We start from the raw sequence: 47,673 nt of genomic DNA, 5'->3' as shown, positions 1-47,673 counted from the left end.
GGGCTGGGCGGAGTGGGCCGTCACGCTGGTCCCCGAGACCGGCGGCCGCGCCGCCTATCTGCTGGTGGTCGGCGAAGACACCACCCAGCGCCGCGCTCTGCAGGCCGAGCTGCGGCGCCAGGCCCGGCACGATCCGCTGACCGGGCTGCCGAATCGGCGCCAGCTGGTCGACACGCTGTCGCAGATCATCGTCGACGCCGATCCCGACGACCGAATCGGTTTGGGTTTCATCGATTTGGATGGTTTCAAGGCGGTCAACGACACCTACGGGCACGGCGTGGGCGACCGCCTGCTGGCGGCGGTGGCGAACCGCCTCATCGCGGCGGTCGACGACGAGGTGATCCTGGCCCGCGTGGGCGGCGACGAATTCGTGGTTCTGCTGGAGCCGCAATGTGATTCGAGGCGAGTGGCGGCGGTTGCGGAGGCGCTGCTCGGCGCGCTGGCCGAGCCGATCGAGGTCGACGAGCACCAGCTGCGCATCTCAGCCTGTATCGGTGCGGTCGTCACACCGGTGTCCGGGGCGGATGCCGAGAAGCTGCTCGACGCCGCGGATGCCGGACTGTACCGGGCCAAGGCGGCCGGCCCGAATCGCTGGGTGCTGCACAGCATCGACATCACGGCCGGCTGCGGAACGACCGGCCGCCGCTGATATCGATCTCCAGATCCCCAGTGCCGCAAGGATTCACGATCCGGCCGCCGGACGGTCACGCCGCAGTGGCTCGCCGGAGCCGAGCCCCGGCGACCACCGGCGAATCCCGTCAGGGCAGCAGCAGCTGGCCCAGGAAGGACGAGATCTGGAATGCGAGCTGATGGAAGAAATGCGGAATCATTAACCGGAATCCTTTCGTCTCATCGATATCGTGTCACTCACGGATGAAGCGGGCGGCAGGCATCCGCACCGGGCAGTCGGGCCTCGGCGCGACACTGGCGAACCGCCGGTTATCTGGTCAGGTATTCGGTGCGACGGGCGCTCCGGATGGGATCGGTTCTCCCCCGGAGTCCGGGCGAGGCCTCAGATGCCCAGCGAGCGGGCGAATCCGGGCCAGGCAGCGTGCAGCGACTGCTGCCAGTACGGCCAGGCGTGCTGGCCGCGGGGCACATACCGATAGGTCGCCGGAATGCCCAGGCGCGTCGTGGACGCCTCCAGGCGCCGCGTGCACCTCTCGACCACCGATTCCAGCAGGCCACCCGAGGGCGGGGTCCGGCCACTGGCGTCGGCCCCGCCGGATCCGGCGCTGATGAACAGGTTGGCGCCGCGCAGCTTCTGCAGATTCGCGTCGGTGGACGGGTCTTTGGCCGCCCAGCCGGGCGAGCCGTCCGGACCCCACATGTTCCACGGGTTGCCGCCGCCGGAGGCGACCACGGCCTGCACGTACCGGCGACCAGGGTCGGTGCTGGTCTGGGCGCATCCGCTGAACGAGCCGACACTGCCGTACAGCCCGGGCGCGGCCTCGGCCAGCGCCAGCACCGAGGTGGCCGACATCGACACACCGGCGATCGCGTTGCGTCCCGACGTGCCGTACGCGGCGTCGATCACCGAGGGCAGTTCCCGGGTCAGGAAGGTGGTCCACCTGTTGCGGCCCAGGATCGGATCGTCGGTCTGCCAATCGGTGTAGTACGAGTACCGGCCGTCCAGGACGGTCACCACGTTGACGTTCTTGTCGGCGGTGAACCCGATCAGATCGGTCTTGGTGTCCCACGACGTCTCGCTGCCGTCGCGCCCGATGCCGTCCTCGGCGCCGTCGAGCAGATACAGCGTGGGACGCGGCGCGCTGTCGTCCGCGGCCCGAAGCACGTCCAGGGCGATGACCCGGTTCATCGCGGCCGAGTACACGTACACCAGCGACCGCCGCGCATCGATCGACGTCGTGTGGTCGATGTGCGAGCCGTCCGGGGACACCGCCGGCGTGGACGGCGCCGCGGCCTCTGCCAGCGCAGGGGTCAGCGCCAGCGCCGCGACAGCCGCGAACACCACCGCGACGTATCGCCCGATCGTCCCGAACATGTGATCGTTCATACCGCCGCCTCGCCGTCCGTGCCGTGAAGATGTGTGCGGCGCCGGACCGTGAGACAGCACGGAGCCGAGGACGCAACGAGCACGATGGGCCGCCTTGTTCCCGTGAGCACGGTAAATGCGTCGTAGATCACTTATGGCGCGCCGCGCCGGAGAGTCCGGCCGGAGGCGATCATGTTGTGAAAGATCACAGCGGGCACGCCGTGCGCGGCTGGCAGAACTCACGAGCGTGGCCGAAAACGCACCACCGAAGGTTTCGAAACGATTACGGTGACACGGCAGTCATAGGGGGACGCAACACGCGGGGCGGAAGGAGTTCCCCATGCCGACACCACTCGCCGACCGGCCGGGTCTGACCATGGCAGGTCGCCCGATGTCGCTACCACTGAAAGATGTCTGGGCTCTGTCCAGACAGATGGTTGGCCACTTCGTGGAGAATGTCGCACCATGCGGCACGCTGCCGAGCGACGCCATCTACGGCGATGTCACCACGATCACTCGCACCTGCCTGGAAATGGGCGTCAGCATGCTGGACGGCAAGGACGTCCGGGCCAAGACCGAGCGGCTCGAGGAGGCCGCGCGGCAGTGGGCGCGTGAGGGCGTGCCCATCAACACCATCCAGCACGCCATCCACGAGGGCTTCAAGATCGGCCTGGATCTGGTCACCGGCGCCGCGCTGCGACATTCTCTCGGCCGGATCGAGATTCCCGCTGATCCCTCGGCGAGCCCGGACGACCCCACGGCGGGTATGGCCACTGCCCTGCCGGGACAGGCGGTGCTCACCCTCGACGTCGAGGATTTCCAGAGCCTCGCGGACGGCACCAAGCGGGTGATCGAGATGCTCGACACCATGTCCGCCGCGGTCTCGATGGCGTACGTGCGCGAACTGCGGTCGGTGGTCAGCGAACATCACACCGCGGTGCACACGCTCACCTCGGCGCTCCTGGGTGGACATTCCACCTCCACCATGGCCCGCGAATGCGGGATCGAGATCGCCGAGCGGTATCGCGTCCTGGCGGTGGCGATTCCGGCGCATCCCGAACAGTCCAACCCCATGCTGGACTCGAAGGTCGTGGCGCGCCGCAAACTTCGGCGGGTGCAGGCCGAACTGGCCCTGCGCTGCGGTGATTCCCTGCTCTCCCTGCTGTCGGTGGACGGTGGGACACTACTGATCCCGGCCGAGAAATTCGACGACGAGGCACTGGGCGAACTCATCGCGCGCCTGTCACACGCGGCCCGGGTGCCGGTCACCGCCGCGGTCGTCACCACCAGCGCGAGCGAGATACCCACGGCCGCCGACCAGGCCCATCAGCTGCTGGACATGGTGCAGCGGCTGCGCTCGGCGCCCGGACTGTACCGGTTCGATGATCTGGCCCTGGAATTCCAGCTGACCAGGCCGGGTCCGGGACGCGAGTTCCTCGGCTCGCTGCTCGATTCGCTCGACGAGCACCCCGAGCTGCTGGACACGCTGCGCACCCATATCGCGCACAATCTCAACCGCCAGCGCACCGCCCGGCTGCTGCACGTGCATACGAACACGGTGGACTACCGGCTCAAACGCATCGGCCAGCTCACCGGCTTCGACCCCACCCAGGCCAGTGGACTGTGGTATCTGCGCTCCGCTCTGGTTGCCCGCACGTATCGAAGCTGAGCACACACGGAGATGCCGGCCCACACGCGTCGTGTGGGCCGGCATCTCCGTGCGCCGGTTAGGTCCTTTCCACCAGTTTTCGCGCAGGAAGCATTGCCTCTCCTTGTGTTCGCGCTCACATTCGACGGCGCGCCTACATGACCGATACGAGCGTTACAGGGCGCGTCCGGAATCCGGCCGAATCCGACCGGATTCGACCAGTGTCCGATAGGCCACGGCCTTACGGGGGCACTCCTCACGCAGGCAGCCGCGATGTCGTTGCATCGTCAGATGAGCCTCACCGACGGTCATCGGATCATCGGGCGCCTCGTGCGGCCACCCGGTGGGCCAGAGCGATACGTCCATATCAGTCGTCGTCCAGACCAGCAGACAGATATGCCACCGCGGCGAGCCAGCGCGCACACCCAGGGGTGTGCTCCGCGTCGAGGATCTCGCGGGCGAGCGGATCGGTCATGTCTCCAGCGGCGTCGCAGCAGGTCCGCCCGTCACCGAATCGGCAGGGCGCCGAACGCATTTGCGTGGTAGTCGTCATGCGACTCCCCCTCAACAGAGGTGCATCGCGGACGCCCGCCTGCGGACGCCGCGATACCGAAATCGTGATAATCTCCAACGTGATAGATGTTAGCGTGATTATCACTCGAAGGAAACAGTCAAACCGCATATTCCTGACGAAAAGGATTGCCACGGAAGGAGTTTCGGGCGTGTCGGCCGAGTCGTCGACGCGCTGAGATCCATGGGTACCCGGTTACGCACGGCGCGAAAGCTGCTGCTGGGCCGTGAGATCGAGCACATGCTCGGTACCGCGGGCGTCAGCCAGAGCGAGGCCGCGAAGATCATCGACACCAGCCAGAGTCGTATCGCGATGCTGATCGTCGGCAACGGCTCCATCAGCATCGGCGATCTGGAGCGCCTGGCGCGAGAGCTCGGCTTCACCGAGGACAGTTATCTCGAGTCGCTCGAGGAGTTGCGCAAGGACAACCACAAGCGCGGCTTCTGGAATACCGGTTATCGCCGCGCCTACGTGGAGGAGCTGCGCCTGCTGGTCGACCTGGAGACCCATGCCGGTCTGTTCCGCGTGGCCGAGTCCGAGATCATGCCGGGACTCATCCAGTGCGAGTCCTATATCCGCGCGCTGCACGATTCCCTGCTGCCCGGCGACACGGACGCCGACACCATCACGGTGGAGGATTCGGTGGCCGCGCGCCTGGCTCGGCAGGAGATCCTGACCAGCCCGCGCCCGCCGCAGTTCCACGCGATCCTGTCCGAGTCGTGCCTGCGCCGCGAGTACGGCGGCCACTCGGTGATGCTGGAACAACTCGAACATCTACTGACACAGTCGAAACGGCCCAACATCCTCATCCAGGTGCTGCCGTTCACCGTCACCACCCGCGGTGCGGGCGCGGAGGACCGGTTCACCCTGATCCGGGTGCCCTCCCCCGGTGCGGCGGGCGACCTGGATATCGCGATCGTCGAGAGTCAGGGCGAAATCCGCTATATCGATGACAAACCCGCCGTCGCGGCCCGCGAGGCGGTGTGGTCACGACTGTCCGCGGCCGCGCTGTCGGCCGCGGACACCCGTACGTTCATCGAGCACGTCGTGCGGTCCTTCCGCCGCAAGACATTCACCAGCGCATAGCGCTTCTGTTCGCCCGCAAGGAGTTCCGCTCATGAGCGACGATTTCGAGTCCCGCGAGATCGACTCGTCCCGTCCCTCGGCCGCACGCATGTACCACTACTACCTGTCCGGCGAGGCCGTCTTCGATGTCGACAGGGTGTTCGGGGAGCGCGTGTTCGAGGTGATCCCCTTCCTCGACGCAGCCGCCCACCACAACCGCGATTTTCTGCAGCGCGCGACGAAATTCATGGTCGCGCAGGGCATCCGGCAGTTCCTCGATATCGGCTCGGGCCTGCCGACCGTGGGGAACACCCATGAGGTCGTCCGCGGCCTCGCCCCCGAGGCGCGCGTGGTCTACGTGGACAACGATCTCGAGGCTGTCGCCCGCTCACACGATCTCCTGGCGGCACAGCGGGCACTGGACACCACCACGGTCATCGAGGCCGATCTGCGCCTGCCCCAGCTCATTCTCGACCATCCGGATACCCGCCGTCTGCTCGATTTCGATCAGCCGGTCGGCCTGCTGATCGTGAGCGTCTGGCCGTTCGTATCCGACAGTGACCGCCCCCTCGAGCTGATGGCCGAGCTGCGCCAGGCGCTTCCGGCCGGCAGTTACGTCGGGATGAGTCACGGTTCGATATCCGATGCGCCCGAAGAGATCATCCAGCAGATGAGAGCGCTCGCCGGCCTCTACGAGGACACTTCCGACCCCTCCACCATGCGCAGCCGAGAGGAGTTCGCCGCCTTCTTCGAGGGCCTCGAACTCGTCGAACCATGCCTCGTGTACTCCCCCGACTGGCGGCCCGAGCAGCCGCCGGATCTCGAAGATCCGGCACGACCGTGTAGTTTCGCCGCGGTTGGCTACAAGTCGCACAGCGGCTCCGCGTGACCACGCGATAGCCGATTCGCACCGCCCGCAAGGAGTTCTACCCATGAGCAACGATGCTTTCGAGTCGCGCGAGATCGACGCGACCCGGCCGTCTGCCGCGCGCATGTACCACTACTATCTGACCGGCGAGGCCATCTTCGACGTGGACAGAGTGTTCGGGGAGCGCATCTTCCAGATCGCTCCCAACACCGGCGTCACGGCGCACCACAACCGGGAATTCCTGCAACGTGCCACCAAATTCCTGGTGGGACAGGGCATTCGGCAGTTCCTCGACATCGGCTCGGGCCTGCCGACCGCCGGGAACACCCACGAGGTGGCGACGACCCTGGAGCCCACCACGCGAGTGGTCTACGTGGACAGCGATCTGGAGGCCGTCACCAGAGCGCACGAGATGCTGGCCGAGCAGAACGCGCACGACCGTGTCGCGATCATCGAGGCCGATCTGCGCAAGCCCGACGCCATTCTGGACCACGCCGACACCCGACGGCTGCTCGATTTCGATGCCCCCATCGGCCTGCTCATCGTGAGCGTCTGGCCGTTCATCCCGGACGCCGAGAGTCCGCTCGAACTGATGGGCCGGCTGCGCGATGCGCTGCCCTCGGGTAGCTACGTCGTTATGAGTCATGTCACATTGTCCGAGGCGGCGCCCGAGGTCATCGAGCAGGCCGTGAACTTCCGTGAGCTCTACCAGCAGACCTCCGACCCCGTCACGATGCGCGACCGGGACGGATTCACCGCCTTCTTCGACGGTTTCGAACTGGTCGAGCCCGGAATCGTCTACGCACCGGACTGGCGGCCCGAAGGACCTGTGGATGAGCAGGATCCTGGACGGCCGTGTAATTTCGCCGCGGTTGGCTATAAGAAGTAGACGACCCCGACGGGTGCGCGACACTTTCGCGTCACCACGTTTTTACTCCGTAGAAAGGGACACCGATGACGCTGCTACCTGCCTTCACCGTGGGTGAATTTCGCAAGGCCGCACGCAGTTCGCCGAATCAGAACTGCGTACGCATCGCGCGCAAGCAAGGATGGACGGCGGTCTGGGACGACAAGCTCAGGACCACCGAGACCACCGCGGACACTCCGCTGACAGACAGCGAACTTCTCCTGCTGACGGACGTTCAGTTCGACGGCTACCAGACAGCGGTTCGGGCCGGTAACGAGTCCGCTACCGATGACGGCCCGCTGAGCATCGTGCGGCGAGCCGACGGCATGTACGTATTCCGTACAGCCGCACCGTCTTCCACGGGGGTCGAACTCATCTTCGATCAGGACGAACTCGACGCTTTTCACGATGGCGTGCACAACCATGAGTTCGACACCGTCTGAACGTAATCGGATAAGCCTCTAAATGGGCGACCACGTGCCCCGTGCCAGCGGGGACGAACGGCCCGAGCCGACGCCCTAACCGAAGATCCGAATTCGAATGCGGTCGTGCGGTGTTCGCATGCACACGGCATGAACCCCCGCGACCGCTCCCCTAATCCCCCTTCCCCCACCGCTGGCGGTGAAGTCGGCTATCGATGCGCAGCATCACTCTAGCGCCGGCCACAGCCGCTGTGTGGCGAATCCGAATTTTCGGCACACGTCATCTTTCAGCACACATCGCCACGTCACGGCACGATTACGCCACACCGTCCAGGCGCACCGCCACGCTGACCCCGCCGCGCTCGTCCCGCGTGGCGACCGCATGACCGGTCTTGTCCGAACCATCGAAATTCAGCAGGGTGATCGGACCGCCCTCGCCGAGGAAGTTGCGCCACCAGTTCTTCTTGTCGGGCATGGCGACCATGATGACGATGTCCTGCCCGGACCGGCGATAGCTGACCGGGATGCTGAATGCCTTGCCGGAGCGCCGCCCGACGTAGCTGATCTCGACGAAGCTTCCGCTCATGCGGCGACCGAGTATCGAAGACTTCATCAGGGCGACCACCCCGTTGTTGACCCCCCGCACGATCGGTCCCCCGAAACCCTGTCCGGCCATTCTGTCCTCCTGAACTAGACCTGAAGATCGTGTCGCCAGCTTAGCGGAGTTACTACCTCCGCTTCGCTCCCGCGGGCCCGTATTCGGATCACGCAGAGGCAAAAGGTGGCCTCGACCGCCAGGTTCGACGATCGTCGTACTATGAGCCGGTTCGCATTGGGCATCGAACTCGATGGCGCAGGGTACCATCCCGCGGCCTGGCGGAGGTCGCGAGAGGATCCGGATCGGCTGCTGTCCGCACGGACTCTGCAGGCACGGGTCAGCGCGGCCGAGAACGCCGGATTCACCCTGGCCACCTTCGACGACTCGATCCTGCCACCCGCCACCGGCCCGGCCGGACGCATCGACGCGCCCACCCGCGCCTCCTTCGTGGCCGCGACCACCAGCACACTGGGCCTGGTGCCGGCGGTGGCGACCACCTATGCCGAACCGTTCCACACCGCGTCGGCCCTTGCGACACTGGACTATTCGTCACGCGGCCGGGCCGGGTGGCTGGCGACGGTGGATCCGGGCGCGGCCGCGACCTGGGGCCGCCGGCCTCGTACCAGCACGTCCGAAATCCTTCGCGAACACCGTGATTCGATCGAGGTGGCCCGGCGTCTATGGGATTCGTGGGAGGACGACGCGGTGATCCGGGACTGGACCAGCGGCCGGTTCCTGGACCGAGACAAGTTGCACTACATCGACTTCGAGGGCGAGACGTTCTCGGTGAAGGGTCCATCGATCGTGCCGCGACCACCGCAGGGGCAGGTTGTCGTCTTCAGCGACAGCGCCACGGTTCTCGCCGACGACCATTCCCCCGCCGCGCGGTCCGATGTCGTCCTGGTCACCGGCGCGGATCCGGATGCCGCGACCGCCGCTGCCGCCCACGTCCGCGAGACCGCACTGGTATTCGTCGATCTGCAGGTCGTCCTGGACACCCCGGCGCGCGCGGCCGCCGATCGCCTGGCCGAACTCGACGAGCACTGCGCCCCCGAACCGCCTGCCCGCCTGCACTTCTCGGGCTCGCCCGCCGATCTTGTCGACCTGTTGGCCCAGCTGTCCCGGCATGCCGACGGCGTGCGCCTGCATCCGGCCGTCATCGACGACGATCTGCCGATCCTGGCCCGGGCGGTACTCCCGGCGCTGCTGCGCGCCGGGATCGCGCACCGGCCCGTGCCCGGCAGCACGCTGCGGGCCAACCTCGGCCTGACGCGTCCGGCCAACAGATACGCGAAGGAATTTCAGTGACAGACGACCGATTCCCGGATGCCACAGTGCATTTCGGCGTCTTCCTGCAGGGCGTCAACCACACCACGATCTGGTCGGATGCCACCAGCGGCTCGCAGATCGACTTCGAGACCTTCCGCCGCGTCGCGGCCACCGCCGAGCGGGGTCTGTTCGACGCGTTCTTCCTGGGCGACGGTCAGCGGCTGCGCGAACAGGACGGCAAGATCCTGGATCTGGACATCGCCGGCCGACCCGACTCGATCACCCAGCTGGCCGCACTGGCCGGGCTCACCCGCCACATCGGGCTGGTGGCCACCCAGAACATCACCTACAACGAGCCCGCCGATCTCGCGCGTAAACTCGCCGGACTGGATCTGCTGTCCGGGGGCCGCGCGGGCTGGAACGCGGTCACCACCGACAATGCCTGGACCGGTGCGAATTTTCGCCGCGGCGGGTTCGCCGACCACGCCCAGCGCTACGAGCGGGCGGGCGCGTTCGTGGAGACGGCGCGGGCGATCTGGGATTCCTGGTCCGACAGCGCGATCGCGTCGTCGAGCCACGGCAGCGACTGGCTCATACCAGGTTCCGTGCGCACGGTCGAGCGCGACGACCAGCACTTCCAGGTGTCCATCACCCCGACCCTCCCCCGCAGCCCGCAGGGCCATCCGGTGATCTTCCAGGCCGGCGACTCCTCCGACGGACGAGATTTCGCCGCCGCCCACGCCGAGGTCATCTTCTCCCGGCACGGCACGCACGTCGACCAGGCACTGGAATTCGCCGACGACATCCGGGCCCGGCTGCGCGCGGCCGGACGCCCCGAGGACGACATCAAGATCCTGCCCGGCACCCAGATCGTGCTGGCGGAGAAGGAATCCGAGGTCCCTGAGAAAGTGCGCTGGGTGCTGGAGAACCAGGTGACGGGCCCCACTGCACTGTCGCTGGTAGGCCAGATCTGGGGCAAGGACCTGTCCGATCGCGATCCCGACGGCCCGCTACCCGCCGAAGACCCTGTGTCCAAGCCGATTTCGGAAACCCGCGGCACTCCCCGGCACGGCAGGGACCCGATCGAGATCGCCCGCGACTGGCGCGAGCTGGCGGAGGCGAAGAACCTGAGCCTGCGGCAGGTGGCGATCGAGACCTCACAGCGCTCGGGATTCGCCGGAACCCCCGGTCAGGTGGCCGACGAACTCACCCGCTGGGTGCGCCGAGGCGCCAGCGACGGTTTCAACATCTCCCCGTATCTGGTCCCCACCGGCCTGGACGAGATCGTCGACTGGCTGATACCCGAACTACAGGAACGGCATTCGTACCGCACCGAGTACACCGGCAGTACGCTGCGCGAACACCTCGGGTTACGGGCTCCGCTCACTCGGCGGGTGACCGCGCCGGACGTGGACATGGGTGCACGTCGCACAGGAAAAGGACCGTCCAGTTCTGCCAATTGATCGAATCGCCTGGCCCATCGGGCTTTCGCCAGGCACACTCTACGTAGTGGAAAGTGGCAAACTGCGAGAGTCCAAAATGGGGGCGTGAGAGGGCAGATGAGAATTCGCCCGCGGCAACAACTTCTAGACCTGTGGCGGGCCGTGCTGGACTGCTGCTTCCGCGACGGTACCTGGGTGTGGGGCGGTCGCGACGGATCCAATTCGATCAGCGACGCCGAGCAACTGCTGTGCCTGCTGTATCCGGCCACGTCGCTGGATGCCTTCGCATTGGATCAGCCCGACTCGATCACCAACGACGCCAAGAAGGCATTGGCGCCTTTCGGCAGCGAGACCCGCATCGGGAACGTCCTGGTCAACCTGATCGAGGCGTATATCGAACGATATACCGGCCCCGATGACGAGCCTGTATTCGCGATGGGCAGCTATCTGCGTGCCACCGACGACCGCGTACCGACCCCCGCCGAACGGTCCGTTGAGATCGTCGACTCGTATTCGATGTCGCTGAGCCTGTGTATCGCCGCGCTGCGATTTCTGAAGGGCTACGAGCGGTCGGTCTCCGGCCTGCTGCGCGATGAGCCCAAGCGCCAATTCGCCGAGCGGATGCGCGCGCTGCAGGAACAGGTCGGCGCCCGACTGACCGCCGCGATGACCGGTCTGGTACGAAGCTTCGTCATCCACACCACCGAGCCGGATTCGGCTCCGGGACAGGCGATCCTGCACATGGTGAACCAGTCCGGCGCATCGGCCGCGGAAATCATCCGGGCGCTGTCGGCCCGTCTGGAGCCGCTGCGGGTCCGCGCGGCCAACGAGGTGCGCTTGGCGCAGGGCGAGGTGTTCGACATCGCCAACGACAGACGGCTGTTCGAATGCGGTTGGGGCTGGGGCGTAGTGCGCACCGCCGCCCCGATCGACATCACCGACAGCCATGTCGCCACCGACACCGGACATGCCGAGCCGCGGCCCTATCTGTATTTCACGATGGTGGCCATGGACGGCATCGTCGATCTGTCCTCCCAGCGCATCCGTGAGTTGGACCTGCTGGATCCCACCCAGCGCCAACTGGCGGACGCGCTGCAACTCCGCCTGGATCTGGCGCAGAACTACTGGTCGACGGTGGCTCGCTTCGTCAACGAACGCTGGCCGCTCGAGGACATTCCGTGGCGCACCTCCGACGGCGACGAGTCGGATTACTACAGCCTCATCGTCGCCGCGATCCTGGTCCAGGATCTGGTCGACAAGAAGAGCACCGACGATCTCGAGCGTGCCGTGGGCGTGCTGGACCAGTTGGCCCGGCGTGGGCGGATCACCAGCCGCCCGACCACGAGCGATCAGTCCGCACAACTCCACCAGCCGGGCGTCAGGCTGCGGCTGGCCGGTAGCGAGGACATCGACGGCGGGCCTCAATTATCTTGGTACGTACCCGATTTCGCGACGATGATGCTCAAGCGCACGCTGAACGCGGTGCGTGTGGCGGTAGACGTCACCATCCGCGACGAACTGATGGCGCTGGCCGAGTCCACCATGGACCATCTCGACCGCAGGACTGTGCGCGGCGGGCCGGCCGACGGGCTGTGGGACGACGTCGACGCGTTGCTGACCCCTGGCGCCACCCCGCCGCCCGAACGACCGTCCTGGTTCCTCACCGAACGCGTGATGGAATGCCTGGTGGTCGCTTACGGGACCTTCGGCCTGATCGTTCCCGCGCCGCAGTCGATGATCAACCGTGCGCAGGAACTGTTGCGCGAGGCCGACGATCTGCTCAATCGCGAACGCCTCGAGGTCAGTGAGGAAGATCAGTCGGCCAAGCGCACCGAGCTGGACCGGATCGAGCAGTCGTTGGACCGCGCGCGGCTGTTATGGCGCCAGCGTCCCGGCACGGCGTTCAGCCTCTCGGTCCGGGCACTGGAACAGCTGGACGAACTGGTCAACGCCCGCGAGGATGCTATTCGATGACGGTGACAGAGTTGGCGGGGGCGATGTAGTGCTGGTGTTCTCGACCTCCGACAAGGGCGGTACCGGCCGGTCGGTGACCAGCTGCAATGTCGCCTATCGACTGAGCCTGTCCGGGCTCACCGTCGCCTATGTCGACTTCGACTTCGGTTCGCCCACCGCGGGCGCGCTGTTCGAGATCAGCGGGGTGGAGCGCGGGGTGGTCGAGGGTGGCGTGCACTCCTATCTGCTCGGTGAGGCCGGCACCCTGGCTCGGGTGGACGTTGTCGCCAAGACCGACCGGGCAGCGCTGCGGCGCGGCCCGCGGCTGAGCCGGCTGACGCTGTTTCCGGGCGATCAGGGCGGCGCGGAATTCCTCAGCCGCGACACCCAGATCGTCGATCGCTGTATGCAACTGCTGCTGGAGTTGGAGCAGGAGTTCAAGGTCGTCATCGTCGATCTGAGCGCGGGGCGATCGGCGGCGCTGGAGATCGCACTGCACGCCACCGCGATGACGCCACTGCATGCACGCACCGCTCGCTGGCTGGTGTTCCACCGCTGGACCCGCCAGCACATCCTGGCCGCCTCGGGGCTGGTACACGGTAAACACGGCCTGCTGAAGATGGGCGAGGCCTACGGGCACGACGCTACCGAGCTGCTTCAGTCGATTCGCTACGTGCGCACCGCCGTTGCCGATCCCACCTCTCGCCGGAACGGGCAGCGGCCCGCCCAGGCCGCCTGGCTGGACGAGCAGGACAAGGCACTGCGCCAGCTGGCCAACAGCAACGAACTGGGCGCGACCTTCGTCCTGGGCACCACCCCGATGGAGCCGGTGCTGCAGTGGCGCGAACAGATCATTCTCGACGCCGACGTCAACGCCAATATCGCCAACGAGGAGACCGCGCAGGCCTATGCCGAGTTGGCCCGCCGGCTGGTCGACTCCGCTACCTGGAGGAGGCTGTGAGCACATGCTCGAGGGATACAGCGAGGCTACCGAGCGCCCCCGAATCACGCCGGTTCCGTTGTCGCACTTGTCGATCGAGGTCGGACACTTCACGCTGAAGGCGATCGCCGAAGATCTGGACATGGTGCGCGGGGAGTTTCGCCGGATCGTCCCGCTGGTCGCCGCGTTCACCGAGTCCGCACGTATCCAGTTCGGCCCCGACGCACGAATCAGCACCTGCTATCTCATCGATGACTACTTCATGGCCGACACCGTCCCAGCGAAGATCCTGCCCCGTTTGCTCGGCGCCGCCAAGGACGCCGGACTGGTCATCGATTATCTGGCCCGGGAGTCGGCGTGCGCACAAACCTCGATTTTCGTCGACGGGGTTCCGCTCGGGGAACCGATCCCGGTGGCGGAGATGGTGGCCGCGCGGATCGTGCCCGAACCGGCGTTACAGGACACCGGCGGACGTCCGCCCACGGCGGAGTCCGGATGGCTGTGCAACGGCCGCCGGTCCTCGCTGTCCGCGCCGACACAGGCGATGCGACCACGAACCTATCTGCCGCCCAAGGCATTCAGTGCGCGCGAGCATTCGATCTTCATCGATGTGGAGTTATGGAGCAAGTACGAGATCGACGGAGTTCCCTCGACCCGCTGGTCATGCCCGTTCCTGGCGGCAATCTGGCATCTGCTGCGGCTGGGGATGCTGCGTCACGACGGGGAGGCCGTCGTCGCCCCGCAGCTCGGTGTGCCGGATGAACCGGACGGGGTGGGCGACGCGCCGGATGGTGTGCGCGAGCCGGATTCGAGGTGGCCGGACCGCTGGGCCGACGTGCCCCCGGTCGTCCAGTTGAACCGGGACGCCCAACCGTTCGCCGCGTATCAGACCCTGTCGATGCTGCCCAAGCGATACATGGAGATCGAGCACGCGGTCCGGGTGATCCTCGATCATCTGGATCTGGACGAGGACGTGACCGCACAGATCGTCGCCGCCGGTGCGGCCGAAGCCGTCGCGGTGTCGCCGACGGTCAGCGAAAGACAGTCGCATCTGCTCCTGGACGGATCGTAGTCATGCCGTCTGCCGCACCCCTCGTCGTGCTCGGCGAGGTCAGTACCTGCCTGCTGCCGTCGTCCATCGCATTGAACCGCGACCGGGCAGACGAACTGCTGGCACTGATGCCCGGTCGAGCGGTGTCGTGGCGAGAACGCCCCAGCACCCTGGCGGTCTCGCCGACCACCGCGGTGGGCGTGGACTGCGACCTCATGCTGGACCTGAGTGCTACGGGGAAAGATTCAGTGGGACCGGACATTCCGGCCCCGAACCCGGACAGAGCGGACGCGGCGGAGCCGATCGCCGTGCGCATCGTAGGCACGGTCGGCACCCGCGTGGTATTGGCGGGCGGGCGAATCCTGCAGTCCTCGGCGCACACTCAGGTCGCGCGCGCGGGTGAGCGCCGCCGCCAGCCGTGGTCGCACTACCTCAGCCGAAAGGGATTCACCGAGGTCATCGACGTCGTACCGCCCGAACGGGCAACGGCCGGTGCGGCTTTGGCCGAAGGCTATCTGGCCGAGCCCCCAACCGATGGCGACATTCTGGACCTGGCATCGATCAGCCGACGGCTGCTGGGCCGCATCCGTACCGATCCCCGGCTGGACCAGTCGCCGCCGGTTCAGGTCGGCACGACCCGATTACGCTGGACCGCGCTGGTCGGCGGCGCGGCCGGCCCCGCGGTTCAACTGCATCTGGACGACGACGCCATCCGCTCGGTCCGCCTGATCGTCCGCAAGGAATCCGATCTGGCAGCGGCACAACGCTTCTGCGAGGACCTGGCGGCACACGACTGGCTGCTCACGGTGGTCGCCGACGCGCTGGACCAGGCTGATCACTTCGGCACCCTGAGCAAGGATCGCCTGGATATCCTGTACCCGCTACTCCAGTACTTCACCGGCCTCTGGATGCCCGGCGCCCACACGCCGGCCGCCCTGCGCGCACTGTGGCGCGATCTGCAGTCCGACCCGGGCTTCTCCCGGCAGTGGACGACGCTGCGCGACCGTATGCGCGACAGCATCGCCATCGCGACCCTGCATGCCATGCAGCACAAGGATTTCGACCACGAGTGGTAGGAATCTGCTACAGCCGGAACCACTTGCGGACCAGCAGAGCGAAGAAGACCGACATGGAGACGGTGCCCGCCCAGGATTCGACGACGAACAGGGGCCTTGCTGCGGCGCGCAGGTTCGAAGTATCGCCCGGACCCAAGGGGTTCAAAAAAGAAGTGGCACACATGTATATGGTCTCGGTCCAATGCGGATCCCCGGCGAACAGCAGGGCCAGGACCGTGAATACGACGAGTTGCACGACCACCCAGCCCAACATGCGGAACGGCCTATACCCGTAGCCGCACAAGATATCCGAGAAATACCCGGTCAACCGCCGCCATCGGGGCGAGATTGCCCGAGTGCGAGCGCGCGCCACGTGCAGGCCACAGCGGTCTTCGGCATCGACGTCATCAATGATCCGGTACAGCGCCGCCGCGCGCCGATAAGCCAGCACGGCATGCGAGGGCATGGCCAGCCCGGACAGCTGACGCCCCAGGCGCTCGTACTCCTCGGCCAGCAGCGTGTTCTGGCGCGCGCTCAACCTCAGCGGGCCACGAAATTCGGCCTCCGCCGCCAGCAGCGCCGCGAACACCGCACTGGGCACCCGCCAGCCCTGCTCGTCGGCGATCGGCTGCCGTGCGGCCGCGTAGAGATGCACGAACACCAGGTCACCCGCATAACGGCGACCGTTGGGCGGATCGTATTCGGCCAGGACGGCTTGAACGTGCACGTCGAAGATCTCCAGCAACGCCCGCTCGCCCTGGTCGGCGCGATCCACAGTGGTCGCGTAATCCGTTGCCCGCCTGACGATCCAGGTCGATATCGATGCTACCCACGGTGCGATATCGGCCATGCGCGAGAGTTTACCAATGCGGCCGAAAGCAGCCCGAGAGATACAGCCTTCAGACCTGCGGAAAAGGGCTACTTTCGGCCGCAGTGGTAACGATCGGCACAGTATGGGATCAAGACCGGCGCTGCGATCCGGTACATCTAACGATGCTCCAACCGGCACCTCATGACCCGGGATTGCTCATCCGCACCCAGGTTGCGGCTGTCGTATTCGGCGAGCGGGTACCTCAGTACGTCGCGCGGCTCGCCCAGGCCGAAATACTGGTCGTCGTGTTCGGCGAAGACGAATCCGGCCTGTTTGAACAGCTTCGAGGCGTTGTAGTTGTCCGGGCGGACGGTGAGGTACATCAACTCGGCGCCGATCGACGCGCACCGATCCAGCGCGCAATCCAACAGCGCCCGGCCGTAGCCTCGATGCTGTAGCTCTTCGGCCACAGCGAAGGTGAACAGCAGTGCGCGGCCGTGCTTTTCCAGGATGAGGGCGTAACCGACCACGCCACCGTCCAGATCGGCGACGAACCATTCGGATCCGTGCAGGTCGTACAGCTGACGGAGCATCAGATACAGGTACGGCTCATGGAACACCTCGGCCTCGAGGGCCGCGATGTCGCTCAGGTCGGCGAACCGGGCCTGCCGGTACACCGGTTGCGGCGCTTGCGCGTTGTCCATGAGCTCCCTAGCTCCGAGGCGTCAGCCGTCCAATTTCCAGGGTAGAACCTTCCTCACACGCCCGCACACCGGCGACCATGCAAGTCCGCGGCGCGACGCACCGCCAACATACCTACACCTGAACAGTTGGTTGATACATCGTCGCATACCTCGATCGTGTAAACGGTCAGTCGGAGCCGATGCGCGTCAGATGTCCGGTCCGGACAGTTACCAGCGGGAATCCGTCGGATTGCGGATCTCCCGCTGGATGTCTTCAGGTGGACGCGGCGGCCTCACCCTCGGTGAGGTCCATCTCCGGTGGCGATACGCGCAGGCCGCGGGTGAGGTACAGCAGGTAGAGGATGCCCAAGACCAGCCAGCTCACGCCGAGGATGATCGCGGTGTTGTCCAGGTTGGTCAGGAGCCAGACGTCTACGCCGGCACCGATCAAGGGGGCGATCAGGCCGGTGAGGATGCCGCGTGCGGTGTTCAGGGTGTGGTTGCGGAGGGACAGGGCGATTACGCAGAGGTTGACGAAGGTGAAGGCGGTGAAGGCGCCGAAGTTGATGAAGCTGGTGGATTCGCTGACGTTGAGGCCGACCGCGATGATGCCCACCACGCCGATCAGGCCGATGTTGAAGACCGGGGTGTGGAAGTTGCGGTGTACGAAGCCGAAGATTCGGCGGGGTAGGACGCCGTCGCGGCCCATCGCGTAGAGCAGCCGGGATGCGCTGGCCTGGGCGGCGATTCCCGAGGCGAACTGTGTGATCACCAGTCCGGCAAGGAATATGGCGCCGAACAGGCGACCGCCGATCACCTTCGCGATGTCCGAGGCTGCGGTGTCGGCGCTGTTGACATGGACGCCTGCCGCGACCAATTGTGTTGCGTACGAGGCGATGACGAAGACGATACCGCCGATCACGGTGACCAGCAGGATGGCACGGGGGATGGTGCGCCGCGCATCTGTGGTCTCCTCGGTCAGCGTGGTGATCGCGTCGAACCCGAGGAACGAGTAGGCCGCCACCGCGGCGCCCGCGGCCACCTTGGACACCGTCGTGCCCGCATGCCAGAACGGGTGTGCGGAGAAGATCGCGTCGAATCCGCCGGCATTGCTCATATGCCCGAACGACAGCACCACGAAGAAGATCAGCACCAGCACCTGCATCGCCATCAGCAGCAGATTCACATTGGCCGCCACCTTGATCCCCACCACGTTCAGCGCCGTGGTCAGCACGATGAACAGCAGAATCCACACCCACGCGGGCACACTCGGGAACTCACCGTTCAGATACGCGGCGCCGATCAGCCAGATCACCATCGGGATGAAGAAGTAGTCCAGCAACACCGCCCACCCCACCAGAAACCCCACCCGCGCATCGATGGTCCGCCGCGTATACGTGTACGCCGACCCCGCCACCGGAAACGCCGCCGCCAGCCGCCCATAGCTCATCGCCGTGAACAACATCGCCACCAGCGCAAGCAGATACGCGGTGGGCACCACCCCACCCGAGTCCTCGTCGAGCACACCGAAGGTGCCCAGCACGATCATCGGCGCCATATACGCCAACCCGAACAACACCACCGGCCCCAACGTGAGGGTCCTGGTCAAATGCCCCGCCGAGCCGTCCATCTGTCCTCCGCCACGTCGCGTTGGGTCCGTGAAGTACAGAATGAATCAGACCCCGCCCGATCCGCTGAGAAACGCCGCATATCGGTCACGCCGGCGCGGCCGCTGTCTCTCAACCCGAGCGCTCACGATTCGAGGCATTCGCCGATATGCGCAGAGGACCTGCGCGCAGGTCCGGCCTCCTGCTGCATTCCCCGGCAGCGATCGTCCGAAAGCGGACGTTCGAGCCGACAGAATGCAGCGATAGGCCGGGTTGTCCTTGCGAAGCGGGCCCGCGGAGTGCAGTTCGGCGTGGCGGCTGTGCGCTGGTCCCTGGCAGGTGGTGGGTGCGGTGTCGGGTAGGAGTGGGAGAACCGGCCTCCGGCTGCATTCTTCGGGCGGGATCGTCGGGGACCAGAGTTTCGTGGCGGAAAAATGCAGCGGGAGGCCGGATCGGGGGTGGCTCATCGCGGGGTGCGGACGTTGTCACGAAATCCCCCGGAACCTCGGCGACCGGGTCCTCCCGTATCTCCGAGCGAGAAATAATCCGACTGCTGCGGTTCGATGGTCGCGGCCAGTACTCGCGCCACCTCCTCGCCGCCGCCGCGCAGCGGGGAGATCGTCACCCGGACCGCCTGCGGATGTCGCGGGTCGACGCAGAACGGGCCGCCGGGTGCCACACGGATTCCGTTGGCGGCCAAGTGGACCAGGGTCGAGCGCTCGTCGGCGACGGGCACCCAGACGTTGAGCCCCTCCCCCCGGCCGACGTGTACGCCGGACCGCTCCAGGGCATCGGTGAAGGCGTTGCGCCGGATCTGATACTGGATGCGCGCGTTGTCCACCGCGCGAGTGGCGGTCTCGTCGCGAAGCAGCTCGTACAGCAGGCGTTGCAGGATGCGCGGGGTCCAGCCGGGGCCCAGCATGCGGGTGGCCACGACCCGGTCGATGACCTCCTCGGGGCCGGACAGCGCCGCGATCCGCAGGTCCGGGCCGTGCGATTTGGAGTAGCTGCGCACGTGCAGCACCTGATCGGGCAGCCAGCGGCCGATGCTCACGTCCTCGGCGGGCACGATGCTGGCGGAATGGTCGTCCTCCACGACCATGCAGCGGATCTCGCTGCGGCGCAGGATATCCGCGAGTTCGGCGATGCGGTCGGAGTCCATCGACGCGCCGGTGGGATTCTGTGCGCGCGGCTGGATGATCGCGGCCACGGGCGACAGGCTCAGCGCACGCTCGAATTCCTCGGGCAATATCCCGCGTTCGTCCATGCCGACCGCGACAGGTTGCGCACCAATGGCTTCCAGATAGTCCAGGAAGTGCGGAAACGTCGGGTTCTCCACGATCACCCGATCGCCGTAGCGGACCACCGCGCGCAGTCCGCGCGCGACCGCGTCCATCGCGCCGTCGACGACAGTGAGCCCGCCCGAGGCGGTCGGCCAGTCGGCCTGCAGCAGGCGGCCGAGTTCGGGCACCACCGGCGCCTGGTGGTAGTCGGTGGGCTCGGCGTTGAGCGCCACATGCGCCAGCAGCGGGCCGAGCTCGGGCAGCAGCCCCGGATCCGGGGTACCCAGCGACAGATCGAGCCGGGCTGCACTGGCGCTGGAGACCATGCGCGCGGTGCGCGCGGGCGCGGGATGCGGTGCGGCCGAAGCCGGTTCGGCGACGAAGGTGCCACTGCGACCGCGCGAGACCACCAACCCCGCCTGAGACAGGGCCTGCCAGCCGTGGCTCACCGTCGCCGGGCTCACGCCGAGCTGTGCCGACAATTCGCGCACCGTCGGCAGCCTGTCTCCGGGACGCAGCTCGCCACTGCTGATCATCCGGGCGATGGCCCCGGCGATCCCGGCCGGGGTCGGGTCATCGATCTCGATTGGTCTGCTCATTTTCACCTCATGGCCGGACTGGCGGGTTTACGCTTCCGGTACTTGTTGAAATATTACAGAAATGTTTAGAGCCAAGAATAACAAATACCTCGCAAGTTAGGAGTACATCGATGACAACCATCAAGGCCGCAATCACCCAGGCCACATGGACCGGCGACAAGGAGTCGATGCTGGCCAAGCACGAGAAGTTCGTCGAGTCGGCCGCCGCCGAGGGCGTGCAGGTGATCTGCTTCCAGGAGCTGTTCTACGGCCCGTACTTCGGAAATGTTCAGGACAAGAAGTACTACGAGTACGCCGAATCCGTGCCCGGCCCCACCACGGAACGCTTCGCCGAACTGGCCCGCAGGCACAACATGGTCGTCATCCTGCCGGTCTACGAGGAGGAGCAGCCCGGAATCCTCTACAACACCGCCGCGGTGATCGACGCGGACGGCAGCTACCTGGGCAAATACCGCAAGCATCACATCCCCAACCTGCCGGCCTTCTGGGAGAAGTTCTACTTCCGGCCCGGCAATCTGGGCTATCCGGTATTCGACACCACGGTCGGCAAGGTCGGCGTCTACATCTGCTACGACCGCCACTTCCCCGAGGGCTGGCGCGCACTGGGCCTGAACGGCGCGGAGGTGGTGTTCAACCCCTCGGCCACCAAACCCGGTCTGTCCAACCGGCTCTGGCAGCTCGAGCAGCCCGCCGCCGCCGCGGCCAACCAGTACTACATCGCCGCGGTCAACCGGATCGGCACGGAGACCGAGGAATTCGGTGATGACGCCGTGACCTTCTACGGCAGTTCGTATTTCGTGGACCCGCGCGGCAACTACGTCGGCGAGGTCGCCTCCACCGGCACCGAGGAGCTGGTGATCCGCGAGCTGGATCTGGATGTGGTCCGCGAGGTGCGCGGGGACTGGCAGTTCTACCGGGACCGCCGCCCGGATTCGTACGACTCCATCGTCACGCCCTGACTCGAACGAAGGAGTTACCCATCATGTCGACAACCTTGATCACCGGCGGCACCGTCGTTTCCTCGACCGGCCGCGGGGACGCCGACATCCTGATCGACGGCGAACGCATCGTCGCACTGCTCGAACCCGGCAGCACCGTCCTGGGCACGGATCTGAAACGAACCGTCGACAATGTCATAGACGCTGCGGGCAAATACGTTGTGCCGGGCGGCATCGACGCGCACACCCACATGTCCATGCCTTTCGGCGGCACCACCGCCTCCGACGATTTCGAGACCGGCACCCGCGCGGCGGCCTGGGGCGGCACCACCACGATCATCGACTTCGCGGTACAGAAATTCGGCGAGCGCCTCCAGGACAGCCTGGCCACCTGGCACGACATGGCCGATGGGCAGTGCGCGATCGACTACTCGTTCCATCAGATAGTCGGCGATGTGAACAACGCCTCGCTCCAGGCGCTGCGCGAGCTGCCCGGCGAGGGCATCACCAGTTTCAAACTGTTCATGGCGTATCCGGGCGTGTTCTACAGCGACGACGCGCAGATCCTGCGCGCGATGCAGACCGGCGCGGACACCGGGATGATGACGATGATGCACGCCGAGAACGGCCCCGCCATCGACGTTCTGGTCAGCCAGCTGCTCGAACAGGGCAAGAAGGACCCGTACTATCACGGCATCGCGCGGGCCTGGCAGCTCGAGGAGGAGGCCACGCACCGAGCGATCATGCTGGCCGATCTGACCGGCGCGCCACTGTACGTCGTGCACGTCTCCGCGAAACAGGCCGTGGCGCAAGTGGCCGCCGCGCGCGACCGGGGCCGCAACGTATTCGGTGAGACCTGCCCGCAGTACCTGTACCTGTCGCTCGAGGACAACCTGGGCGCACCGGGTTTCGAGGGCGCGAAGTGGGTGTGCTCCACGCCGCTGCGCTCCCGCGAGGAACATCACCAGGACCATATGTGGCAGGCGTTGCGCACCAACGATATCCAGATGGTCGCCACCGACCACTGCCCGTTCTGCATGAAGGGCCAGAAGGATATGGGGATCGGCGATTTCTCCAAGATCCCCAACGGCATCGGCTCGGTCGAACATCGGATGGACCTGATGTATCAGGGCGTCGCGGACGGCAAGATCAGCCTCGAGCGCTGGGTGGAGATCACCTCCACGACCCCGGCGCGCATGTTCGGTCTGTACGGCCGCAAGGGCGTGCTCGCGCCCGGCGCGGACGCCGATGTGGTGGTGTACGACCCGAGCGGCCACACCTCGATCGGCCTGGGCAAGACCCATCACATGAATATGGACCACTCCGCCTGGGAGGGTTACGAAATCGACGGCCACGTCGACACCGTGCTCTCGCGTGGCAAGGTCGTCGTCGACAGCGGTGAGTACGTGGGCCGCAAGGGCGACGGGCGGTTCGTCCGGCGCGATCCCTGTCAGTACCTGATCTAGGAGGCACCCATGCAATTCGGAGCGGTGCTGCAATGCGACGCCCCCTCGGCGCGCACGGTGCATCTGGCGAAACTGGCCGAGGCGTACGGCTTCTCGCATCTGTGGACCTTCGACTCGCACATCCTGTGGCAGGAGCCGTACGTGCTCTACAGCCGAATCCTCAACGACACCAAGCGCATCACGGTCGGGCCGATGGTGACCAATCCGGCCACCCGGGACTGGGCGGTGACCGCCTCGACCTACGCCACCCTCAACGAGGCGTACGGCAACCGCACCATCTGCGGTATCGGCCGCGGAGATTCGGCGGTGCGGGTGAGCGGTGGCAGGCCCACCACGCTGGCGACGCTGCGCGAGTCGATCCACGTGATCCGGGAGCTGGCCAATTCCCGTCCGGTCGAATATGACGGGCGCACACTACAATTCCCGTGGAGCGCCGGCTCGGAACTGGACGTCTGGGTCGCCGCCTACGGCCCCAAGGCGCTGGCCCTGACCGGTGAGGTGGCCGACGGCTTCATCCTGCAACTGGCCGATCTCGACATCGCCGAATGGATGATCGGATCGGTGCGGCGGGCCGCCGAGGCGGCGGGTCGTGATCCCGCGGCGGTGAAGATCTGTGTGGCTGCGCCCGCCTACGTCGGCACCGACTATCAGCACATGCGCGACCAGTGCCGCTGGTTCGGCGGCATGGTCGGCAACCACGTGGCCGATATCGTCGCCCGCTACGGCGCGAACGGTCAAGTGCCACAGGCGCTCACCGACTACATCACCGGGCGGCAGGGCTACGACTACAACGAGCACGGCCGGGCGGGAAATACCCACGCGGACTTTGTCACCGACGAGATCGTCGATCGGTTCTGCATCCTGGGCACGCCCGAGGAACACCTGACCAAGCTGCGACGCCTGGCCGAGCTCGGGGTCGACCAGTTCGCCGGATATCTGCAACACGACAACAAGGAGGACACCATGCGCGTATACGGCGAGAAGATCATTCCGCAACTGACTCCGGCGGCCACCGCGGTGCAGGTGTAGCGATGACCACTACAGATGTCGATCTGGACAAGCACACCTACGATCTCGACCGCGCCCACGTCTTCCATTCCTGGTCCGCGCAGGGCGCCCTGAACCCGATGGTGGTCGCCGGCGGCCGGGGCACGGTTGTCTGGGACCACTCGGGCCGCGAATACCTCGACTTCTCCAGCCAGATGGTGAATCTCAATATCGGACACCAGCATCCGGCGGTGACCGCCGCGATCGCCGCGCAGGCCGCGCAGTTGAGCACCATCGCGCCCGGCACCGCGAACCTGGCGCGGGGCGAGGCCGCCCAGCGGATCACCGCGCTGGCGCCCGAGGGCATGAACAAGGTGTTCTTCACCAACGGCGGCGCCGACGCCAACGAGAACGCCATCCGCATGGCACGCCTGCACACGGGACGCGACAAGGTCCTGTCGACCTATCGCTCCTACCACGGCAATACCGGTGCGGCAGTGGTGGCGACGGGTGACTGGCGCCGCATGCCCAACGAATACGCCCGCGCGCACGTGCATTTCTTCGGCCCGTACCTGTATCGCAGTGAGTTCTGGGCGGATTCGCCCGAGCAGGAGTGCGAACGCGCGTTGCGGCACCTCGAGCGCATCGTGCAATGCGAAGGGCCGCAGTCGATCGCGGCGATCCTGCTGGAGAGCGTGCCGGGCACCGCGGGCATCCTGCTCCCACCGCCGGGCTATCTGGCCGGCGTCCGGGAGATCGCCGACCGGTACGGGATCGTGCTGATCCTGGACGAGGTGATGGCCGGATTCGGCCGCACCGGGCGGTGGTTCGCATTCCAGGGCCACGATGTGACGCCCGATCTCATCACCTTCGCCAAGGGTGTCAACTCCGGCTATGTGCCGGTCGGCGGCGTCATCATCTCCGACGCCATCGCGCACACCTTCGACGAGCGGGTGTTCCCGGGCGGGCTCACCTACAGCGGGCACCCCCTGGCCTGCGCCTCGATCGTGGCCGCGCTGGACGCGATGAGGGCCGAGGGCATCGTGGAACACGCCGCGAGCATCGGCCGCGACGCGATCGGACCGGCGCTATCCGAACTGGCGCAGGATATTCCGCTGGTCGGCGAGGTGCGCGGCGAGGGCGTGTTCTGGGCGATCGAGCTGGTCACCGACCGGGCCGAACGTACTCCGGTACCAGCGCAGACCATGGCGCGGATCAAGACCGCGCTGACCGAGCGGGGTGTGCTGGTGTTCCTGGCGGACAACCGAATTCACGTGGTGCCGCCGTGTGTGGTCACCGCCGACGAGGTGGCGACCGCGACGGCCGCCATCCGTGACGTCCTCATCGACGTGCAAGAAGGAGAGTGAGACGACGATGACCTCTATCCTCGACCACTGGGTGGACGGTAAGCCCTGGGCCGGTGAATCCGACCGCGTGGCACCGGTTTTCGACCCCGCACTGGGTACCGTACAGCGCGAGGTACGCATGGCCACCGCGGCGGATGTCGGCGCGGCCGTCGCCTCGGCCGCCGCGGCGCTACCGGGCTGGCGCGACAGTTCGATCGCCACCCGGACTCGATTCCTACTCACGTTCCGTGAGCTGCTCAACGCCCGCAAGGACGATCTGGCGCAGATCCTTACCGCCGAACACGGCAAGGTGCTCAGCGATGCCGCCGGGGAGATCGCGCGCGGCCTCGAGGTCGTCGAGTTCGCCCTGTCCATGCCGCATCTGACCAAGGGTGAGTTCAGCCAGAACGCCTCCACCGACGTCGATGTGTACTCGGTGCGCGAGCCGGTCGGCGTGGTGGGCATCATCACCCCGTTCAACTTCCCGGCGATGGTGCCGCTGTGGTTCTTCCCGGTCGCCCTCGCGGCCGGAAACACCGTGGTGCTCAAGCCGAGTGAGAAGGATCCCTCGGCCTCGAACTGGCTGGCGGAGCTCGCCGTCGAGGCGGGACTGCCGCCGGGTGTGTTCAACGTCGTGCACGGCGACAAGGAGGCCGTGGACGCGCTGCTGGTGCATCCGGACGTGGCCGCGATCTCCTTCGTCGGCTCCACCCCGATCGCGCGGTACGTCTATCAGACCGCCTCGGCCCACGACAAGCGCGTGCAGGCCCTGGGCGGGGCGAAGAACCACATGCTGGTGCTGCCCGACGCCGATCTGAACCTGGCCGCCGACGCCGCGGTCAACGCCGGATTCGGTTCCGCCGGAGAACGCTGCATGGCAGTGAGTGTGGTGCTTGCCGTCGATTCGATCGCCGACGCACTCGTCACCAAGATCGCCGACCGGATGGCCGGGCTGCGCACCGGCGACGGGCGGCGCGGCTGCGATATGGGCCCGCTGATCACCCGCACCCACCGCGACAATGTCGCCGCCTACCTCGATATCGCGGCCAAGGACGGCGCGGAAATCGTCGTGGACGGCCGCGAGGGCGAATTCGACGGCGCCGCAGAGGGTTTCTGGCTCGGCCCCACCCTCATCGACAACGTGCCGACCGGCTCGGAGGTCTACCGCGACGAGATCTTCGGCCCGGTGCTGTCGGTGGTGCGGGTCGAGGGCTTCGAGGCGGGCGTCGAATTGATCAACGCGTCACCGTACGGCAATGGCGTTGCCATATTCACCAACGACGGTGGTGCGGCACGGCGGTTCCAGCGGCAGGTGACCGTCGGGATGATCGGAGTCAATGTGCCCATTCCCGTCCCGGTGGCCTATCACAGTTTCGGCGGCTGGAAGGCGTCGATATTCGGAGACGCCAAAGCCTACGGTCCCTCCGGTTTCGCCTTCTTCACCCGGGAGAAGGCGGTGACCTCGCGGTGGCTCGATCCGAGCCACGGCGGTATCAATCTCGGGTTCCCGCAGAATAGCTAGACCCCGTTAGCGCGGGATAGAAGGATAGTTCCATGACACAGACACAGGTCCGGGAGCCCGATGGCACCCCGGAACGTACGGCGCTCGTCAATCCGGACCTGACGCCCACCACCGACGATACGGCGAAATGGCGAACCTGGGACCTGTTCTGTCTCTGGATGACCTCGGCGCACAGTATCGGCAGCTACGGATTCGCCGTCGGAATGCTGGCGCTGGGTTTGACCGGCTGGCAGACCATGGTGGCGCTGTTCGTCGGCGTACTGCTGCTGTGGGGCGGCAGCAATCTGATCGGTATCGCCGGACAGAAGGTCGGCGTGCCGTTCCCGGTCTTCGCGCGCGGCGCGTTCGGGGTATTCGGCGCGAATATCCCGGCGCTGCTGCGGGCGCTGGTGGCGATCTTCTGGTACGGCATCCAAACGTATCTGGCCTCCACCGCGTTGATCGTGCTGCTCCTGCGGGTCGCCCCCGGACTGCAATCGCTGACCACACACAAATTCCTGGGACTGTCCACGCTGGGCTGGATTTCGTTCCTCGTGCTGTGGGCAGTGCAGCTGGCGATCATCAGTTACGGCATGAACATCGTGCGCCGTGCCTCGGATTTCGCCGGGCCGGTGGTATGGATCGGAATGCTCGCGCTGGCGCTCTGGATTCTCGGAAAGGCCGGGTGGAGTATCGATTTCGGGGCGCGGGCGGGATCGGCGCTCTCGGGCGGCAAAACCGTGGCCGCGTTCATCGGCGTGGCGTTCCTGATGGTGGCGTTCATGGCCGGACCGCTGGTCAACTACGCCGATTTCGCTCGCTTCTCGCCGAGTAAGAAGGCGATCGTGCGGGGCAACGCCTGGGGCATTCCGTTCAACGAGACCGCATTCGTGGTGATCTCGATCGTCATCTCCCTGGCGACGCTGAAGGTGTACGGCAAGGTGCTGTCGGATCCGGTGGCGCTGGTCGCCAACATCCACAACAATACGATCGTCATCATCGCCGCCGCGGTATTCGCCATCGCGACGGTCGGCATCAACGTGGTGCTGAATTTCGTCTCCCCCTCCTACGACATCTCCAATACCGCGCCGAAATACATCTCCTTCCGCACCGGCGGGGTGATCACGGCAGTGCTGTCGATCCTGGTGATGCCGTGGAAATTGTGGGAGAACCAGAATTTCATCGTCTACTTCCTCGGCGGCGTCGGCGCCCTCATGGGCCCGGTGTTCGGCATCCTGATCGTCGACTACTACCTGCTGCGCCGCCAGCGCACCGTCGTCGCCGACCTGTATTCCGAGGCGCCGCAGGGCAGTTACCACTACCTGCGTGGATTCAACCCGCGCGCGCTGATCGCCCTGGTGATCTCGGGCGTGGCAGGCGTGCTGGTCGCCCTGATCCCGCACTCGCAGTCGGTGACCGCCCTGTCCTGGCCGATCGGCGCCATACTCGGCGCGGGCATCATGTACGCACTGAGCGCCGGGAGGCGTTCGGCGGCAGAATAATTCGATAGCACCCCGCACCTGCGCGCACCCCTCCGGCTCCAAGGAGGGGTGCGCGTTCGGCGTGCCGCCCCAGGACGGTCTGGGCAAACCCACCACACCCTGCTACCGTCTGAATTAGAATTGATTTCAGTTTTACCGAAGATGGGTGGCGTAGCATGACCGCGACACTGAGCGCCGACGCCCGATCCGCGGCGGCCCAGCCCGGCCTGCCCCGGCAGATACCGGCACAGCACGAGGCGCCGCCGTCGATGATCGAGCGCGTCACGGTGATCATGGACTGCTTCGACCGGCCGCACACTCGCCGCTCACTGGAGCAGATTTCCCAGTTCACGGGCCTGCCCCGCTCCACGGCCTACCGCATCCTCGAACAGCTGATCCGGCTGCGCTGGCTGCAACGCAGCACCAGCGGCTACCGGCTCGGCCCCCGCGCGCTGGGGCTGGGCGGGCGCGAGATCGGGCACGACGCGCTGCGCGCGGCCGCCGCGCCCGTCCTGCACGATCTGGCCCTGCGCACCTGCCTGGTCGTCCATCTGGCGGTGCTGGACGGTCCCGAGGTGTACTACCTGGACAAGGTGGGCGGCCGGACGGCGATCGACGTGCCCTCGCGCGTGGGCGGGCGTGCGCCCGCCTCGTGCACGGCCCTGGGCAAGGCGATGCTCGCCTGCCTGACGCCCGAGCGGATCGATGCCGACTACTCCGGCGGCCTCACCCGCCGCACCCCGCGCAGCATCACCGACGGCGCCGCCCTGCATCATCAGCTCGGCCGAATCCGTGGCGGGGCGGGCGTGGCCTACGACCATGGCGAATGCTTCCCGAGCATCGGCTGCGTCGCCGCGCCCGTGCGCGGACCGGACGGCCCGCTCGGCGCGATCTCACTGGTCGGCGGCGCCGACGCCGCACTGCAACGACTGGCGCCGGCACTGGTGCAAGCGGTGCGCACGGTATCCGGCGAGCTGCACGGCTACCTGCGACCGGAGAAGTAGCTATGGCGCGCATCGCGGCGGATCGCCCACCCGCCGCGCCCGTATCGCCGCGTCAGATGGTGCGCCGTGAACGCATCCTGGACGCCGCCACCGAACTCGCGGCCGCCGCGGACTACGACCGGGTCCAGATGCTCGACGTCGCCAAGTCCGCCGGGGTCGCGATCGGCACGCTGTACCGCTATTTCCCGTCCAAGACCCATCTGTTCGCCGCGCTGTTCGACGCGCGGATCGGCCGGTTCGTGGACGCGCACTGGACCGGCACGGGCGCCGAGCCGATCGCCGAACTCGGTGAGAACCTCGTAGCGCTCAACCGCGACCTGCTGCGCACGCCCCGCCTGTGCGGTGCGATGCTGCAGGCCGCGGCCGGCAGCTATATGACCGGCCCCACCGAGGACGGTCTGGTCTCGGAATCGGCTCTACCGCAGGCGATCTCGCACACCCTCACCCGTCTGGCACCCGAACGCGACCATGTCGAGGTCATCCGGCTGCTGGTCTACAGCTGGTGGGGCGTGCTGGTGTCCTCCCTGGGCCACAAGACCTCGGCGCGGCGGGCCGAGGACGATATGCGCCTGGCCACACGCCTGATCCTGGCCGACTACACCCGCTGAGCGCGGCTCAGATCGCGCCCTGCTCGTCGGTCCCGGCGGGCACCGGGTTGAACACCTGCACCTCGGGCGGGCCGGTGAGGGCCTGGCCCAGCGCCGGTCCCGCCTCACGCAGCGCCGCCGCCTTGCCGTGGACGCCCAGCGCCTCGGCCGACGCCCACTTCTCGATCATCACGAAGTGCCCGGTGGTCCCCGCCTTGCGATGCAGGGCGTACTTGAGACATCCCGGCTCCGCGTGCACAGCCGCGATGGCGGTACGCAGCGTCTTCTCCAGGAAGTCCTCCTGGCCCTCCTTGGCGATCATGGTCGCCACGACGACAACGGGTGATTCGGCCATCCATCTCTCCTTCACACGCGGGCGGCCGACCACTGCGGCGACCGTCGTTCGAGTTCCACCTTACGACCCCGTACCGATCGGTACGGACCATCGCGCGACGGCCCGGGTGAGCGCGTCCGTCCATTCACCCAGGAAGACATCACCGTGCCGGGCGTCGGCGCGGGTGGGGTCACCGAGGACGCCGTTCGCGCTCACCGCCGCCACGCCGTGGCGGCGCAGGTCATCGATCAGCTCCGGCAACGGTGCGGTGTTGCCGGGTTCGGCCGCGCGCATATCCACCTCGTCGGGGCAGATCCGCAGGGCCACAGAGGTTTCCGTATGACCGGCGTGCATGTCGTGGCCGGCGCCGTCCGGGGACCAGATCAGCACGTCGCGGCCCTCCGCGTGCAGGGTGCGGCGGGCGGCGGCCAGTGGATACAGATTGCCGCCGTGGCCGTTGACGATCACGACACCGGCGAACGCGTCGGCGGAGCGAACCAGTTCGACGATGAGCAGTTCCAGCGCCGCCTGCCCGATCGACAGGGTGCCGGGGAACCCCGCGTGCTCGCCGCTGGATCCGTACGGAATCGCTGGGGCCACAACGATATCGGACCTGCATTCGGCCAGTCGGCGGCACAGTTCGGCGGCGACCGCGGTGTCCGTGCGCAGGGGCAGGTGGGGGCCGTGCTGTTCGGTGGCGCCCAGCGGAACCGCGAGGATCGTGCGCTCGATCCGGTCCTGCAGCTGCGGCGACCGCAGGCTGCCGAGATCCCGGTTCATCGGGCCGTACCGTCGTTGCGGGATATCCGGGGCAGGAGCGGTTCGAGGGATCGCTCGCGCAGGCAGCCGAGCCACACGCCGAGTCCGTAGGCGGTGTCGTCGGCGACGCGCAATGCCAGCCAGCGCACGCCCCAAGCCTGCCCGACCGCGTGCCACACCGCGGGGATATAGCTCGCCGCCAGGAGGATTCGTCCACGACGGGTCGGCAACGCGAGCGGCCACCATACCCGCCGGATCGCCTCGGCGATCTGATTCGCCGCGCTCAGCTCCCCCGCCGCGGCGATTCCGGCGGCGGTGCGCAGGGGAAGGCCGCGTCCACGCAGCCGATGCGCCGTGCGCACCCCGGTGACAACGCCGACGGCGAACCCGAGGATCGGATATCCAGCCACAGACGAAACAGCCTGCACAGCAACGGATTCACTGAGATGCGCACAATACAGCAGCCCCGGATGCCGCCGGGCCAGCGGTGCGGCCGACGAGCCGTAGGCGATCCGCTGCACCAGCCACTCACGGACCGTGCCGCGCGGCGAATGCCACACCACCGAATCGGGTTGGTAGCGAACGACATATCCGGCCGCGACCAGCCGCCACACCAGGTCGACGTCCTCGCCGTAGCGGAGGGTTTCGTCGAATCCGCCGACCGCGTCCAGCGCGGCACGCCGCACGACGAGTGCCGCGGTGGGCACATAGCGCACCCGCCCGCCGGGATGGACGTTCGCCGGTTCGGGTCCCATGTCCAGGCATGAGCTGCGCGACTCGTACCCGCCCACGATTCCGGTGCGGCGGGCACGGATCCGGGGCGCGACCGCCGCGACGTCCGGGTCGTCGAACAGCGGGACGACGGTATTCAGCCAACCGGGTTCGGGAGTGGTGTCCGAGTCGAGAAATGCGACGAGATCGGTTCGGGCACAGCGGTATCCGGCGTTGCGGGCAGCGGCCGGGCCGCGTGCTGTGGTGTGGCGAATAGTCGCGTCCGGCACCGGAATCGCGGATCCGTCATCCACCACGATCCGATGCGCGGCCTCGGCGCCGATGGCGCCCATCAGTTCTCGTACACCAGCCGGATTGTCCTTGACCGGGACGACCACGGTGACATCGGCAGTCGCCCCGTCCCCGCCGATCGGATGCAGGACCCCCGCACGCAGCAGTCGATGCGCCAATCGCCGCTCCCCCGGACGATCTCCCACCGGTTCCCCGGCGAGCCAGCTCTCCATGAGCGCCGCACCCGCCGGACTCAACCGCAGCAGCCGCGTCGGCGCCCCACCGAGAACGATTCGCCCGGCATGGAATCGACGCATTCGAGCATCCGGGCGCACCCGCACGCTCACGACACCACCTCGCCGGCGCTTGCCTCCGCCGCGACCGGCGGTGCGGCGCATATGATTCCCTCGCCGTGCACTGTCACGGCATGAATCCGCCGTCGGCGTGCACCACGCTGCCGGTCAGCGCGCTCGCCTCCCGCGAGCACAGCCAGGTCACCACCGCGGCGACCTCCTCCGGCTCCAGAATGCGTTCGATCAGTTCATGTTCGGCGAACACGTCGACCGACTCGAGGTCGTACAGGCGCGCGGATTCGGCGAGCATCGGCGTGCGAGTGGAGCCCGGCGAGACCGCGGTCGCCGTGATGCCGGTGCCCTTCAGGTCGTGCGCCAGCCCCTTGATCAGGCCCACCACAGCATGTTTGGCGGCGTTGTATCCGGCCAGATGCCACAGGCCGTGATGCGCCGCCGCGGAGGCCAGTGCGACGAAACGCCCGGCCCGGGGCGCGGGCCGGGCGAGCATGGCCGGTATGGCGACGCGGGCGAGATTGGCGACACCGTACACGCCGACCTCGAACATCGGCTCGTAGTCCGGCGCGTCGTCGTCCCACAGCGCGCGCCCGCCGGTCAGGACCGCGGCGGCGGCCACGGCGGCGTCCAGACCGCCGAACCGCTCCCGCGCCACCTCGACCGCCCCGGACAACGCCGACACGTCGCGCACATCGGCGACGACATCCACCACGCTGCCCTCGTGCTCGGCCGCGAGCGCACTCAATTCGGCCTTGGTTCCCAGCGCATACGGCACCCGGGCATCGTCACCGCACACATCGACCGCGACCACCCGCCAGCCCTGGGTGACCAGACGACGCACGGTCGCGGCGCCGATGCCGCGCGCCGCGCCGGTGACTAGGGCGACGGGTGGGGTCATAGTCGGTCCGCGCGAATCAGTAGACGCCGCACATACCGTCGATCGAGACCTCCTCGATCAGCAGGTCCTCCTCGACGGCGGTGTCCGACGCGTCGACTAGGGTCGATTCGGTTGCGATATCACTCATGACGGGCTCCTGACGAACATGTTGTGCTTGTGACCCACAGCATAATGGCACCGGGTGACGAAATGGAAGAGCGGGGCGGAAGGATATGGACGCGGAGCCTGTCGAGAACCATCCCATCAAGCGGGGACGACGCCCGTCGACCAGCGCCGACGAGCTGGAACGGGCCGCGTTCGATCTGTTCGGGCGCCGCGGTTTCGATGCGACGACGGTCGAGGACATCGCCGAGTCGGTCGGCATCAGCAAACGCACGTTCTTCCGCTACTTCGAATCCAAGAACGACGTCGTCTGGGGCAACTTCGGCGACCAATTGCGGGTCATGCGTGCGCATTTCGCCCGATGCCCGGCCGATCAGCCGCTCATGGACGCGATCCGCACGGTGGTCGTCGAGTTCAACCGCTTCGACGTCGCCCAACTCCCCTGGCACCGCAAACGACTGGAGCTGATCCTCAACGTGCCCGCGCTGCAGGCGCATTCGACCCTGCGCTATCGCAGCTGGCGCGCGGTGGTATCCGAGTTCGCCGCCGGGCGCCTCGGCCTGCGCGCCGACGACCTCATCCCGCGGGCGATCGGCCACGCCACCCTGGGTGTCGCGGTCGGCGCCTACGAGCACTGGCTCGGCGACCCGGAGTCCGACCTGACCGAGCTGCTCGACCAGGCCCTGCGCAGCCTGGCCGCCGGATTCCCGGACAACACCGAAATGTGACCGAATTCCCATGCGGCAGTGGAAATCTCACACCGCGGGCACCGTCTGCGGCTCGGCCCCGCGGCGCCGCACTCGGGGCCCGAAGAGCGCGACCACCACGGCCCCGACCATCCACGTCCCGGCGATGAAATAGAACACCGACCGATACCCGCTCCACGTGTACAGATGAGCGATGATCAACGGCCCGGCCGCATTCGACAGCCGGCCGAGCCCGTACGACACCCCGGTGCCCAGCGAGCGCGTACGGGTGTCGAACAGCTCCGGCGAGTAGGCGTAGCCGAGGGCGGTATATCCGCGCTCGAACAGGTTCACCAGGAACCCGAACGCGACGATCATCACCGGAGTGAAGGTCAGGCCGTAGAACAGCCCGCACGCGGCGATGATCGTGCCGAACACCACCAGGCACCACTTGCGTTCGAACCGATCGGTGACCAGGGCCGCCAGATACGAGCCCAGCGGCGCGCCGACGGTGGCCAGCGCCACGTACAGCGTCGAACTCTGGACGCTGAACCCCTGCTTCGACAGCAGCGAAGGCGCCCAGCTGGAGTACCCGAAGAACCCGATCGACTGGGTCACCCACAGCACGGTCAGCAATAACGTAGGCAGCAGATATCGCCGCTGCAACAGGATCGCCAGCGACGCCCGGGCCTGCCGGACGACGGCCACCGGCGGCGCGGGTTCGGGCAAGACGCCGCGTTGAGCCTCGACCCGAGCCTCGATGCCGCGCAGCACCGCGTCTGCGGACTCGTAATCGCCCCGATTCTCGTGCCACAACGGCGATTCCGGCAGATAGCGCGCGAGGAACAGCACGACGAAGCCCAGCGCGCCCCAGAGATACACCAGCCGCCACGACCAAGGCGTGAGCACAACCACCCCGCTGGCGATCAGGTTGGTGGCAGGGGTGCCGCAGATGCCGATGACGATCGCGTACGCCTGATACTTCCCGCGCACCGCGGCCGGGAAGATCTCGCTGACGTAGATGACCGCGACGACCGTCATCGCCGAGAGTCCGGCCGAGGTCAGGATGCGAAATACCCCGAGCGACACGATGTCCCACGAGAACACCGCCACCAGCGAGAAGACCGAGAACCCGAGCGTGGTCCAGATCAGCGCGCGCTTGCGGCCCCACCGGTCGGCCATCCAGCCCGCGAGCAACGAGCCGATGAACATGCCGACGAACGACAGCGAGGTCACATAGGCGATCTCGTCGACGCTCACCTTCCACAGCTTGATCAGCCGCGGCGCGGTGATGGAAAAGCTGTTGATATCGGCGAATTCGAAGAAGTACGCGATGGCGACGGTGACAAGGACGATCGTATGGAAACGGGAGATCGGCAGCCGGTCGAGCCGGTTGGCCGCATTGCTGCTGTGCATCGGCAGTCCGTAATTCGAAAGGGTCAACTGATCTCGCCGGGCCAATACAACCGCATCGGATTGGCTACCAACAGTTTTCGTTGCAGTTCGGCGGTGGGCGCGATATGCGGGATGTGGTCGACCAGCAGGCCGTCGTCGGGCATGTGGCCGGTGAGATTGGGATGCGGCCAGTCGGAGCCCCACAGCACCCGGTCGGGAAATTCCTCGACCACTCGCCGCGCGAACGGGACGACGTCGGTATAGGCGTCGCGTTCGCCGTCGAGGGCGGGCGGCCCGCTGATCGACAGTCGCTCCGGGCAGCTGACCTTCACCCACACGTCATTGCGTTCGGTGAAGCGCAGGAACCGCGTGAACTCCGGCCCGTCCACCGGCCGGCCGACGTCCGGGCGGCCCATATGGTCGACCACCAGCGGCGTCGGCAGGGCGGCGAAGAAGCCCTCGAGCTCCGCCAGGTCAGCCGCCTCGAAGTAGATGACGATATGCCAGCCCAGCGGCGCGATCTTCGCGGCGATCGTCACCAGATCGTCCTTCGGGGATGTGTCGACCAGGCGCTTGAGGAAGTTGAACCGCACACCGCACACACCGGCCTCGTCCAACCTGCGCAATTCGGCGTCGGTGATGTCGGGGCGGACGGTCGCGACGCCGCGCGCGCGTCCTCCCGCGGAGTGGACCGCGTCCAGCATCGCCCGATTGTCCGCGCCGTGGCAGGTGGCCTGCACGATGACGGTGCGGGTCAGGCCGAGATGATCACGCAGGGCGAACAGCTGATCCTTGCTCGCGTCGCACGGTGTGTATTTGCGCTCCGGGGCGAAGGGGAACCGCGCGCCCGGCCCGAAGACGTGACAGTGCGCGTCCACCGCGCCCGCCGGCGCCACGAACCGCGGCTTCGTCGGATTCGGGTACCAGTCGAGCCAGCCTTCGGACTTGGTGAACGTCGCGCTCATCGGCCCGCCTCCACCAGCCGCGCGTCCAGTCGCGGGTAGACCGCGCGGGCGTTGCGCTCCAGCACGGCGGCCAGTTCGTCGCCGGGCAGTCCGGCGGCCTCGACGTAGCGGCGGGTGTCGTCGAAGTACTGGCCGGTGCGCGGGTCGATGTCGCGCACCGCGCCGATCATCTCCGAGGCGAACAGCACGTTCTTCGTCGGGACGACCTTCAGCAGCAGGTCGATGCCCGGCTGGTGGTAGACGCAGGTATCGAAGTACACGTTGTTCATCACGTGCTGTTCGAGTTCCGGCTTCTTCAGCGCCATGGCCAGGCCGCGAAACCGCCCCCAGTGGTAGGGCGCCGCGCCGCCGCCGTGCGGGATCACGAACTTCAGGGTCGGGAAGTCGGTGAACAGATCACCCTGGATCAGCTGCATGAACGCGGTGGTGTCGGCGTTCAGGTAATGCGCGCCGGTGGTGTGGAAGGCCGGATTGCAGCTGGTCGACACGTGGATCATGGCCGGGATATCGTACTCGGCCATCTTCTCGTAGATCGGGTACCAGATCCGGTCGGTCAGCGGCGGGGCGGTCCAGTGGCCGCCGGACGGGTCCGGGTTGAGGTTGATCGCGACCGCGCCGAGGTCCTCGACACAGCGGATCAGCTCCGGGATACAGGTTGCGGGGTCGACGCCGGGCGACTGCGGCAGCATCGCGGCGGGCGCGAAACGATCCGGGAACAGCGTGCTCACCCGGTAGCAGAGCTCGTTGCAGATCGTCGCCCACTGCGACGACACGGCGAAATCCCCGATGTGGTGTGCCATGAACGAGGCGCGCGGCGAGAAGACCGTGAGGTCGATGCCGCGTTCGTCCATCAGCCGCAGCTGATTGGCGGCGATGCTCTCGCGCAGTTCGTCGTCGCCGATTCGCAGATCGTCCGGGGAGGGGGCCCGCGAGGGGTCGTCGAGACCGGCGATCTGCTGGTTGCGCCAGGCTTCCAGCGCCGGCGGCGCGGTCGTGTAGTGGCCATGGCAGTCGATGATCATCGGGCGCTCCAGGGTCGTTCTTCCGTGTGCATAGCCAACATAACTGTCACCAATATTGTTGACAATATCGTTCCCGGATCCGGCGTCTGTTCCGGGCCCGGCGTCATCCCGAAGGATGAGGACCGATCCATCCGATTCCGACTTCGGTCGCATGGGTTCGCCCTCGCCGGTGGATGTGCCGGGCGCTGTGCAGCGGGCAGGATTCTGCTGAACGGTGCGATAAGGGAGGTTGGACGTGCAGGTCACGGTGCAGTCCCGGGCAGCGGCCCCGGCGGTGCCCGCCTTCGCGAGCAGGGCCGTGCTCGCGATCGCCGGAGTGGTCGCGATCGTCCACCTGGCGTTCAGCTTCGACGGCGGATACTGGTTCGACGAGGCGTACATGCTGACCATCGGCAGGCATCATCTGGCCTGGGGTTCGGCCGATCAGCCACCGATGGCTCCGGCGCTGGCGGCCGCGCTGGACTGGCTCGCCCCCGGGTCGGTAGTCGCGCTGCGGATACCCGCGATCCTGGCCACGGCGGGCGCGGTGGTCGTCGCCGCCCTGATCGCCCGGGAGTTCGGCGGCGACCGGCGGGCCCAGATGCTGACCGCGGGCGCGCAGGCGACCCTGCTGTGGCCGACCCTGACCGGTCACTGGCCCACCCCGTACACCCTCGAACCCGTGCAGTGGTTGCTGCTGATCTGGCTTGTGGTGCGCTGGATTCGGGTGCGGGACGATCGGCTGCTACCGACCCTGGGCATCGTCGCCGGGATCGCGGCCGAAACCAAATTCCAGGTATTCCTGCTGTGCGCCATACTGTTCGGGACCGTCGCGATATTCGGGCCGCGCGAGTTGCTGCGGCGGCCGATGCTGTGGGCCGGCGTGGTGGTCGCCGTGCTGATCGCGCTGCCGACGTTGCTGTGGCAGGCGGGCAATGGCTGGCCGCAGCTGCGGATGGGTCCGGTCGTGGCCTCGGAGGCCGACGCGCTGTACGGCGGGCGGACGGGTGTGGCCGCGCAACTGGCCCTCTCGGCGGGATTCGCGGGAATCGTGTTGTCGCTCTACGGTATTTGGCAATTACTCCGAGCGAACGAGTTGCGCGCCTACCGTTTTCTCGGTGTGACGGCGATGGTGCTGTACATATTCTTCGTCGTCACCGTCGGCCGCCCGTACTACCTCGGCGGCCTCTACGGCGCGCTCGCCGCCGCGGGCGCCGTGGGTTTCCAGCGACGACGCCTGGCGGGCGGGCGACGCGGCTGGGTCGTCTGGCCCGCGTACGCGGCGAGTATCGCCACGGCCGCCGGAATGCTGTGGTTCGCATGGCAATCCGACCAGGGCAAGACCCCGCGAACGATCGCCGACCAAGCCGCCACCGCCTACGCAGACCTCCCCGCACAGGACCGCGGCGACGCCGCCATCGTCGCCCAGTCCTACATCATCGCCGCCTACCTGGACGTCTACACCCCCACCCTGCCCACGGTGTACAGCACCAACCGCAGCTACGGATACTTCCCTCCCCCACCGGATTCCGCGCGCGACGCCTTCTACGTCGGCACCGCGCCGGACGAACTGCGCCCCTATTTCGACTCCTGCCGCAGACTCACCACCGACGACGGCGACCAGACCGAATGGCTGTGCACCGGCCGCCGCGCATCCTGGCAGACCCTCTGGCCGCGGCTACGGCACCTGAACATGACCTGACCGAAGAATCACACCGGGTTCGCCCGCAACCAAGTCAGCACCTGTTCGGCATGCCGATCCGGCGGAAAGATCGGGTAGAACACATACTCGATCACGCCGTCGCGCACGATCAGCGTGAGCCGCTTGTACAGAGTCGTCCCGCCGGCGTCGAAGGTGGGCAGCTCCAGCGCCTTCGCCAGGGCCAGCGCCGGGTCGGACAGCATCCGGAACGGCAGTTGCAGGCGCTCCACAGCCTCGCGTTGATAGTCGGCGCCCTGCCCCGACAGCCCGAAGACGCCGTCGGCGCCGGCGGCCAGCAGATCTCGATAGTGGTCACGGAAGGCGCAGGATTCGGGCGTACAGCCCCGCGCGCCCGGAATCGCATCCCAGCCATCGGGCAGATCGACGCCCGGGCGGCCGGTCATCGGATACAGGTAGATGACCGTACGACCCCGGCCCAACCCGTCGAGTTCGATCGCGGTCCCGTCGGTATCCTGAAGTGCCATGTGCGGCAGGGCCTTACCGGGCAAATGCTTTGCCGCGCCGTCATCGACGGGGATCGGCAGATCGGCAGGCAGATTCGTGTAGTCGGCCATCAGTCCAAACTATGCGAACTCCAGAGCCGACCGCCAGCCCGGACGCATCGGGCCAGCGCCCCCTCGAGCCAGTCCACGAAGCGGTCGCGAATCCACACCACGCCCGGACGGCTGGCCTCACGCGGGGCGACTGGACACCGCCTCAATCCCCACCGGTGGCAATACCTCAATTAGTGTGCCGTTACATAACGGTACATTACATACAGGTTCGTCGCGCCGGTGACGGAACTGATCGGGAGAGGTTCTGATGATCGACAAGGGTGACCGGATGGCACGCCCGGAATATACTGGGGCACATGGTATTCGCCGGGCGCTCGGTGCGCTGGCGGTTGCGGCGGCGAGTCTGGCCGGGTTCGGGCTCGGCGCCGGGCACGCGGCGGCCGACGCCTGGGTGACCGCACCATGTCAGTGGGCCGGGCAGTCGTTCCGGCAGCACGACACGGTGTACGCGGGCGGATGGGCGTTCGCCTGTCACACAGACGTATTCGGCACACCGCGCTGGGATCGGGGGGCGCGGACCGGACACCGGGACTCCGTCGACAGCCCGGGTGCCGACGCCTACGCCGCCGACGGCTACAGCCTCGGGGCCTGGCAGCCCGGCACCTCCTTCTTCGACTTCTGCGAGGGCGACAACGCACTGATGCCCGGCGCCGACTATATCTACGAGGCGGTCCCTTACAACGGCAGCGTGTTCTGGCGCGCGGCCGGATCTATCAACCAGTGGACCTTCGATCCCGGAGTGCATCACCAGTACAGATTCTGGGAATCGCGAACCTGCACCAACGGACTGGTGGACTGAGGCTGTAGAAGTCGAGTCCGGCCACGACACTCACGCCTGCGCCACGCTCCCGGCATCGTCCGGTGACGGGGTGAGGTCGGAGTATGACCGGCGAGCGCAGGCCCCGGACTCACATCGCCGCGAGATCCGGTGTGCCGGCCATACATTCGATCCTGGTTCCGTCCGGATCGGTCACGTAGACGTTCTGCAGGTCGCCGCCGCCGACCCCGTGGCCGGGCACCGTGGTGAGGGTCTCGGGCCAGGCCTGGCCGCCGGCCCGGCGGGCGATGTCGTACAGCTCGTCGATGGTATCGACGCGAAAAGCCAAGTGGGTGAGGCCGGTCGCGTTCATGGGCCGGCGGACGCCGTCGCCGGTGGCTTGATCATCGGGCCACCACAGCAATTCGATCCGCAGATCGTCGCGGCGCATCATCCGGGAGGTGAACATGCCCGCTCGTTCCATGGTGGCGGCGAACTCGCCGTCGAAGGCGACCGTGAACATCACCTCGAATCCGAGTACCTCGATGTAGAACCGGGTCGACACATCGAGATCCCGGACGCAGATTCCGATGTGCGAGAAGCCCTTCAGAGCCATCGTCGTTCCTCCTGGCGGCGGTGGACCCACCTAGCGGATACAGCTTGTAACTACAGACTGTATCGGCCCGCACCGCCGCCGGGACCGAGATCGACCGGGGATTCGGTGGCGGCCGGACGAGTCAGCAGTGCGGTAACCCTGGTCAACGCCTCGCCGAGTCGCTCGAGGGTGAGATCGTCGCTGGCGCCCGGATCGAGCCTGATCTCGATCTGATACTCGGGCTGCCGGTCCGCCCCGAAGATCGGGACCACGATGAATTCGGCATCGCGCAAACGACTCTCGAGGACATCGGTGATCGATTCCAGAGAGGTCTGGGTGAGCAGGACCGACAGCCGGTGCCCGACCGTCGCCCCCTCCCCCGCGATGTCGGCGGATTCGAGCAGTGCGTCCAGCCGATCGCGCAGCGACTGCACGGATTCGTCGAACCGCCAGACCCCGTAGCCTCGTTTTCTGATGGCGCTCAACACATTCCGATGCCGCTGCATATCCTCGACGGTCATCCGCGGCCTGCTCGCCCGCAGCCACCGGTCGATCGCGTCGGCATCGCGCCAGGCCATCGCCACCGAACCGAACGGTGCGGCGAGCGAAATGCGTTGCCCGACGGCATTCTGCTCATCGGTACTGTGCCCGGCGATGTCGACCACCGTCAATCCGGTCGGTTCGATCCTGCTCAGCGAACAGGCCGCGCCTACCGTGGCGCTCAGATCCTCCAGAGCGTGGCGCCCGATATCGAGCAGCGGGTACTGCGTGCGCAATCCGTGCACGATCGAGAACAGGCCACTGCCCAGCACGTACCGCCGATCCTCACGTCGCGCCACATACCGCCGGCTCTCCAGCTCCGCGAGGACCAGCGCACAGGTCGAGGTGCTGATACCGCAGCCGCGCGCCAGTTCCGAGGACGTCGCACCCTGCGGTGCTGCCGCGAGGCGCTCCAGAACATCGAGCACGCGCCGTGTGGGCGGCGATGCGGATGTTGACGTCACACTCTCCCCCACCTACCCTCCTTCCATATTCTAAAGATGCACTTCCTAATAATAGGAAAGCCTGGATACGGTGTCTAGGGAGGACGACGTGATCAAGACCGCGGTCTGGGGGCCCGGTTCCATGGGCCTGATCGCATTACGTGCGGTCATCGACCACCCGGCGCTCGAACTGTCGGGCCTCGTGGTGCACAGCGATCGGAAGGTCGGCCGCGACGCCGGCCGGCTGTGCGGTATCGACGACATCGGCGTCGTGGCGACGAACGATCCGGGTGCCGTGCTGAGCGGGGATACCGAGGTCGTGGTGTACGCGGCGGCGGCGAACACGCGGCCCGCCGAGGCGATCGCCGACATGGCCTCGATTCTGCGCGCCGGTAAGGACGTCGTCTCGTGTTCGGTTATCCCGCTGGTCTTTCCGGACACGGTCGACGACGCGCTGACCGCTCCCCTGGAGGACGCCTGCGCCGAGGGCGGCACGTCGTTCTTCAACACCGGAATCGCACCCGGCTTCGCCATGGACGTCCTGCCGCTCACGCTGTCGGGTCTGTCGCGCAGCATCGAATCGGTCCGGATCACCGAGATGTTCAACTACGGCACCTATCCCGACGCCGCGGCGGTGTACGAGGTCCTGGGCTTCGGCAAACCGCCCGAGTACCAAGCGTTCGCGGCGACGCCGGGCGTGCTGAGCTTCGGCTGGGGGCCGGTGCTGGACCAACTGGCCGCGGGCCTGGGTGTGCGTGTCGACGGCCTGACCGAACACATCGAACGCCGCGTCGCCGAAACGGGATTCGACACCCCGACGGGCCGGATCGAGGCGGGGACGATCGGCGCGATGCGTTCGATCCTGACCGCCCACGTCGGTGGCTCACCGACGTTCGTGATCGACTACGTCACCCGGATGCACGACGACCTCGCCCCCGACTGGCCGCAACCGCACATCACGATCGAGCCCCACGACTTCGGCTGCCCCGGCGTCAGTGGCCGGGGTCTCTACCGCATCGAGATCGAAGGCTCACCGTCCATGCGCTGCGACCTGGAGATGGCCGAGAACAACGACCACGATTTCGGCGCCCGGGTAGCCGGTTCGACCTTCATGGTCAACGCCATCCCCGCCGTGCGCGCGGCCCAGCCCGGCCTCCTGTCGGTCCTGGACCTCCCCCCGATCCTGGGCACCGGCCTGCTCAAACCCACGCCGACCCCCTCCCCGGACATCCGTCGCCTGGGTACATCCGAGTAGAACATGGTTGTGCCGGGTGGGGATCAACTCCAGATACGTTGTTGCGCGCTGTGCGCTTCCAGCGAACCCGGTACCACCTCGCTGTCGGCGAGGTGGTACGGCTGGAGAATTCCCAGCGCGATCCCCTCGGCATGTTCGAGGAACACATCAATTCCGTCACCCCCGGTCTCCGGGAGCCGTACGTCGGCGACGACGGCGGCCGCCCGGATCTGTGAGCGCATCGCGCCGACCGCGCGATATCCGAGTTCCTGCGCCTGCGGCGCGGAAGCGTAGGGCAGACCGACCACGTCGACCACCCCCGTCTCGCCATTGACGACGAGAGCGAACGGATAGAACGCTCCCTTGTCCGCGAGCCGTTCCTCGGCCATGGTCAGCGCGACGTCCAACAGCCCGTCGAGATCCTCCTGCGCCGACTCCGACACCCTGTCTCGCCACGTCGCCACGATACGACTCCTGTTCTGAGCGTTGAGGACTGGAATATTCGACTACCGGTTGTCACATGCCGCCGACGACGATAGCCTACCGATATTGGGCATCCGACCAAGAAGACTCGGCTGTCCGGCTCGGAGGGGAGAGAATATGGGCCAGGAGAATTCGGGCGATCTCGTTGTCGTGCCCGAGGAACTGCGAGCCACCGCACGAGCGATCAAGAATCTGCTCGGCAACATCTCGACCGGATTCGGTTCGCTGAACCGGGATGTCACGTCATTGCTCGACAACTGGAAGGGTCCGGCCGGATCCTCCTTCGATGTCGCCTGGGGCGAATTACGCAGCGGCGTCAAGGATCTCGTCGAGGCAATCGGCACGATGGAATCGTCCCTCGATCAGACCGCCCGGGAATATCTGGACCAGGACGACGCGGGCGCCGCGGCCATCGACAGGACCATCCGGTCCCTCGGTTCGTCATTGAACCTCTGATGGTTCGTCACAAGGTCGACCTCGAGCAACTGGACTCCGTCATCACTCGGCTCGAGCAGTTCGAAGGCTTCCTCGACGAGCAACTGAACGCGCTGGACCACTCCGCGCGCAAGCTGCACGGCACCTGGCAGGGCGATGCGGCAACGGCCCACCAGCGGGCACACGACAAGCTGATGGCCGCGGCGCGCGAGATTCACGAGGGCATCAAGGACATGCGCCAAGCGGCGCAGAACGCTCATTACAACTACAACACCGCGATTCGAGCCAACGTGCGTAGGTGGCGCGGGGAGGCGTCGTGACCGATCTGGATGTCGATCCTGATCTGTTCTACGAATCTGGGTCCGGGTACGACACCGCCAGTCAGGATGCGTCGAGTGCACTCAAAGCACTCGATACAACGCTGCGGCAGGCAATCAACATGACTGGCGGCGACCCTGGCGGAAAGGAGTGGGGCGCAAAGTATTCCAACACAACGGTCGAAGCCTCGGTCGTCATGGGCGACACGATCCAGGTGCTTGTCCGCATGGCCGCCTTACTGCGCCAAACCGGGGTATCGCACGACCAGTCCGAGGAAGCTTCTCAGATGAACGGACCGGACGCGGACTTGCCCCCTGGCGATCCTGGCGGCGCCACCTATACGATGCGGCCGCCCAAGGACCCGTCCGGCGGATCCAGACCCAAACCTACCGGCTGGGATATCGTCATGCCCGGCGTCACGTGGATAAACGGAGATGTCGCAAAGTTGCGCGACACGTCGGATGCGTGGTCCAAGGCTCACGGCACATACTATGTGCTCGGCAAACGGTTCTCCGATAAAATACAATTGCTCCTGAATTCAACCAGGACTCCTGAACTGACAGATATCCAGGAAATCAATAGCACGATCCTCGATGCGCTGTCGATCCTGGCGGATGCGACGAACCAGCAGGCGGGCGGCATCGATGGATACGCAGAGGAACTGAACACGGCGCAGCAGGGTATTGAATTTTATCTGAATTTGCAGGTCGTCGTACAGTCGATCAATGTCCTCGGAAGCGTCGCCAGCGGAGGAACCGTCACCAGGGTTGCCGCCGAGCTTGCCGAGGCCGAAGTCGACAACGCGCGCGAGGCCATTCAAAAGTATCTTGACAACCTTGCCGACGCCCGCCGCGTCACAATGAATGTTCTGGACGCAGTCTCCTTGACAGCCACCGGCGATCTTCGAGATAGAATATATCCGCTACTGCAGAGACTGCCGGAAAGCCAACCTCCGACCAAAGCCGAGAAGATGCGTGAGAACCGGCTACGAGGCGCACGAGCAGAAGCCAGAGCGGGGATCGATCCAACGAAGAAGAAGACGTCTATAATATCTCGCAGCGGCGCCAAGAACAGAATACCGGATGATATCGATCGAGAAAGCAAAACACTAACAGAAGTCAAGAACGTCAACTATCAAGCTTATACCAGTCAGATAGACGACTTCTACCAGTACACACAGACGAACGGCTATAAGTTCAACCTGATAGTGGACGCCGGCACGAAACTCGATCCGAAAATAGAGAATCTTGCTCAGCAAGGTAAAATAAACGTCGTCAGAATGGACCTGAGTAGTTGAGCAACGATATCGATCTATCGAAGCAAATTGTCAGCGACTACAGGCAGGCCGGTGGATACGGCGAAAAGATCTACGATCTACCGCACGATAATAACCGAACGAAGGAGTCGATAGCGGTACTCGCCGAATGGCTCATCGAACTCGAAGAGCGCTGGCCCGGCGAGGAAACCGAAGCCAGGGCCACGGCACGCATTCTGCTCATAGAAGCGCTCGACTGCCGGCAAGCCCGCAAGTCCGCCGCGATCCCCGCACTGCTTTCCCAATTCGAACTCGACAAGACGATGAGCCTCGACACACGATGGTCGGCAGGGAACTCTCTATACAAGATCCCCGCCGACGACGCCTACTTCGACAACATGGTCCGGGTCGCCCAGAATCGCACGCTGGGACCGGCCCGGCAGATGGTCGTGAACTGGCTCTGGAAATCCCAGCGCAAGGACGAAGCCTCCGCGGTAGCCCTCAGCCAACTCGATGACGAATCCGTCCAGGGCCACGCCCTCGAAGCCCTTGCCCGGCTGCGGACACAAGGAATTCGCGACCAGGTGGAGCCCTTCCTGTCCTCGAAAAACCGCTGGCACCGACGCTGCGCCCGCAGCATCCTCGACCACCTGACCGACTGACTGCCCCGGCAGCGAGTTCCGGCCTGCTCGACAATCCCGAGCAGACGCTGGGATCCCGCCTACTCCCCGGTTTCGACCGGCGTGATGTGTGCGGCGACGCTGCCGCTGGCCTTGTCCGCGTTGTCGACCGGATCGCCCACTCCCCACGGCACCGAGAGCTGTGTCGTTTCGTTCGGCGGTGTCACCTCGAGATGCGTCGGGATCCACAGCGACGCGGTCTCGCCCGCGGGAGCGCTGCCCGACGGGTCTATGTAGTAGATGGTGCTGTGCGCGCTGGCGCCCGGGGCCAGCGTCACGGAGGCGGGCGTGCCCGTGCGGGGAAGCGAGTAAGGAGCGCCGGGGCCGATCAGGTCGACACCGGGGAAGCCGGACATGACGCAGGCGTGCGCCGAGTTGTTGGTGAAAATCAGCGGCAGGTTGTAGTGGATGCCCGCCGCACCCAGTTCACCTTGCTCGTTCACCTGGACCTGCGCTTGCGAGCCCAGCCGCGCCGAGAGATCCCCGGTGTGGCAGCGCGCGAGGTCGGCCTGAACCGGCGCAACGGACTGCGCGGGCTGCGCGTTCGACGCCGACGACGTCGCCACAGCCGCGGTGCTGGGCGCGGAACTGCTGGTCCCCTGGCACGCCGAGATGGACACCGATAGTCCCGCCGCCGCAACAGCCGCACCGACCATCTTCCCGTACTTCACGCCGTACTCCCATCGCATTCCGCACGAGGGACTCGCCGCCCCCGCGCACATTTTTCCTTGACCGGTCTCCGCGGTCCCAGCCCGCTCGCAGGTGAAGCATAGGGAACGGACTGCACAGCAACCAGATTCAGGGGGCGTATACGTTGCGGCACAGCAGTTGGTTCGGACCCGCGCGAATTCCTCCGGACGCCTGGTGGAAAACGCTTCCGCTGTCGTGCCCTCGATCTGCCGGGCCGTGGTCATCAGCTCGACCGACCCTGGCAGACCACGTCGCGGACCACCCAGGTGTCGGCTTCCGGAGAGGATCCACTCGACCCGGCCCGGTGTATTCGTCACGCGAGTGAGCATGATGTGGACATGGGCAGCCGGGTACTTGCGATCGATCTGGGGAAGACGGGGTGTCGCGTGTCGTTGCGGATCGGCGGGCGCGAGCGGGCCAGTGCACAGGGTGCGGGGG

48 protein-coding genes and 1 pseudogene are annotated in these 47,673 nt (G+C 66.5%); 28 read left to right on the top strand and 21 right to left on the bottom strand.

All coding sequences use genetic code 11. The features are described from left to right. Nucleotides 1-649 (top strand): GGDEF domain-containing protein (locus tag JZ791_RS25535; RefSeq protein ID WP_216897759.1); only part of this gene is annotated, 649 nt, incomplete at its 5' end. Nucleotides 650-1,012: 363 nt separating this feature from the next. Here JZ791_RS25535 and JZ791_RS25530 read toward each other — a convergent pair. Continuing rightward, on the bottom strand, nucleotides 1,013-2,017 hold the full coding sequence (locus JZ791_RS25530) for an alpha/beta hydrolase (RefSeq protein WP_254206282.1): 1,005 nt from the start codon (nucleotides 2,015-2,017) through the stop codon (nucleotides 1,013-1,015). 319 nt (nucleotides 2,018-2,336) lie between these two features. Between JZ791_RS25530 and JZ791_RS25525 the strand changes: the two genes are divergently transcribed. Continuing rightward, complete coding sequence (locus tag JZ791_RS25525; protein ID WP_254206281.1) at nucleotides 2,337-3,665, top strand: PucR family transcriptional regulator; 1,329 nt, start codon at nucleotides 2,337-2,339, stop codon at nucleotides 3,663-3,665. A 153-nt stretch (nucleotides 3,666-3,818) separates the two neighbouring features. Here the strand turns inward: JZ791_RS25525 and JZ791_RS25520 are convergent, their stop codons facing one another. Continuing rightward, complete coding sequence (locus JZ791_RS25520; RefSeq protein WP_216897758.1) at nucleotides 3,819-4,010, bottom strand: hypothetical protein; 192 nt, start codon at nucleotides 4,008-4,010, stop codon at nucleotides 3,819-3,821. Nucleotide 4,011: 1 nt separating this feature from the next. Then, on the bottom strand, nucleotides 4,012-4,197 hold the full coding sequence (locus JZ791_RS25515; protein WP_216897757.1) for a hypothetical protein: 186 nt from the start codon (nucleotides 4,195-4,197) through the stop codon (nucleotides 4,012-4,014). 201 nt (nucleotides 4,198-4,398) lie between these two features. Between JZ791_RS25515 and JZ791_RS25510 the strand changes: the two genes are divergently transcribed. The 4 genes from JZ791_RS25510 to JZ791_RS25495 all read left to right on the top strand — a co-directional run bounded on the left by JZ791_RS25510 (nucleotide 4,399) and on the right by JZ791_RS25495 (nucleotide 7,498). Beyond that, nucleotides 4,399-5,301, top strand: a complete 903-nt coding sequence (locus JZ791_RS25510; protein WP_216897756.1) for a helix-turn-helix domain-containing protein — start codon at nucleotides 4,399-4,401, stop codon at nucleotides 5,299-5,301. A gap of 31 nt (nucleotides 5,302-5,332) precedes the next feature. Then, nucleotides 5,333-6,169 carry an SAM-dependent methyltransferase gene (locus tag JZ791_RS25505; protein ID WP_216897755.1) on the top strand — a complete coding sequence of 279 codons (837 nt, stop codon included), beginning with the start codon at nucleotides 5,333-5,335 and terminating at the stop codon, nucleotides 6,167-6,169. Nucleotides 6,170-6,212: 43 nt separating this feature from the next. Next, nucleotides 6,213-7,037, top strand: coding sequence for an SAM-dependent methyltransferase (locus tag JZ791_RS25500; protein WP_216897754.1), 825 nt, complete (start codon nucleotides 6,213-6,215; stop codon nucleotides 7,035-7,037). Between the two features lie 65 nt (nucleotides 7,038-7,102). After that, on the top strand, nucleotides 7,103-7,498 hold the full coding sequence (locus JZ791_RS25495) for a hypothetical protein (protein WP_216897753.1): 396 nt from the start codon (nucleotides 7,103-7,105) through the stop codon (nucleotides 7,496-7,498). Nucleotides 7,499-7,793: 295 nt separating this feature from the next. Here the strand turns inward: JZ791_RS25495 and JZ791_RS25490 are convergent, their stop codons facing one another. Next, a complete protein-coding gene (locus tag JZ791_RS25490) occupies nucleotides 7,794-8,153 on the bottom strand; it encodes a hypothetical protein (protein WP_216897752.1) in 360 nt (119 codons plus the stop codon). 141 nt (nucleotides 8,154-8,294) lie between these two features. On the opposite strand from JZ791_RS25490, the gene JZ791_RS25485 reads away from it, so the two are divergent. The 6 genes from JZ791_RS25485 (at nucleotide 8,295) to JZ791_RS25460 (ending at nucleotide 15,806) form a co-directional block, all read left to right on the top strand. After that, nucleotides 8,295-9,383 carry an LLM class flavin-dependent oxidoreductase gene (locus tag JZ791_RS25485; RefSeq protein WP_216897751.1) on the top strand — a complete coding sequence of 363 codons (1,089 nt, stop codon included), beginning with the start codon at nucleotides 8,295-8,297 and terminating at the stop codon, nucleotides 9,381-9,383. Beyond that, nucleotides 9,380-10,807, top strand: coding sequence for an NtaA/DmoA family FMN-dependent monooxygenase (locus tag JZ791_RS25480; RefSeq protein ID WP_216897750.1), 1,428 nt, complete (start codon nucleotides 9,380-9,382; stop codon nucleotides 10,805-10,807). The genes JZ791_RS25485 and JZ791_RS25480 overlap by 4 nt, the downstream gene beginning before the upstream one ends. A gap of 84 nt (nucleotides 10,808-10,891) precedes the next feature. Continuing rightward, the gene (locus JZ791_RS25475) at nucleotides 10,892-12,760 is read left to right on the top strand and encodes an SCO2524 family protein (RefSeq protein ID WP_308163090.1); all 1,869 of its coding nucleotides are present in this window, start codon (nucleotides 10,892-10,894) and stop codon (nucleotides 12,758-12,760) included. Between the two features lie 34 nt (nucleotides 12,761-12,794). Then, nucleotides 12,795-13,700 carry an SCO2523 family variant P-loop protein gene (locus JZ791_RS25470; RefSeq protein ID WP_308163089.1) on the top strand — a complete coding sequence of 302 codons (906 nt, stop codon included), beginning with the start codon at nucleotides 12,795-12,797 and terminating at the stop codon, nucleotides 13,698-13,700. 4 nt (nucleotides 13,701-13,704) lie between these two features. Next, the gene (locus JZ791_RS25465; RefSeq protein WP_216897749.1) at nucleotides 13,705-14,751 is read left to right on the top strand and encodes an SCO2522 family protein; all 1,047 of its coding nucleotides are present in this window, start codon (nucleotides 13,705-13,707) and stop codon (nucleotides 14,749-14,751) included. A 2-nt stretch (nucleotides 14,752-14,753) separates the two neighbouring features. Continuing rightward, nucleotides 14,754-15,806 (top strand): SCO2521 family protein, encoded by a 1,053-nt coding sequence (locus tag JZ791_RS25460; RefSeq protein WP_216897748.1) that lies wholly within the window; start codon nucleotides 14,754-14,756, stop codon nucleotides 15,804-15,806. Nucleotides 15,807-15,813: 7 nt separating this feature from the next. Here JZ791_RS25460 and JZ791_RS25455 read toward each other — a convergent pair whose 3' ends face one another. From JZ791_RS25455 to JZ791_RS25440, 4 genes are all read right to left on the bottom strand, one after another. Then, on the bottom strand, nucleotides 15,814-16,635 hold the full coding sequence (locus JZ791_RS25455) for a hypothetical protein (RefSeq protein ID WP_216897747.1): 822 nt from the start codon (nucleotides 16,633-16,635) through the stop codon (nucleotides 15,814-15,816). 137 nt (nucleotides 16,636-16,772) lie between these two features. Further along, a complete protein-coding gene (locus JZ791_RS25450; RefSeq protein WP_216897746.1) occupies nucleotides 16,773-17,300 on the bottom strand; it encodes a GNAT family N-acetyltransferase in 528 nt (175 codons plus the stop codon). Between the two features lie 253 nt (nucleotides 17,301-17,553). After that, on the bottom strand, nucleotides 17,554-18,909 hold the full coding sequence (locus JZ791_RS25445; RefSeq protein WP_216897745.1) for an APC family permease: 1,356 nt from the start codon (nucleotides 18,907-18,909) through the stop codon (nucleotides 17,554-17,556). 440 nt (nucleotides 18,910-19,349) lie between these two features. Next, nucleotides 19,350-20,768 (bottom strand): aminotransferase-like domain-containing protein, encoded by a 1,419-nt coding sequence (locus JZ791_RS25440; RefSeq protein WP_216897744.1) that lies wholly within the window; start codon nucleotides 20,766-20,768, stop codon nucleotides 19,350-19,352. Between the two features lie 110 nt (nucleotides 20,769-20,878). On the opposite strand from JZ791_RS25440, the gene JZ791_RS25435 reads away from it, so the two are divergent. The 8 genes from JZ791_RS25435 (at nucleotide 20,879) to JZ791_RS25400 (ending at nucleotide 30,099) form a co-directional block, all read left to right on the top strand. Beyond that, complete coding sequence (locus JZ791_RS25435) at nucleotides 20,879-21,727, top strand: nitrilase-related carbon-nitrogen hydrolase (protein WP_216897743.1); 849 nt, start codon at nucleotides 20,879-20,881, stop codon at nucleotides 21,725-21,727. A gap of 23 nt (nucleotides 21,728-21,750) precedes the next feature. Then, on the top strand, nucleotides 21,751-23,172 hold the full coding sequence (gene hydA, locus JZ791_RS25430) for a dihydropyrimidinase (protein ID WP_216897742.1): 1,422 nt from the start codon (nucleotides 21,751-21,753) through the stop codon (nucleotides 23,170-23,172). 9 nt (nucleotides 23,173-23,181) lie between these two features. After that, nucleotides 23,182-24,201 (top strand): TIGR03842 family LLM class F420-dependent oxidoreductase, encoded by a 1,020-nt coding sequence (locus JZ791_RS25425; protein ID WP_216897741.1) that lies wholly within the window; start codon nucleotides 23,182-23,184, stop codon nucleotides 24,199-24,201. A gap of 2 nt (nucleotides 24,202-24,203) precedes the next feature. Beyond that, nucleotides 24,204-25,526, top strand: a complete 1,323-nt coding sequence (locus JZ791_RS25420) for an aspartate aminotransferase family protein (RefSeq protein WP_216897740.1) — start codon at nucleotides 24,204-24,206, stop codon at nucleotides 25,524-25,526. Nucleotides 25,527-25,533: 7 nt separating this feature from the next. Beyond that, nucleotides 25,534-27,027, top strand: a complete 1,494-nt coding sequence (locus JZ791_RS25415) for a CoA-acylating methylmalonate-semialdehyde dehydrogenase (RefSeq protein WP_216897739.1) — start codon at nucleotides 25,534-25,536, stop codon at nucleotides 27,025-27,027. Nucleotides 27,028-27,059: 32 nt separating this feature from the next. Further along, nucleotides 27,060-28,508 (top strand): NCS1 family nucleobase:cation symporter-1, encoded by a 1,449-nt coding sequence (locus tag JZ791_RS25410; RefSeq protein ID WP_216897738.1) that lies wholly within the window; start codon nucleotides 27,060-27,062, stop codon nucleotides 28,506-28,508. Between the two features lie 155 nt (nucleotides 28,509-28,663). Next, nucleotides 28,664-29,491 (top strand): IclR family transcriptional regulator, encoded by an 828-nt coding sequence (locus JZ791_RS25405; protein WP_216897737.1) that lies wholly within the window; start codon nucleotides 28,664-28,666, stop codon nucleotides 29,489-29,491. A 2-nt stretch (nucleotides 29,492-29,493) separates the two neighbouring features. Further along, nucleotides 29,494-30,099, top strand: a complete 606-nt coding sequence (locus JZ791_RS25400) for a TetR/AcrR family transcriptional regulator (protein ID WP_216897736.1) — start codon at nucleotides 29,494-29,496, stop codon at nucleotides 30,097-30,099. Nucleotides 30,100-30,106: 7 nt separating this feature from the next. Here JZ791_RS25400 and JZ791_RS25395 read toward each other — a convergent pair whose 3' ends face one another. The 5 genes from JZ791_RS25395 to mftA form a co-directional block, all read right to left on the bottom strand. Beyond that, nucleotides 30,107-30,433, bottom strand: coding sequence for a putative quinol monooxygenase (locus tag JZ791_RS25395; RefSeq protein WP_216897735.1), 327 nt, complete (start codon nucleotides 30,431-30,433; stop codon nucleotides 30,107-30,109). Between the two features lie 60 nt (nucleotides 30,434-30,493). Next, nucleotides 30,494-31,192: a mycofactocin biosynthesis peptidyl-dipeptidase MftE gene (gene mftE / locus JZ791_RS25390; protein ID WP_216897734.1), complete on the bottom strand. Its 699-nt coding sequence runs from the start codon at nucleotides 31,190-31,192 to the stop codon at nucleotides 30,494-30,496. Beyond that, nucleotides 31,189-32,520, bottom strand: a complete 1,332-nt coding sequence (mftF, locus tag JZ791_RS25385) for a mycofactocin biosynthesis glycosyltransferase MftF (RefSeq protein WP_216897733.1) — start codon at nucleotides 32,518-32,520, stop codon at nucleotides 31,189-31,191. The genes mftE and mftF overlap by 4 nt, the downstream gene beginning before the upstream one ends. A gap of 73 nt (nucleotides 32,521-32,593) precedes the next feature. Next, nucleotides 32,594-33,379, bottom strand: coding sequence for a mycofactocin-coupled SDR family oxidoreductase (locus tag JZ791_RS25380; protein ID WP_216897732.1), 786 nt, complete (start codon nucleotides 33,377-33,379; stop codon nucleotides 32,594-32,596). Between the two features lie 16 nt (nucleotides 33,380-33,395). Beyond that, nucleotides 33,396-33,506, bottom strand: a complete 111-nt coding sequence (mftA, locus tag JZ791_RS25375; RefSeq protein ID WP_216897731.1) for a mycofactocin precursor MftA — start codon at nucleotides 33,504-33,506, stop codon at nucleotides 33,396-33,398. A gap of 85 nt (nucleotides 33,507-33,591) precedes the next feature. Here mftA and mftR point away from each other — a divergent pair, with 85 nt between their 5' ends. Then, a complete protein-coding gene (gene mftR, locus JZ791_RS25370) occupies nucleotides 33,592-34,209 on the top strand; it encodes a mycofactocin system transcriptional regulator MftR (protein ID WP_216897730.1) in 618 nt (205 codons plus the stop codon). 27 nt (nucleotides 34,210-34,236) lie between these two features. Here mftR and JZ791_RS25365 read toward each other — a convergent pair whose 3' ends face one another. The 3 genes from JZ791_RS25365 to JZ791_RS25355 are packed head-to-tail and all read right to left on the bottom strand — an operon-like array spanning nucleotide 34,237 to nucleotide 37,549. Continuing rightward, on the bottom strand, nucleotides 34,237-35,583 hold the full coding sequence (locus JZ791_RS25365) for an MFS transporter (protein WP_216897729.1): 1,347 nt from the start codon (nucleotides 35,581-35,583) through the stop codon (nucleotides 34,237-34,239). A 23-nt stretch (nucleotides 35,584-35,606) separates the two neighbouring features. Next, complete coding sequence (locus JZ791_RS25360; RefSeq protein ID WP_216897728.1) at nucleotides 35,607-36,527, bottom strand: amidohydrolase family protein; 921 nt, start codon at nucleotides 36,525-36,527, stop codon at nucleotides 35,607-35,609. After that, nucleotides 36,524-37,549 carry an amidohydrolase family protein gene (locus tag JZ791_RS25355; RefSeq protein WP_216897727.1) on the bottom strand — a complete coding sequence of 342 codons (1,026 nt, stop codon included), beginning with the start codon at nucleotides 37,547-37,549 and terminating at the stop codon, nucleotides 36,524-36,526. The genes JZ791_RS25360 and JZ791_RS25355 overlap by 4 nt, the downstream gene beginning before the upstream one ends. 235 nt (nucleotides 37,550-37,784) lie before the next feature. On the opposite strand from JZ791_RS25355, the gene JZ791_RS25350 reads away from it, so the two are divergent. Then, a complete protein-coding gene (locus JZ791_RS25350; protein WP_216897726.1) occupies nucleotides 37,785-39,230 on the top strand; it encodes a glycosyltransferase family 39 protein in 1,446 nt (481 codons plus the stop codon). An 8-nt stretch (nucleotides 39,231-39,238) separates the two neighbouring features. Here JZ791_RS25350 and JZ791_RS25345 read toward each other — a convergent pair. Beyond that, a pseudogene (locus JZ791_RS25345) lies at nucleotides 39,239-39,805 on the bottom strand (peroxiredoxin); the annotation flags it as partial. 247 nt (nucleotides 39,806-40,052) lie between these two features. On the opposite strand from JZ791_RS25345, the gene JZ791_RS25340 reads away from it, so the two are divergent. Beyond that, entirely contained in the window at nucleotides 40,053-40,604 is a 552-nt protein-coding gene (locus JZ791_RS25340; protein WP_216897724.1) for a hypothetical protein, read from the top strand. A 109-nt stretch (nucleotides 40,605-40,713) separates the two neighbouring features. On the opposite strand, the gene JZ791_RS25335 is transcribed toward JZ791_RS25340, so the two are convergent. Next, complete coding sequence (locus JZ791_RS25335) at nucleotides 40,714-41,178, bottom strand: VOC family protein (protein ID WP_216897723.1); 465 nt, start codon at nucleotides 41,176-41,178, stop codon at nucleotides 40,714-40,716. 50 nt (nucleotides 41,179-41,228) lie between these two features. Continuing rightward, nucleotides 41,229-42,161, bottom strand: coding sequence for a helix-turn-helix domain-containing protein (locus tag JZ791_RS25330; RefSeq protein WP_308163088.1), 933 nt, complete (start codon nucleotides 42,159-42,161; stop codon nucleotides 41,229-41,231). Between the two features lie 88 nt (nucleotides 42,162-42,249). On the opposite strand from JZ791_RS25330, the gene JZ791_RS25325 reads away from it, so the two are divergent. Beyond that, nucleotides 42,250-43,395 (top strand): NAD(P)H-dependent amine dehydrogenase family protein, encoded by a 1,146-nt coding sequence (locus tag JZ791_RS25325; RefSeq protein ID WP_216897760.1) that lies wholly within the window; start codon nucleotides 42,250-42,252, stop codon nucleotides 43,393-43,395. A gap of 23 nt (nucleotides 43,396-43,418) precedes the next feature. On the opposite strand, the gene JZ791_RS25320 is transcribed toward JZ791_RS25325, so the two are convergent. Then, complete coding sequence (locus JZ791_RS25320; RefSeq protein ID WP_216897721.1) at nucleotides 43,419-43,838, bottom strand: hypothetical protein; 420 nt, start codon at nucleotides 43,836-43,838, stop codon at nucleotides 43,419-43,421. 136 nt (nucleotides 43,839-43,974) lie between these two features. On the opposite strand from JZ791_RS25320, the gene JZ791_RS25315 reads away from it, so the two are divergent. Genes JZ791_RS25315 through JZ791_RS25300 form a run of 4 tightly spaced genes read left to right on the top strand, consistent with a single transcriptional unit; the run spans nucleotide 43,975 to nucleotide 46,527 of the window. Further along, entirely contained in the window at nucleotides 43,975-44,313 is a 339-nt protein-coding gene (locus JZ791_RS25315) for a WXG100 family type VII secretion target (RefSeq protein WP_216897720.1), read from the top strand. Further along, nucleotides 44,313-44,612 (top strand): WXG100 family type VII secretion target, encoded by a 300-nt coding sequence (locus tag JZ791_RS25310; RefSeq protein WP_216897719.1) that lies wholly within the window; start codon nucleotides 44,313-44,315, stop codon nucleotides 44,610-44,612. The genes JZ791_RS25315 and JZ791_RS25310 overlap by 1 nt, the downstream gene beginning before the upstream one ends. Further along, nucleotides 44,609-45,907 (top strand): putative toxin, encoded by a 1,299-nt coding sequence (locus tag JZ791_RS25305; RefSeq protein WP_216897718.1) that lies wholly within the window; start codon nucleotides 44,609-44,611, stop codon nucleotides 45,905-45,907. The genes JZ791_RS25310 and JZ791_RS25305 overlap by 4 nt, the downstream gene beginning before the upstream one ends. After that, nucleotides 45,904-46,527, top strand: a complete 624-nt coding sequence (locus tag JZ791_RS25300) for a HEAT repeat domain-containing protein (RefSeq protein ID WP_216897717.1) — start codon at nucleotides 45,904-45,906, stop codon at nucleotides 46,525-46,527. Before JZ791_RS25305 ends, JZ791_RS25300 begins: the two co-directional genes overlap by 4 nt. A gap of 59 nt (nucleotides 46,528-46,586) precedes the next feature. On the opposite strand, the gene JZ791_RS25295 is transcribed toward JZ791_RS25300, so the two are convergent. Then, on the bottom strand, nucleotides 46,587-47,216 hold the full coding sequence (locus tag JZ791_RS25295; protein ID WP_216897716.1) for a DUF4232 domain-containing protein: 630 nt from the start codon (nucleotides 47,214-47,216) through the stop codon (nucleotides 46,587-46,589). Nucleotides 47,217-47,673: the final 457 nt, after the last annotated feature.

The sequence above is a fragment of the Nocardia alni genome (genome assembly GCF_019038435.1).
Lineage (GTDB): Bacteria > Actinomycetota > Actinomycetes > Mycobacteriales > Mycobacteriaceae > Nocardia > Nocardia alni.
This window is presented reverse-complemented; position numbering and strand designations above follow the sequence as displayed.

Coding starts and splice junctions, on each gene's coding strand:
- JZ791_RS25530 (WP_254206282.1), bottom strand. CDS start 2,017: ATGAACGATCACATGTTCGGGACGATCGGGCGATACGTCGCGGTGGTG.
- JZ791_RS25525 (WP_254206281.1), top strand. CDS start 2,337: ATGCCGACACCACTCGCCGACCGGCCGGGTCTGACCATGGCAGGTCGC.
- JZ791_RS25520 (WP_216897758.1), bottom strand. CDS start 4,010: ATGGACGTATCGCTCTGGCCCACCGGGTGGCCGCACGAGGCGCCCGAT.
- JZ791_RS25515 (WP_216897757.1), bottom strand. CDS start 4,197: ATGACGACTACCACGCAAATGCGTTCGGCGCCCTGCCGATTCGGTGAC.
- JZ791_RS25510 (WP_216897756.1), top strand. CDS start 4,399: ATGGGTACCCGGTTACGCACGGCGCGAAAGCTGCTGCTGGGCCGTGAG.
- JZ791_RS25505 (WP_216897755.1), top strand. CDS start 5,333: ATGAGCGACGATTTCGAGTCCCGCGAGATCGACTCGTCCCGTCCCTCG.
- JZ791_RS25500 (WP_216897754.1), top strand. CDS start 6,213: ATGAGCAACGATGCTTTCGAGTCGCGCGAGATCGACGCGACCCGGCCG.
- JZ791_RS25495 (WP_216897753.1), top strand. CDS start 7,103: ATGACGCTGCTACCTGCCTTCACCGTGGGTGAATTTCGCAAGGCCGCA.
- JZ791_RS25490 (WP_216897752.1), bottom strand. CDS start 8,153: ATGGCCGGACAGGGTTTCGGGGGACCGATCGTGCGGGGGGTCAACAAC.
- JZ791_RS25485 (WP_216897751.1), top strand. CDS start 8,295: ATGAGCCGGTTCGCATTGGGCATCGAACTCGATGGCGCAGGGTACCAT.
- JZ791_RS25465 (WP_216897749.1), top strand. CDS start 13,705: ATGCTCGAGGGATACAGCGAGGCTACCGAGCGCCCCCGAATCACGCCG.
- JZ791_RS25460 (WP_216897748.1), top strand. CDS start 14,754: ATGCCGTCTGCCGCACCCCTCGTCGTGCTCGGCGAGGTCAGTACCTGC.
- JZ791_RS25455 (WP_216897747.1), bottom strand. CDS start 16,635: ATGGCCGATATCGCACCGTGGGTAGCATCGATATCGACCTGGATCGTC.
- JZ791_RS25450 (WP_216897746.1), bottom strand. CDS start 17,300: ATGGACAACGCGCAAGCGCCGCAACCGGTGTACCGGCAGGCCCGGTTC.
- JZ791_RS25445 (WP_216897745.1), bottom strand. CDS start 18,909: ATGGACGGCTCGGCGGGGCATTTGACCAGGACCCTCACGTTGGGGCCG.
- JZ791_RS25440 (WP_216897744.1), bottom strand. CDS start 20,768: ATGAGCAGACCAATCGAGATCGATGACCCGACCCCGGCCGGGATCGCC.
- JZ791_RS25435 (WP_216897743.1), top strand. CDS start 20,879: ATGACAACCATCAAGGCCGCAATCACCCAGGCCACATGGACCGGCGAC.
- hydA (WP_216897742.1), top strand. CDS start 21,751: ATGTCGACAACCTTGATCACCGGCGGCACCGTCGTTTCCTCGACCGGC.
- JZ791_RS25425 (WP_216897741.1), top strand. CDS start 23,182: ATGCAATTCGGAGCGGTGCTGCAATGCGACGCCCCCTCGGCGCGCACG.
- JZ791_RS25420 (WP_216897740.1), top strand. CDS start 24,204: ATGACCACTACAGATGTCGATCTGGACAAGCACACCTACGATCTCGAC.
- JZ791_RS25415 (WP_216897739.1), top strand. CDS start 25,534: ATGACCTCTATCCTCGACCACTGGGTGGACGGTAAGCCCTGGGCCGGT.
- JZ791_RS25410 (WP_216897738.1), top strand. CDS start 27,060: ATGACACAGACACAGGTCCGGGAGCCCGATGGCACCCCGGAACGTACG.
- JZ791_RS25405 (WP_216897737.1), top strand. CDS start 28,664: ATGACCGCGACACTGAGCGCCGACGCCCGATCCGCGGCGGCCCAGCCC.
- JZ791_RS25400 (WP_216897736.1), top strand. CDS start 29,494: ATGGCGCGCATCGCGGCGGATCGCCCACCCGCCGCGCCCGTATCGCCG.
- JZ791_RS25395 (WP_216897735.1), bottom strand. CDS start 30,433: ATGGCCGAATCACCCGTTGTCGTCGTGGCGACCATGATCGCCAAGGAG.
- mftE (WP_216897734.1), bottom strand. CDS start 31,192: ATGAACCGGGATCTCGGCAGCCTGCGGTCGCCGCAGCTGCAGGACCGG.
- JZ791_RS25380 (WP_216897732.1), bottom strand. CDS start 33,379: ATGACCCCACCCGTCGCCCTAGTCACCGGCGCGGCGCGCGGCATCGGC.
- mftA (WP_216897731.1), bottom strand. CDS start 33,506: ATGAGTGATATCGCAACCGAATCGACCCTAGTCGACGCGTCGGACACC.
- mftR (WP_216897730.1), top strand. CDS start 33,592: ATGGACGCGGAGCCTGTCGAGAACCATCCCATCAAGCGGGGACGACGC.
- JZ791_RS25365 (WP_216897729.1), bottom strand. CDS start 35,583: ATGCACAGCAGCAATGCGGCCAACCGGCTCGACCGGCTGCCGATCTCC.
- JZ791_RS25360 (WP_216897728.1), bottom strand. CDS start 36,527: ATGAGCGCGACGTTCACCAAGTCCGAAGGCTGGCTCGACTGGTACCCG.
- JZ791_RS25355 (WP_216897727.1), bottom strand. CDS start 37,549: ATGATCATCGACTGCCATGGCCACTACACGACCGCGCCGCCGGCGCTG.
- JZ791_RS25340 (WP_216897724.1), top strand. CDS start 40,053: ATGATCGACAAGGGTGACCGGATGGCACGCCCGGAATATACTGGGGCA.
- JZ791_RS25335 (WP_216897723.1), bottom strand. CDS start 41,178: ATGGCTCTGAAGGGCTTCTCGCACATCGGAATCTGCGTCCGGGATCTC.
- JZ791_RS25315 (WP_216897720.1), top strand. CDS start 43,975: ATGGGCCAGGAGAATTCGGGCGATCTCGTTGTCGTGCCCGAGGAACTG.
- JZ791_RS25310 (WP_216897719.1), top strand. CDS start 44,313: ATGGTTCGTCACAAGGTCGACCTCGAGCAACTGGACTCCGTCATCACT.